Source organism: Tropicimonas sp. S265A (assembly GCF_049800835.1).
GTDB lineage: Bacteria > Pseudomonadota > Alphaproteobacteria > Rhodobacterales > Rhodobacteraceae > Dinoroseobacter.
The window spans coordinates 106,316-163,782 of sequence record NZ_JBNAFU010000002.1; the positions used below are offsets into that span (position 1 = coordinate 106,316).

The following is a 57,467-nucleotide window of genomic DNA, read 5'->3' on the forward strand; positions in this document are numbered from 1 at the left end:
CGGCGCAGGCCCTTGCGGCATGGGACGCCTTGGCCGAGGCTGCTTAGCCCGGATCAGTGCAGGGCAGCGGGGCGGTCTTCGTCGAGTTCCGGAAAGAGGCGGCGCAAGGCAGACTGCGTGTCGATATCGAGCGCGGTCAGGCTGGATTCGTCAGGTGCATAGCTTTCGACCAGAACACCGTTGACGGAAAACACCTGGGGCGTGTCGAAGACGAGGCTGTGATAGGTCACCCCGTCAGAGATGGTATCTCCGCCGAGGTCCACGAACGCATGTTCGAACGTGTCAAGCAGGTCAGATGCAGCCAGCTTCAGGGTCGGATCGCGGGCTTCCTGCGCCAGCAGGTAGGCGGGGACACGGACGCTGTGGTTCGGGGCAAGGGCCAATGTGCGCCCGGGCATCATGGGGCCGAGCGCGCGCGGCATCAGGCGAATGGGGGCGAGGCCCGGATTCTTGCGCAGGTCTTCGTGGCTGAGGGTGACACGGACGACGTGGCGCAAGACTTGCAACCCGTCTGAGCGTGTGACGATCAGATCGCCGGGGCGCAGGTTTTCCACCCGCCGTTCACCGCAGGGCGTTCGGACATTGGCGCCGCTGACCAGACCTGTCAGATGTGTGGCGCAATCCGGCACCAGCGCGGGTTCGACCCGTGTCATCACAGTCATGCGATTATCCTCTGTCCTATCTCCCCAGGCAGGTACCATCCTATTGGTAAATGTGACGGAAAAGCGCCGGTGTAGGGGCGAAGACAGGGATTGTTCGCCAACTGCGATCAGCGATTTGGGCGGGACTCTGCTGAAAATGCCTGCGAATTGGGCATTTGTGTTGGATTTGATGGAGAAATCGGTTGAGCGATGCGCCCGTGCGACTCAGCCATCCACTCGTATTGTTTCGTTTTTGGAATCGAAGGGGCAGTCCTCGGCGACCGTGGCGGACCAGAGGCGATTCTGCATTTTCACCATCAGTTTTGTTCCGGGCGCGGCGTGCTTCGGTGTCACGTAGCCCATTCCGATGGATTGCCCGAAGGCGACCGAGTAGCCGCCGGAGGTGAGGCGCCCCACCTTGGTGTCCCCGGCATAGAGCGCCTCGCGCCCCCAGGGGTCCGCATCGTCCGGCCCGTCAATCAGCAGGGTCACGCAGGTTGAGCGGATGCCGGTTTCGACGCACGGTCGCTTGCCGCGAAACGCCTTTCCCAGATCGACGAAGCGGTCGAGCCCGGCCTCAAGCGGGGTGGCGTCACGCCCAAGTTCGGTCCCGAACGCGCGATAGGATTTCTCCTGCCGGAGCCAGTTCTGGGCGCGTGCGCCAACGAGTTTCAGGCCGTGAGGTTCGCCTGCTGCGAGCAGTTCATCCAACAGGTAGTTCTGCATCTCCATCGGGTGGTGCAACTCCCACCCCAGCGCGCCGGTGTAGGACACGCGCAGCGCCAGCGTCGGGCACATCTTCAGCTCGATGTCGCGGGCCGAGAGCCACGGGAAGCGTTTGTTCGACAGCGCCGTGGCCGGGTCCGCGTCGCGGATAAGCTCGGACAGGATATGCCGGGCATTGGGACCGGCCAGCGCAAAGACCCCGTATTGCGAGGTCACGTCCTGCAGGACCATCGGGCCGAACTCCGCCATCTTGTCGGCCATGGCCTTGCGCAGGTAGTCGGCGTCGTAGTCCTGCCACGCGCCTGCGGAGACCAGATAGAACTGATCCTCGGCTTGCCGCAGGATGGTATATTCGGACCGTACCGTGCCGGCGTCGGTCAGCGCGTAGGTCAGGTTGATCCGCCCCACCTTGGGCAGCTTGTTGGTCGTAAACCAATCCAGGAACGCTGCCGCCCCCGGGCCCGACAAGATATGCTTGGCAAAGGGTGTCACCTCGATCAGCCCGGCGGTTTCGCGAATGGCTTTGGCCTCGGATACGGCATGGTCCCACCAGCCGCCGCGCCGGAAGGAGCGCGCGTCATGGTCGAAACTGTCGGGCGCATCCAGCGGGCCATAGTAATTGGGCCGTTCCCATCCGTTGACTTGCCCGAACTGCGCGCCGCGCGCCTTCAGCCGGTCATAGGAGGGGGCGGTTTTCAGCGGGCGGCAGGCTTCGCGTTCCTCATCGGGGTGATGCAGGATGAAGACGTGGGAATAACATTCCTCGTTCTTGCGCGTCGCGTATTCAGTGGTCATCCAGCTGCCGTAACGCTTGGGATCGAGGCTCGCCATGTCGATCTCGGCCTCGCCTTGCGTCATCATCTGGGCAAGGTAGTGGCCGGTCCCGCCCGCGGCGGTGATGCCGAAGCTGAAGCCCTCGGCCAGCCACATGTTGCGCAGGCCCGGTGCGGGTCCGACCAGCGGATTGCCGTCGGGCGTGTAGCAGATCGGGCCGTTGTAATCGTCCTTCAGGCCTGCGGTTTCCGAGCTGGGGATGCGGTGGAGCATGGAGAGGTATTCCGCCTCGATCCGTTCGAGATCGAGCGGGAAGAGATCCGCACGGAAGCTGTCGGGCACGGCGTATTCGAACCGTGCGGGCGCACCCTGTTCGTAAGGCCCGAGGATCCAGCCGCCGCGTTCCTCGCGCACGTACCATTTGGCGTCCGCGTCGCGCAGAACCGGGTGTTCGGGGTTGTTCGCGCGCCATTCGACGAGGGCCGGGTCCGGCTCGGTCACGATATACTGGTGTTCGACGGGGATGGCGGGAATCTTGAGGCCCAGAAGCTGTGCCGTGCGCTGGGCATGGTTGCCGGTGGCGGTGACGACATGTTCGGCGTGGATCACCATCTGTTCGTCCGAGGGGACAAGGTTGCCGCCCTTTTCCACCATCCTGGTGACGGTGACGTTCCAGTGATCGCCGGTCCAGCGGTAGGCATCGACCTGCCATTTCCGCTCGATCGTCACGCCGTGCTGGCGCGCGCCCTTGGCCATGGCTTGCGTGACATCCGCCGGGTTGATGTAGCCATCGGTCGGATGCAGGATCGCGCCTTTCAGATCGTCGGTGCGCACCAGCGGGTAGCGGTCCTTGATGTCCGAAGGGCTGAGCCATTCATACGGGATGCCCACGGTTTCGGCGGTGGAGGCATAGAGCATGTATTCGTCCATGCGGTCCTGCGTTTGTGCCATGCGCAGGTTGCCGACAACGGCAAAGCCGGGGTTGAGGCCCGTCTCGGCCTCCAGCGCCTTGTAGAACTTCACCGAGTAGTCGTGGATGTGGGAGGTCGCGTAGCCCATGTTGAAAAGCGGCAGGAGGCCTGCGGCGTGCCATGTGGAGCCGGAGGTCAGCTCGTCCCGTTCCAGCAAAAGTACATCCCACCCGGCCTTGCCGAGGTGATAGGCGATGCCTGCGCCAACCGCGCCGCCGCCGACGACCAGAGCTTGAACATGGGTTTTCATCGGCGAGTCCTCCGCGTTCTGCACTTGTATTCTAGCCGAACCGCGCAAGCGCGGCGGGGGGTTCCGACCGCTCAGGCGCAAAAAACGACCTGCGCCCTTTGGACCGGTTGCAGGGATCGTGGGGCTTGGGGAAGCTGGCGGAACCTGGAAGAAGGATCAGTCCCATGTCCGCACAAGCGCCTCTCCGCCGGATCAACGTGCCCCAGATCGCCGCCCGCAAGGGGGCCGAGCCGATCGTGGCGCTGACCGCCAGCCATGTGCAGTTCGCGCAGATTCTGGACGCGCATTGTGACGTTTTGCTGGTGGGGGACAGTCTGGGGATGGTCACGCATGGGTTTGACAACACGCTTCCGGTGAGCGTGGAGTTGATGATCGCGCACGGTGCGGCGGTGGTCCGGGGGACCCAGCGTGCGCTGGTCGTGGTGGACATGCCGTTCGGGTCCTACGAGGAAAGCCCGCAGGTGGCGTTCCGCAATGCCGCCCGGATCATGGCCGAGACGGGCGCGAGTGCGGTGAAGCTCGAAGGCGGGGCGCGGATGGCCGAGACCATCGGGTTTCTGACCGCGCGCGGTATACCGGTGATGGCGCATATCGGCCTTACGCCGCAAAGCTCCAACACGATGGGCGGGTTCAAGACGCAAGGACGCAACGCGGACAGCTGGCCGCTGCACCACGCCGATGCGGCGGCGGTGGCCGAGGCCGGGGCGTTTTCGGTCGTGCTGGAGGGGATGGTGGAGCCGCTGGCGGCTGAGGTGACGGCGGCCTGCCCGATCCCGACCATCGGCATCGGCGCATCAAGGACCTGCGACGGGCAGATCCTCGTGATGGAGGATATGCTGGGTCTGGGCGACTGGGCCCCGAAATTTGTGCGTAAGTTCGCTGATCTGCGCACAGAGGTGGACCGCGCCGTGGGGGCCTATGCCGAGGCCGTGCGCGACCGCAGTTTCCCCGGCGAGGACGAGATCTACACCTAGCCGGTTCGTGGACTTGTGGGCGCTGCCCCCGGCGCCTGCGGCGCCTCCCCCGAGGTATTTCGACACAAAAGAAAAGGGGCGCCGGTTCGGAGCGCCCCCTGGTCATGGAGTCTGGAGTACGTCCCGCCGGAGGCACGCGCCCGTGGGCGCGTGTCCGGCCCGTGCGGATCAGTTCGGGATATCGCCGGTGATACCCTGGATGTAGAAATCCATCGACAGAAGCTGCCCGTCCTCGGCGACCTCACCATCGGCGAGGAAGACGCTGCCGTCCTGCTTCATGATCGGTCCGGTGAACGGGTGATACTCCCCCGCAGTGATCGCGGCGATCATCGCTTCGGCCTCGGCCTTCACATCGGCGGGCACCTCGTCGGTGATCTCGCCGATCACGACCTCGCCCTCGGGCATGCCGCCCCAGCTTGACTTGCTTTCCCATGTGCCGTCGATGACGGCGCCGACCCGCTCGATGTAGTAGGGGTTCCAGTTGTCGATGATCGAGGCGATGCGCGGCTTGGGCGCATAGGGCAGCATGTCGGAGGCCTGACCGAAGGTGAAGACGCGCTTGCCTTCGTTGTTGGCCTCTTCCGCGGCGGCCTGGGGGGCTGTGGAGTCGGTGTGCTGGGTGATCACGTCCACGCCCTGTTCGATCATGGCGCGGGCGGCGTCGGCTTCCTTGGCCGGGTCAAACCACGAATAGACCCAGATCACCGTCAGTTCGACATCCGGGTTCACCTTCTGCGCGTGCAGGAAGAAGGAGTTGATGCCCATGATCACTTCGGGGATCGGGTAGGAGGCGATGTAGCCGATCTTGTTGGTCTCGGTCATCTTGCCGGCGATGTGGCCCACCACGGCGCGGCCTTCATAGAAGCGCGAGTTGTAGGTGGTGACATTCGGATGCTCGCGCTTGTAGCCGGTCGCGTGCTCGAACTTCACGTCCGGGAAGCGGGCTGCGACGTTGTTGGTGGCATCCATGAAGCCGAAGGAGGTGGCGAAGATGATGTCCGCGCCCGAGAGCGCCATCTGGGTCATCACGCGTTCCGCGTCCGCGCCTTCGGCGACGCTTTCCTGAAAGATGGTTTCGACCTTGTCGCCATATTCCTCTTCGATGGCGAGGCGGCCCACGTCGTGCTGGTAGCTCCAGCCGAGGTCGCCGATTGGGCAGCAATAGACGAAACCGACCTTGACGGGTTCGTCCTGTGCCGCCGCCATGCCAGCGAGGCCGCTGGCCGCGGCAAAGACGAGGCCCTTGAGTGCTGTCGTGAGATTCATACGCGTGTTCCCTGTAATCCGGTTATGGTCTTGCGCCCCCGGGCGAGCGCGGTGGATGCCCGCATCCTACAGCGCGCCCGGGTGGCGGCAAGGGGGGCACCGCGTTGCGACGCCCCGGAACTGTGCGGGTGCCCAAGGATTAGGCGGTTGCGTGAAAGCTCCGGCCCAGATCGGCGGGGGCGTTCAGGGCGGCGCGCGACTTCGATTGCGACATCAGCACCAGCACGAGGATGGTCATGAGGTACGGAGAGGCCGCCAGCAGGTCGACCGGCACCTTGACCCCGGCGGCTTGCAGGTTCAGCTCCAGCACGGCGACCCCGCCAAAGAGATACGCCCCGAGCAATACGTACCACGGTCGCCAGCTGGCAAAGACCACGATGGCAAGCGCGATCCAGCCTGCACCTGCGGTCATGCCTTCGGTCCATTGCGGCACGCGGATCAGGCTCAGATACGCCCCGCCCAGCCCCGCACAGGCTCCGCCAAACGCAATCGCCATCAGACGCACGCGGATCACCTTGTAGCCAAGCGCGTGGGCGGCATCGTGGCTTTCGCCCACCGCGCGCAGCACGAGCCCGCCGCGCGTGCGGGTCAGGAACAGCCATACGCAGGCGACAAGCGCGATCGACAGATAAAGCATGGCGTCATGGGAGAACAGGATCGGGCCCAGAACCGGCAGGTCAGAGAGGACCGGCAGGTCGAGCTTTGGCGTGTCCGGGGCCTTGAGCCCGACATAGCCCTGACCAATCAGGGCCGAAAGGCCCAGTCCGAACAGGGTCAGTGCAAGTCCGGTGGCGACCTGATTGGACAGGAAGAACTGCGTCAGCACGCCGAAAATCAGCGAGAAGGCCGCGCCGCCAAGCGCGCCTGCGGCAAACCCTAGCATCGGGCTGCCGGTTTCCACCGCAACGGCAAAGCCGCAGATCGCGCCGAGGATCATCATGCCTTCGACCCCGAGGTTCAGGACGCCCGCCTTTTCCACCACAAGCTCGCCAATGGCGGCCAGCAGGATCGGGGTGGAGGCGACCATGAGGGACGCAACGAGGACGACCGGATCAATTCCACCCATCAGGAAGCTCCTTTTGCCGCCGCACCAGCTAACCGGATGCGGTAGTTGGACAGCACGTCGAGGCCCAGAAGGAAGAACAGCAGCATCCCTTGAAACGCCTGAATGGCCGAGGCGGGGATGCCGAGCATGAATTGCGCAAGCTCCCCGCCGATATAGGTGAGCGCCATCAGCAGACCCGCCAGCAGAATACCGATCGGGTGCAGCCGCCCGAGGAAGGCCACGATGATCGCGGTGAAGCCGTAGCCCGAGTTGAAATCGATGGAGATCTGCCCGGCGGGTCCCGACACCTCGAACAGGCCCGCAAGCCCTGCGAGCACGCCCGAGAGACCAAGGCAGACCACCACCAGCAGGTTCGGGTTCACGCCGGCAAAGCGCGCGGCGCGCGGGGCTTGCCCGGTCAGTTTGATCTGGTAGCCCAGCATGTGCCGGTTGAGCAGGACATAGGCGAGGATCACGGCGATGAAGGCCGCCGCCACACCCCAGTGCATCCCGGTGCCCGCGATCAGTTCGGGATTGTCGGTCCCGGGGTGTTGCGAGAGGTTGCGCGAGCCGGGAAAGCCGCCGCCCTCGGGATTGCGCAGCGCGCCGAGCGCCATGGAGGCGAGCAGTTTTTCGGCCACATAGACCAGCATGAGTGAGACGAGGATCTCATTGGTGCCGAACTTGATCTTCAGGAGCGCCGGGATCATCGCCCAGGCCCAGCCGCCAAGCGCCCCGGCGAGCACCATGAGCGGGAAGATCAGCGGGCTTTCAGACGGGTAGAACGCGAGCCCGACGGCTGCGCCACAGATCGCGCCGAGGATATACTGCCCCTCGGCCCCGATGTTCCAGATGCCCGCGCGGAACCCGAGGCTGAGCCCGATGGCGATCAGGATCAGCGGCCCGGCCTTGACCAGAAGCTGCGGGCGCGAAAAGGCCGCGAATTGCTCATTGAAGAGCGGATCCCAGAAGATCGTGCGGATCGCCTCGAACGGGTCCTTGCCGAGAATGGCAAACAACATGCCGCCCGCGACCATTGTCATGAGCACCGCGACGATCGGGGTCAGGGCGGTCCAGAGGCGGGACGGGTTGGGGCGGCGTTCGAGGCGGATCATCGCGCCGCCCCTCGCGGTTTCGGGCCTCCGGCCGGGATATTCGCGGACGTGGATGAGCGGGCAGGTCTAGGCATGCAGTGCGGCCTCCGGTGGTGTTTCAGCGGGGGCTTCCATGTCGTGGGCGCCGCCCAGCATCAGGCCGATCTGGTCCACCGTGAGGCCGGCAGCGGGGACCTTGGCGCTGAGCTTGCCGCCGTTGAGGGCGGCAAACGTGTCTGAGATTTCCATCAATTCGTCGAGGTCCTGACTGATCACCACCACGGCGGTGCCTTGCGCGGCCAGATCCAGCAGCGCCTGCCGGATCGCGGCGGCAGCGGAGGCATCGACACCCCAGGTGGGCTGGTTCACCACGAGCACTTCGGGGCGTTGCAGAACCTCGCGCCCGATGACGAACTTTTGCAGGTTGCCGCCGGAGAGCGCGCGCGCGGCGGCCTGGGCGTTCGGGGTGCGCACGTCAAAGGTCTCGATGATCTTTTCGGCAAAGGCGCGGGTCCGGGGCCAGTCGAGAAACCCGTTTCTGGCCAGTCCTTCACGGATCGACCCGGTCAGCAGGGCGTTTTCGATCAGGCTCATATCCGGGGCGGCGGCATGGCCGAGCCGTTCTTCGGGACCCGACAGGATGCCCATGCGGCGGCGTTGGCTTGGTCCAAGGCGGCTGATCGGGGTGCCGTTCAGGAACACGTGATCGCCCGAGCGCCGTTCGCCGGAGAGCGCGCCGAGCAATTCGTCCTGCCCGTTGCCGGCCACCCCGCCAATCCCCAGCACCTCGCCCGCGCGGACCTCGAACGAGATGTCGGTCAGCGGCGTGCCGAAGGCAGACGCAGGCGGCAGCGACAGGCCCGAGACGGTCAGGACCGGCGCTCCCATCTCGTTTCCGGCGGATTTGGTTTGCTGGAGGGTCTTGCCCACCATCATCTCTGCCAACTCGCGCGCGGATTTCTCGCGCGGGTTGCAGGTGGCGACCACCTTGCCAAGCCGCAGGATCGTGGCCGCATCGCAGAGCGCGCGGATTTCTTCGAGCTTGTGCGAGATATACAGGATTGCCGTGCCCTCATCGCGCAGCTTGCGCAGGGTGGCGAACAGGATGTCGACCTCCTGCGGGGTAAGGACCGAGGTGGGTTCATCCATGATCAGGAGCTTGGGGTCCTGCAAAAGGCAACGGATGATTTCGACCCGCTGGCGTTCGCCCGCGCTGAGCGTACCGACGAGGCGCGCAGGGTCCAAAGGCAGGCCATAGGCGTTGGACACCTCGGTGATGCGCGCGGCCAGATCACCCATCCTGGGCGGGTCTTCCATCCCCAGCGCGATGTTTTCGGCGACACTCAGCGCCTCGAACAGGGAAAAGTGCTGGAACACCATCGCCACGCCGCTGGCGCGCGCGGCCCGGGGTTCAGCCGGAGCGAAGGGGGCACCCGACAGGGTCATGCCGCCTGCGTCGGGACGCACGAGCCCGTAGATCATCTTGACCAGTGTCGACTTGCCCGCACCGTTTTCGCCCAGCAGCGCGTGTACCTCGCCGGGGTCGATGGAGAACGACACATCGTCATTGGCCACCACGCCGGGATAGGCCTTGGTCAGCCCTGCGACCGTCAGCAGCGTTGTCATCCGCGTGTCCCCTTTTGCGCGGGCGCGTGGCTTTGCGCGCCGGTCTTTTGCCCAGATAGTAGGCGGGATGCCACGGAGATCGCAATGGCCTGGGGGTGTTTGCCAAGGCGCGGATCACCGATGGGGCAGGTGATGCGCGCGATTTGGGCGGGGGCGTGGCCCAGCTGCGCAAGGCGCTTGCGGAAACGGGCCCATTTCGTCGCCGACCCGATCAGACCGATGGCGGCGGCAGGCTGCCCAAGCAGCCGGTGGCACAAGTCGAGATCCAGCGCGTGGGAATAGGTGAGGATCAGATGGTGCGCATCGGGCGGCGCGGTTGTGGCGGCCGCAGCCGGATCGGGGGCGGGCAGGGCCGTGACCTGTGGCGGCACGATGGGCGGAAACCTCTCCAGCCCGGTATCGACCCATGTGAGCGCGAGATCGGGCAATGGCGAGAGTGTATGCACCAGGGCGCGCCCGACATGGCCAGCGCCGTAAATCCAGACCGGCGTGCTGGGATGCAGTGTTGGCTCGATGAACCAGCCGTCCCGCAGGGTGGGCGTGATCGGAACGCCGCGGTCCCGGGCCTGCGACAGCAGCCGGTGCATGCTGAGTGGCATCGTCCCGTCAGCGCCGGGCGTGGCGCGGGCCACGGGGCCGTCGGGCAACCGGTCAAGACGGGCAGTATCCCAAACCTCTGTCAACACGGCGACCGCGCCACCGCAGCACTGGGCAAGCGCAGGGCCAAGCGGGGTCTGGTCGAACCGGTCACTGCCGGTACTGAGGGCCGCGCGCGCCCTTCTGGCGGCCTCGAACTCCAGCGCCCCGCCGCCGATGGTGCCGGCTTGGCCGTCCGGCCAGACGAGCATGGCGGCCCCCACCTCGCGCGGGACGGAGCCTTTGATGTCCGCCACGACGACCCGCGCCACGGGGCCATGTTCGGCGATGGCCTCAGCCAGAGCGGCGCGGTCAAAACTCATGCGCGCACCCGGTCAATGGCCCAGAGCAGACGCTCGGGCGTGGCCGGCGCGTCAAGTGCGGGGTAGACCGTGCCATCGCCGCAGGCCGCGACCGCATCGCTGAGCGCCATCAGGGCCGAGATGCCCAGCATCAGGGGCGGCTCGCCCACGGCCTTGGAGCGATAGATCGTATCTTCGCGGTTGACCCCGTCCCACAGGGCCACGTTGAACACGGACGGCGTGTCGCCCGCAGCGGGGATTTTGTAGGTGGAGGGGGCATGGGTGCGCAGCGCGCCGCGCGCGTCCCAGACCAACTCCTCCATCGTCAGCCAGCCTGCCCCCTGAACATAGCCGCCCTCGATCTGTCCGATATCGAGCGCGGGGTTCAGCGAGGCGCCGCAATCATGCAGGATGTCGGTGCGCACGATGCGGTTTTCGCCGGTCAGCGTGTCCAGGATCACTTCCGTCACCGACACGCCGTAGGCGAAGTAGAAAAACGGGCGACCCGTACCCCGGATTCGGTCCCACACGATCTTGGGCGTCTTGTAGAACCCCGTGGCCGACAGGCTGACGCGCGCCATGTAGGCCTTGTGCACGGCCTCCTCGAACGCATAGTCCGCACCGCCCACATGCACGCGCCCGCCTTCGAAGCGGACGGAGGCCGGATCGGCCTGATGCTCCTCGGCCAGAAACTCGGCGATGCGGTCACGGATGGTGTCGCACGCAGCTTTCACCGCCATGCCGTTCAGGTCCGATCCGCTGGAGGCCGCGGTGGCAGACGTGTTGGGCACCTTTGCCGTGTCGGTTGCGGTGATCTTCACCCGGTCCAGCCCGACGCCGAAGCGGCTGGCGGCCACTTGCGCCACCTTCTGGAACAGACCCTGCCCCATCTCGGTGCCGCCATGGTTCATGTGGATGGAGCCGTCCTGGTAGACATGCACGAGCGCGCCGGCCTGATTGAGGTGGGTCAGCGTGAACGAGATGCCGAACTTCACCGGTGTCAGCGCGATCCCGCGTTTCAGGATCGGGTTCTCGGCGTTCCAGCGGGCGATTTCCGCGCGGCGCGCGGTGTAGTCGGACGAGGCGAGCAACGCGTTCGTCATCTCGTGCAGCACGAAGTCCTCGACCTCCATATGATAGGGTGTGGTCTGTTTCTTTTGTGCTGAAATACCTCCGCCGGAGGCTCCCGCAGGTGCGGCCGACGCGGCATAGTAGTTGAGGCGCCGCACCTCCAGCGGGTCGCGGCCGACCGCATGGGCGACATGATCCAGCACCCGTTCGATGCCGACCATGCCCTGCGGGCCGCCAAAGCCCCGGAACGCGGTGTTGGACTGGGTGTTGGTCCGCAGCCGGTGCGAGCGGATCGAGACATGCTCAAGATGGTAGGCATTGTCGGCATGCAGCATCGCGCGGTCGGCCACCGGCAGGCTGAGGTCCAGCGACCAGCCGCAGCGGCAGTATTGTTCGAAGATCAGGCCCAGAATACGCCCTTCGGGTGTGATCCCGACCTTGTAGTCGATGCGGAACTCGTGGCGCTTGCCGGTGATCGTCATGTCGTCATCGCGGTCATAGCGCATCTTGGCCGGGCGGCCGGTCATCTGCGCGGCAATCGCACAGGAACAGGCCAGCGCGTTGCCCTGGCTTTCCTTGCCCCCGAACCCGCCGCCCATGCGCCGGACCTCGACCCGCACGGCGTTCATGGGAAGCCCCAGCGCTTCGGCCACCTTGTGTTGGATCTCTGTCGGATGCTGGGAGGAGGAATGGACGATCATGTCGCCGCCTTCCTGCGGCAATGCGAGGGCGGCCTGCCCTTCGAGGTAGAAATGCTCCTGCCCGCCAATCTCCATTCGGCCATCGATTACCTGCGGCGCGCTGGCGAGCGCCGCGGCGGCGTCCCCCTTGGTATAGTGGCGCGGGGCGTCTTCGAAAATCTCGCCTGCGGCCAGGGCGTCGTCGATGGTCAGGAGCGCGGGTTTCTCCGCATAGCTGATTTCGGCCAGCCGCGCGGCCCTGCGCGCGGCCAGATGGGTTTCCGCGATGACAAGGAAGATGGGTTGGCCGAGATATTTAACCTCCCCTTCTGCGAGCATCGGTTCTGCTTCCAGCGGGGTTGGGGAGACGTCGTTGTGATGGGGCAGATCCTCGGCGGTCAGGACCGCGAGCACCCCCGGGGCCGCGCGCACGGGCGCAAGGTCCATCGCAGTGATCGTGCCATGCGCGATCTCGCTCAGCCCGAAGGCCAGGTGCACCGCGTTTGCGGGTGTTGGAATATCGTCGACGTAACGGGCCTGGCCCGTGACATGCAGCGGCGCCGCGTCATGGGCGAGGGGTTTGTGCACGCTCACGGGGTCACCTCCAGCACCGAAACCGGCATCCCGGACAGGTCATGCACGTACCGGAGTGTCATGTTCTGCGCCGTGCGCAGCCGGTAGGCCGCCGAGGCGCGCATGTCCGACAGGGGCGAGAAATCCTCGGCCAGATGGGTGAGTTTGGGCTGGACATCCGCAACCGTGAACGCAGAGCCCTGCAGGGCGGTTTCTGTTGCTTTTGCGCGTTTCGGTGTGCCAGCCATGCCGCCAAAGGCGATGCGGGCGTCTGTGATCACACCGTCTGCGACCGTAAGGTTGAACGCGCCGCAGACGGCGGAGATGTCCTGGTCGAACCGTTTGGAGAGTTTATAGACCCGGAGAGCAGTCTGGCCGCGCGGAATCGTCACCGCCTCCACGAACTCGCCGGGCGCGCGGTCTTGCTTGCCGTAGTCGAGAAAGAAGTCCTCCAGTGGCAGGTCGCGGCGCGTATCTCCGTGGCGCAGGTGCAGGGTCGCGCCAAGGGCGATGAGCGGCGGCGGGCTGTCCCCGATGGGCGAGCCATTGGCGATGTTGCCGCCGAGCGTGGCGGCATTGCGCACCTGCACGGAGCCGTAACGGCGGAGCATCTCGGCAAGGCTTGGGTAGTCGTCGCGCACGAGATCCAGAAGGTCGGTGATGGAGGTCATCGCGCCGACGCGCCAGTGCGTGTCGGTGGTCTCGATCGATGTGAGATCTTCGCAACCGTTGAGAAAGGCGACGGGCGCGAGGTCCCGCAGGGATTTCGTGACCCAGAGCCCGACATCGGTCGCGCCCGCGATCAGGGTCGCGTCGGGGTTGGCGGCATACCATGTGGCAAGCGCGTCGGAGGAGCGTGGCCGGGCCACGCCCGCCTCCTCACTTGCTGTCGTGTCCTCCCCCGCATCCGGCAAGACTGGCTCTGCCATCCAGTCGGGGACCGGCTGGCTGGCGGCGGCTTCGGCGGCGCGCAGAATGGGCGCGTAGCCGGTGCAGCGGCAGAGATTGCCAGCGACCTGATCGGCGTGATCCGTGGCCCCGTTAAGATGGGCGCAGGCCATGGTGGTGATAAAGCCCGGCGTGCAGAACCCGCATTGGGAGCCGTGATGGTCCACCATCGCAGCTTGCACCGGGTGAAGTGTGCCATCGGGGCCGGACACACCTTCGACGGTGCGCACGGCCTTGCCCGCCAGTTGCGGCAGAAACAGAATGCAGGCGTTGTAGCTACGCGCGCCCTCGGCATCGGTGACAATGACCGTGCACGCCCCGCAATCGCCTTCGTTGCAGCCTTCTTTTGTGCCGGTGAGGCCGCGTGTCTCGCGCAACCAGTCAAGCAGGGTTCGTGTGGGCGGCGCGTCTGTCACGCGCACGGTCTCTCCGTTCAGAAGAAACGTTACATCCATCTAAAATGCCTGCCGCGTTACCAGTGTCCGGTTTTGAGCCGGTGGCGCAGTCGATGCGGCGTAGACTGCGCGGCTCCTGTCGCAACGCTCAGGAAAGCGGCTCTTTTTCGCTTTGGCAAGGCACTTGTCGCCGATTTCTGCCCGGCTTGGGGCAGGTGCTTGGTTTTTGGGCGTTGGGGCTGCGCGCCGAAGGGCCGCGTCAGAGGTCTTCGACGAAGCTCACGCCTTGCAGGCTTTTGATCGCGCCTTTGATTTGGGGGCTGACCGGAAGGCGGTCTCCAAGGGCAATGTCGACCTCTCCCGGCAAGTCCGGCGCGCGCAGGGAGACAAGGATCGGCCCGCGCGCCTTCTGGCTCGGATCATTGGCTAACTGGTCGAGCAAGCCTTTGAGGGACGGCACTGCGCCGGGTTCTTCGAGGAAAATTCGCAGCCCGCCCCCTCCGCCATTCGGATCGGCCACCGCTGTGTCCACCGGCGCTGCCCCACGGCAGAGCAATTTGAGCTGATCGGACTCGAGCGTCGCCTCTACGGTCAGGACCACATTCGTGCCGGGTTCGAGATGGGCGCGCGCGGCCTCCAGCGTGTCGGAGAAAACCGTGACCTCGTAAAGCCCTGTCGGGTCGGAGGCCTGCACGAACGCAAAACGGTTGCCGCGGGCAGATTTACGCTCCTGCCGTCCGGCGACCGCCCCGGCGAGCTTTGCGACGACCGGGCCGTCTTCGACGCGTTTGCGCAAATCTTCCAGCGTGGTAACCCCGCGCCGTTTCAGCGCCACCATGTAGTCGTCCAGCGGATGGCCCGACAGGTAAAAGCCGATGGCCTTATGTTCTTCGCCGAGCCGTTCGGCGGGCAACCAATCCTCTGCCTTCGAGAGGCGCGGCTCGGGCAAATCCTCCCCGGCTTCCCCAAAGAGAGACACCTGCGCCGAAGCGCGCTGGTCGTGGATGGCGGCGGAGTAGGCCACAAGCGCATCGAGGCTGTCGAAAACACGGCGGCGGTTCGGATCGAGCTGATCAAAGGCGCCCGCGCGGGCCAGCATTTCCAACGGGCGCTTGCCCACGCGTTTCAGGTCCACCCGGCGGGCCACATCGAAGAGGGTCGCGAAGGGCTTGTCGCCGCGCCCGTCGACCACGAGCCGCATCGCCTCCACCCCGACATTCTTGAGGGCCCCGAGCGCGTAGACGACCTTGCCCTTGTCGACGCTGAAGGTCGCCTGCGAGCGGTTCACGCAAGGGGGCACAATCTCGATCCCAAGGCCGCGGCGAACCTCCTCAGCGTAGACAGCGAGCTTGTCGGTGAGGTGCAGGTCGCAGTTCATGACACCCGCCATGAATTCCACCGGGTGATTTGCCTTCAGCCAGGCCGTCTGGTAGCTGACCACGGCGTAGGCCGCTGCGTGAGATTTGTTGAAGCCGTAGTTTGCAAATTTCTCAAGAAGGTCAAAGACTTCCTTTGCCTTGGCGTCATCGACGCCATTTTTCTTGGCGCCCTCGGTAAATTTTGGACGCTCTGCGTCCATCGCTTCCTTGATTTTTTTGCCCATCGCGCGGCGCAGAAGGTCGGCGCCTCCAAGGCTGTACCCCGCCATGACCTGCGCGATCTGCATCACCTGCTCCTGATAGACGATGATGCCTTGGGTTTCCTCGAGGATGTCGTCGATCAGCGGGTGGATCGAAGCGCGCTCCTTGAGCCCGTTTTTCACCTCGCAATAGGTCGGAATGTTCTCCATCGGGCCGGGACGGTAAAGCGCGACGAGGGCCACGATATCTTCGATGCAGGTGGGTTTCATGCGCCGCAGCGCGTCCATCATGCCCGTGGATTCCACCTGAAACACCGCAACGGTCTGGGCCGAGGCGTAAAGTTTGTAGGTGCCTTCATCATCGAGCGGGATGGCGTTGATATCGTTTTCCGTGCCCGTTGCGGGCACATAAAGCTCGGTCCCGTCAGGCCCGGTGTGCAGGTCGCGCCCGCCTGCCCGGATCAGATCAACGGCGTTCTGGATCACGGTCAGGGTCTTCAGACCCAGAAAGTCGAATTTCACCAGCCCCGCCTGTTCGACCCATTTCATATTGAACTGGGTGGCGGGCATGTCGGACCGCGGGTCCTGATACAGCGGGACGAGCGCGTCGAGCGGGCGATCTCCGATCACCACACCGGCGGCGTGGGTGGAGGCGTTGCGCAGGAGCCCTTCGACCTGCATGCCGTATTTGAGAAGGCGGTCGACGACTTCCTCGGACTTTGCCTCCTCCCGCAGGCGCGGTTCGTCTGCCAGCGCCTTTTCGATGGAGACCGGTTTGACGCCTTCGACCGGGATCATCTTGCTGAGCCGGTCGACCTGCCCATAGGGCATCTGCAGGACGCGGCCCACGTCGCGCACGGCGGCCTTGGACAGAAGTGCGCCGAAGGTGATGATCTGACCGACCTTGTCGCGCCCGTATTTTTCCTGAACGTAGCGGATCACCTCTTCGCGGCGGTCCATGCAGAAGTCGATGTCGAAGTCGGGCATGGAGACCCGTTCCGGGTTCAGGAAGCGTTCGAACAGAAGCTGGTAGCGCAGCGGGTCCAGATCGGTGATCGTCAGCGCGTAGGCGACAAGGCTGCCCGCCCCGGAACCGCGCCCGGGGCCCACGGGGATGTCATGGTCCTTGGCCCATTTGATGAAGTCGGCCACGATCAGGAAGTAGCCGGGAAAGCCCATGCCCTCGATTATGTCGAGTTCGAAATCGAGGCGCTTCTGGTATTCTTCGACACTGGCGGCGTGCGGGATGACCTTGAGCCGCGCCTGCAGGCCTTCATTGGCCTGACGGCGCAATTCCTGCACCTCGTCATCCGCGAATTTCGGCAGGATCGGGTCGCGCTTGTAGGCTTTGAAGGCGCAGCGACGGGCGACCTCGACTGTGTTTTCGACCGCTTCGGGCAAGTCGGCAAAGAGCGTGACCATCTCGGATTGCGACTTGAAACAGTGCTGGGCGGTCAGGCGGCGGCGGGGTTGTGACTGGTCTACATAGGCGCCATCGGCGATGCAGATCAGCGCATCATGCGCCTCGTACATGTCCGATTTCGGGAAATAGACGTCATTGGTGGCCACGAGCGGGAGGTCCATCTCGTAGGCGAGGTCGAGGAACGCAGGTTCTGTGATCGCTTCGGCCTCGGGCAGGCCGGCATCGCCGTGGTGGCGCTGCAATTCCACGTAGAGCCGATCGGCAAAGGCTTGCGACAGCGTTTGCAGCAAGTCGCGCGCCTTGGGCATTTGCCCTGCCCGGATCAGGCGCCCCAGCGGGCCGTCAGGGCCTCCGGTCAGGCAGATCAGATCGCCACTATGGGCGACCAGTTCGTCCATCGTGACCTGTGGAAGCTGCCCGCCCTTGTCGACATAAAGGCAGGTGTTGAGCTTCATCAGGTTTTCGTACCCGGCCTCGGTCTGGGCCAGCAGAACCAGCGGGGCAGGGTCGCGCGGTTTTTCCCCCGGTGCAGGCGGGTCATAGGCGATATCCACCTGACATCCGAGGATGGGCTGGATACCGGCCTTGGACAGTCCTTCGGAAAATTCCAGCGCGGCGTACATGTTGTTGGTGTCGGTCAGGGCCACAGCGGGCATGTCGGCCTTGGCCACGAGGTCCGGCATTTTCTTCAGCCGAACCGCCCCTTCGAGAAGCGAGTATTCCGAGTGGACGCGCAGGTGAACGAATTTTGGTGAGCTGCTCATGACCCGAACGATAGGATGGTCGGTGGCGACGGAAAACCGGCCATCCGATTTATCCACAGAAATCTGGCGTGATCAGTAATGGGGCGGGCGTTCATCGCCGAGGATGACGCCGCCTGTGCCCTCGGCATCGCGTTCGGCCTCACGCGCCATCAGGCGAGTGACGCGGGCTTGAAGCTGGTCGATCTCAACCCCGCGGGCCGCCAGCATCGCCGACAGCTCATCCACGGTTTTTTCCAGATGCGCGATGCGTTCTTCGAGCGCCTGATCTGCCATCGTCTCTTTCCTCCGATCCGGAACACCGGCTGCACCTTGCCCCCTTTGGCCCGGCGCGGTAAAGGCTGCGCCAACTGACCCGAGAGGCCCGCAAGATGGCAAAACCCAAGAAAACGCCGCGTCCCAAGGCGGTCACGCCCAAGGGGTTTCGCGACTATTTCGGCGCAGATGTGACCGAACGCAAGATCATGCTGGATGGGATTGCCGAGGTGTATCATCGCTACGGGTTTGATCCGCTGGAAACCTCTGCCGTAGAGACGGTCGAGGCGCTGGGCAAGTTCCTGCCGGATGTCGACCGCCCGAACGAAGGGGTCTTTGCCTGGCAGGAAGAAGACGCCGATTGGCTGGCGCTACGCTATGACCTGACCGCGCCGCTGGCGCGGGTGGCAGCCCAGTTTCGCAATGATCTGCCGAGCCCTTACCGGCGCTATGCGATGGGGCCTGTCTGGCGCAACGAGAAACCGGGACCGGGGCGGTTTCGGCAGTTTTATCAGTGCGATGCGGACACGGTGGGCGCGCCTTCAGTGGCAGCGGATGCCGAGGTGTGCGCGATGCTGTCGGACGCTTTGGAGGCCGTTGGGATCGAGCGTGGCGACTACATCGTGCGGATCAACAACCGCAAGGTTCTGAATGGCGTGATGGAGGTTGCGGGCGTGCTCGACCCCGCTGACCCGTCGAAGTTCGAAGCGGAACGCGGGATCGTCCTGCGCGCCATCGACAAGCTGGACCGGCTGGGAGAGGGCGGCGTGCGTGCGCTGCTTGGCGGCGGGCGCGAGGATGAAAGCGGCGATTTCACCAAAGGCGCGGGCCTGTCCGATGATCAGGCCGGCCGCGTGATGGCGTTCATGGCAGCCCGGCGGGACACCGGGGCGCAGACCTGCGCCGTTCTGAGTGATCTGGTGCGCGGGTCGGAGACGGGCGAAGCGGGCGTGTCCGAGTTGGAGACCATCGCGGACCTGATGGACGCGCAAGGCTATGGGGCGGACCGCGCAGTGATCGACCCATCCGTCGTGCGCGGGCTGGGATATTACACTGGCCCCGTCTTCGAGGCCGAGCTGACCTTCGAGATCCTTGACGAAAAGGGGCGTCCGCGCCAGTTCGGCTCGGTCGCGGGGGGCGGGCGCTATGACGGTCTGGTCAGGCGTTTTACCGGGCAGGCGGTGCCCGCGACGGGTATCTCCATCGGGGTGGACCGCTTGCTCGCGGCACTGCGGATGAAGGGGCGCTTGGGGGGCGCTGAGGCGGGGCCAGTGATCGTCACCGTGATGGATCGCGACCGGCTCCCGGCCTATCAATCCATGGTGTCGGAGTTGCGCAATGCAGGCATCCGGGCCGAGATGTATCTGGGCAACCCCAAGAACTTCGGCAACCAGTTGAAATACGCCGACAAGCGCAACGCGCCGGTGGCCATCATTCAGGGCTCGGACGAGGCGGAGAGCGGCGTTGTTCAGATCAAGGACCTGATCCTGGGCGCCAAGATTGCCGAAAGCGCCAGTCTGGATGAATGGAAAGCGCAGCCTGCGCAGCGCGAGATCGCGCGGAACGATCTGGTGGCGGAAGTGCGCAAGATCCTGAACGGGGACGCCTGAGCCATGACCGTGACTCTGGCCCATCGCAAAGTCGCGGCGCGGCTGCTGGAGGCGCTTGTCGCTGGCGGCGCGCAGCCGGTGGAGGCGGACGTGCTGCAACCGGCGGAAACGTTGCTGGACCTTTATGGCGAGAATATCCGCCACCGGGCCTACGTGACCAATGATCCGATCAAGGGCGAACAGATGCTGCGCCCAGATTTCACGGTGCCGGTCGTTCAGATGCACATGACCGGCGGTGCGGAGCCTGCGCGCTATGCCTATGCGGGCGAGGTGTTTCGCAAGCAGTTGGCGGGGACGGACCGGCCCAACGAGTTCCTGCAGGTGGGCTACGAGGTGTTTGATGGCACCGACCCGGCGGCCGCGGATGCCGAGGTCTTCACGACCATCCGGGGGCTGCTGGGCACGCTCGACCTGCGCGCGACGATCGGGGATATCGGGATCTTGCAGGCGGCGGTCGCAGGGTTGGAGACGACGGAGCGCCGCAAGGTGGCGCTGGCCCGGCACATCTGGCGGCCCCGGCGGTTCCGGGCCTTGCTGGACCGGTTTGGCGGGCGCGCGCCTCAGCCTTCGGGACGGGCAGAGCTGGTCGCCGCAGTCGAGACGGAGGGCGCGGATGCCATGATTGCCGCCGCGGGCCCCGTGCAGGGCGTGCGCGCAGCAACCGAGATTGCCGCACGGCTTGAAGCACTGCGAGAGGATGTGCACGCTGCTCCGATCCCGCCCGCACAGGTGCAGGTGGTCGAGGATATCACCCGCCTGCGCGAAACCGCACCGAATGCGCTGGAGCATCTGCGGGACCTGGCGGTGGACCTGCCGGCCGTGGGACCGGCGCTGGACCGGATGGAGGCGCGGCTGGAGGCGTTGAGGGCGCAGGGCGTGGATGTGTCCACGCTGGAGTTCGATGGCACCTATGGGCGTGCCTCGCTGGAGTATTACGACGGGTTCGTTTTCGGCCTGTACGCGCCACGGCGGCCGCACATGCCGCCACTGGCCTCTGGAGGGCGCTACGACGCGCTGACGGCTGTGCTGGGGCAGGGGCGGGCCATTCCGGCGGTGGGCGGGATCATCCGTGCCGGGCTGGTCGCCGATCTGGAGGGCGCCTCATGAGCCTGAAGCTTGGTGTGCCGTCCAAGGGGCGGCTGATGGACAAGACTTTCGACTGGTTCGGCAAACGTGGCCTGCACCTGAGCCGGGCCGGGTCCGACCGGGAATATGCCGGCGCTGTGGAAGGGGTCGACGGTATCTCGCTCGTGCTGCTGTCAGCCGGGGAGATCCCGCGCGAGCTGGCGGCGGGTCGGATTCACATGGGCGTGACCGGCACCGACCTGGTGCAGGAGAAGATCGCCGACTGGCGGATGCGGATCACCCGGATCGACGAGATGGGGTTTGGCCATGCCGACCTGGTGCTTGCCGTGCCGAAATCCTGGGTCGACGTCGAAACACTGGATGATCTGGACGCGGTGGCAGCGCAGTTTCGGCGCACCCATGGGCACCGGCTGCGGATCGCAACGAAATACCATGCGCTCGTGCACGCCCACCTGCGCGGCTACGGCGTGGCCGATTACCAACTGGTTGACAGTCAGGGGGCGACCGAAGGTACCGTGGCCAACCTTACGGCCGAGGCAATCGCAGACATTACCTCGACGGGCGAGACATTGCGCGCCAACCATCTTAAGGTCCTCAAGGGCGCGCCGGTCCTGCGTTCGCAGGCAACGCTGTTTGCCTCGCGCACAGCGGAGTGGGGCGCTGCGGAGCAGGCCGCGCTGCGAGCGCTTGGCACGCTCCTGGAACGGGACTTGACGGAAGGGGTCATCCATGAGGGCGACCGATGACTGAAGTGATCCGCGATGTGGCGACACTGCGCATGTTGCAGGGCACGTGGCGGCGGGCGGGCGAAAGCATCGGGTTGGTCCCGACCATGGGCGCGCTGCATGCCGGGCACATGGCGCTGGTTCAGGCCGCGCGCGAGGAATGTGCCCACGTCATTGCAACGGTGTTCGTGAATCCAACGCAGTTTTCGCCATCCGAAGACCTGGATGCGTATCCGGACGTGTTCGATGCGGACCTGCAATTGCTGCGCGACAATCGGGTGGATGTCTGCTTCGCGCCAACGCGCGACATCATGTATCCGGACGGGTTTGCGACCACTGTCCGGGTGTCGGGGCTGACCGACCATTTGTGCGGGGCCACCCGTCCGGGGCATTTCGACGGGGTGACGCAGGTTGTGGCGAAGTTGCTGAATCTCGGGGCGGCGGACCGCGCGTATTTCGGCCAGAAAGACTGGCAGCAACTGGCTGTCGTGCGCCAGATGGCGCGCGATCTGAACTTCCCGACAGAGATCGTGGGCGTGCCGACCGTGCGGGCTGCCGACGGGCTGGCCCTGAGTTCGCGCAATGTCTACCTGACCGAGGCTGAGCGCGAGATCGCGCCTGTTCTGAACCGGACGCTGCGCAATGCGGCCGCCCAGATCGCGCGCGGGCACGGGGCTGCAGGCGTGTGCGAGGCATCCGCGCGCGCGCTGATCGAGGCGGGGTTTTCATCCGTCGATTATCTGGAATGTCGGGACGCGCAAACCCTTGCTGCGCAGGAACGCCCGAACCCGGGAACCGCTCGCGTTTTCGCAGCGGCCAAGCTGGGCAAGGCGCGGCTGATCGACAACGTTGCGGTGGGCTAGCAGAAGACCGCAACCACCGGCGTCAACTGCCGTGTCGCGGCAGGCGCCGCGTCCTTGCGAAGAAACGCGTTGAGACCGCTTGACCTGCGGTACGCGGCGTTAGCTGCCGCAGGTGATTGGCTCGGGCGTCATCAGAAACCCGGCGCTCGTGTATTCGGCATACTGGCGCTGGAATTCGAGGCTGACGAGCGCCAGTCCGTCCGGCGACCATTCGTACCGAAGGCGACCGCCTGCGACCTCCCCTTCGGTGAGCCGCAGAATGACGAGATGCTCTTCGAGGTCGTTGCCGAGGGCAGCGATGCGCCATGCGCTCCCGCCATTGAAAATGGGGGAGGATACAAGCGCTTCGAGGCTTTGGGACGCCGACGAGCGCCGTTCTGCCGAGAAGTTCGGCGCGATGTCATCCAGCATGGCAGACACGCTTGCGCCATCGTTCGATCCGATCACTTCGAGAAACCGGCAGGTCTTGTCCGTGGTGTCCGCAACTGCGGGCAGGGCGAAACAGGAACTCGCAAGGACAACGGACAGGAGGGCTGGCAGGCGCATGGTGTGGTCTTCTTCTTGTCGCTTCGTGTTGAAAAAAAGGGCGCTCTGACGAACGCCCCCTTCGTGTATCAGATGTCGATATGTCTTACGACTTCTTGCGGCGGCGCATAAGGCCCAGTGCCCCAAGACCCGCAAGGATCAGCGGCGCAGAGGCCGGCAGTGGAACGACGCCCGGGTTCGGAGTGGGCGGCTGACCACCGAAGGTACCGCCTTGAATGAATACGGCCGAATCGAACGCAGAGTCGCCAGTGTCGGAGACGATCATTTCAAGCGTGTAAGTTTCGCCGATGGTCAGGCCGGTTGCCGAGGCCAGCAGCACATCGGTGAACCCGTCATATTCGATGTCGAACGGCGGGTTGCCGCCGAAATCGCCGAAATCGTTGTCGTTGTAGAACTGCGAGTTCACGTTGTTGTTCACAGTGTCGATCTCAACCGGCTGGTTGGTGCCGGGGATTAGCGCGATGTTCTCTGTCCCGGTGATGCCCGGACCGCTGAGCAGGAAGTCGAACGTGTCGTTGAACGAGGAGTTCACGAACTCGTTGTACTCTTCCGACGCCCACACGTAGTTGAAGAACAGGTCCCCTGTCTGAGTTTCAAACTCGATCTTGAGCGATGACTGGCTGCCCGGGCCAGAGGTGTTGTCCGCCGAGTTCGGTCCGACAGCAGATGCCGCCGTGCCAGAGGTGATGATGATCCCGTCGCTGATGCCGATCACGCCGCCATCCGAGAACCCACCAGCGGAGAGGTTGTTCACCCCGTCGTTGCTGGTGTAGGTCGCGCTCGAGATTGTTACACCTGTTCCGAGGATAGAGTTCGCGAGTGTCGTCGCGTCTTCGGTTGGGGTCACAGTCAGCGCGTTTGCGCCTGTTGCGACCATGACCGCCAAGGCGGAGGTCGCAAGTGTTCTATAGAGCATGTTGAATGCCTCCAGAAAAAAAGCCCGACTGAGTGGGCAACTTGAAAAAGGGCACCGACAAAAAGGCACCACTGCTAACGTTAATAAGATATCAACTTTTGTTGAATCGAGTCAACGAAAACGACCCTTGTCATCTGATTTTCATACTCGGTTTCTGCAGCCGGACGCGCGGGAAAAACCCCAAAGAAAGGGGGTTTTTGGTCAGCGCACGCCAATCTCGGCCAGGGCCATCTCCAGTTTTGCGGGCAGTGCCTCTTCACGGCGGGATTGGCTGCGCAAATCGGCGGGGGCGTCCGAGACAGGCAAATAGCGCCAGCCTTGGAAGGGGCGTTTCGGGGCGGCCTCGGTCCGGGTGACGCTCGGGTCCAGCACAATCGCGCAGCGGCGGATGCCATCGGCGCCCGTCACCTCATCCAGGCGCAGGATCGGCTGGCGCGCCAGGACCACGCCCTTGAACACCCAGTAGAGCGAGCCGCCGTTGAGGATCTCGGCCTCGCGTTTTGGCCACATGCGGGTGACGTGGACGGGCAACCCTTCGGCGTTCTTGGCGCGGTTTTGCTGTTGCCAGTGCAGCAGGTCTTCGACCTTTTCGGCGCCGACGCAAAGCTTGATCAGATGTACCGTCTTGTCCACCGCGCTTCCCCGCACTTATCCACAGATTCGCCCACAGCGGGCATGTCGACTACACCGTATATCGTAGTTTTCTGAGCTTGCGCTGCAACCTGTTGTGGAAAACCGGTGTTTCGAACTAGACTATAGACCGGTCGACTCGCTTGAAATTTGTCGACCGGTCTTATGCGAGCTAGCTCAGTAGGATAGAGCACTCCGCTTCCTAGTACGGTACCTCTGTGGACGCAGGGACAGCGTACGGCGGAGAGGACGCAGGTTCAAGTCCTGCTCTCGCACCAAATTCCTCAAAGGACCTGCTGCCATGACACGCTTTGCCGCGCCCATCTCCGAGGCCATCTGGGACATGAAATACCGTCTGAAAGAGGCGGATGGGACGCCGGTGGATACCTCGGTCGAGGATACGTGGCGGCGGATCGCCCGCGCGCTGGCGTCGGTGGAGAAAGACCCAGCCGCGTGGGAAGGTGAGTTCTACAACGCGTTGGCGGATTTCAAATACCTGCCTGCCGGGCGGATTACCGCAGGCGCGGGTACGGACCGCAGCGTGACGCTGTTCAACTGCTTTGTCATGGGAACGGTGCCGGATGACATGGGCGGCATTTTCGAGATGCTGAAAGAGGCCGCGTTGACCATGCAACAGGGCGGCGGGATCGGGTATGATTTCTCGACCATCCGGCCAAAGGGCGCGGAGGTGCGCGGGGTGGCGGCCGATGCGTCGGGCCCGCTGAGCTTCATGGATGTATGGGACGCGATGTGCCGCACGATCATGTCCGCAGGCTCGCGGCGCGGGGCCATGATGGCCACGATGCGTTGTGATCACCCGGACATCGAAGATTTCATCGACGCGAAGTCCGACGCCGCGCGGCTGCGGATGTTCAATGTCAGCGTGCTGGTCACGGACGCGTTCATGGAGGCGGTGAAGGCGGATGGGTCGTGGGACCTGGTCTTTGGTGACAAGGTCTACAAGACCGTGCAGGCACGGGACTTGTGGAACCGGATCATGCGCGCGACCTTCGAGTACGCCGAACCGGGCGTCATTTTCATCGATCGGATCAATGCTGCAAACAACCTGAATTACTGCGAGACGATCGCCGCGACCAACCCTTGCGGGGAGCAGCCGCTGCCGCCTTACGGTGCGTGTTTGCTGGGGTCGGTGAACCTCGCGCGCTTGGTCAGCGCCCCGTTTGAGGAGAGCGCCGCACTCGATGAGGCGGCACTGGATGATCTGGTGCGCACGGCGGTCCGGATGATGGACAACGTTGTCGATGCGTCGCGCTTCCCGCTGGAGACGCAGGCGGCCGAGGCGCAGGCCAAGCGGCGGATCGGGCTTGGCGTGACGGGGCTGGCCGATGCACTGCTGATGCTCGGGTTGCGCTATGGGTCTGAGGAGGCGGCGCGTCAGACCGAGCGCTGGTTGCACGCGATCGCCCGCGCCGCGTATCTGGCGTCGGTCGATCTGGCACGCGAGAAAGGTGCCTTCCCGCTCTTTGACGCGGATGCGTATCTGGCCAGTGGGACGATGCGGGGCATGGATGACGATGTGCGGGAGGCCATTCGCGAACATGGCATCCGCAATGCGCTGCTGACATCCATCGCGCCGACGGGGACGATCAGCCTTTATGCTGGCAACGTTTCCTCAGGCATCGAGCCGGTCTTTGCCTATGCCTACACCCGCAAGGTCCTGCAGAAGGATGGCTCGCGCACCGAGGAAGAGGTGGTCGATTATGCCGTGAACCTGTGGCGGGAGAAGTTCGGCGATGCGGAGTTGCCGGAGTATTTCGTCAACGCCCAGACGCTTGCGCCGCTTGACCATGTGCGCATGCAGGCGGCGGCGCAGAAATGGGTCGACTCTAGTATTTCCAAAACCATCAACTGCCCCGAAGACATCAGCTTCGAGGACTTCAAGACCGTCTATATGGAGGCGTGGGACACCGGGTGCAAAGGCTGCACCACCTACCGCCCAAATGCGGTGACCGGATCGGTATTGAGTATTTCGAGCAAAGAAGAAGACAAATCTGCGCAGGCGGGGGAAGTCAAAGCCGTTTCCGACGCGGATCTGGACGGAGACGTGGTCTATATCTCGGAGCCTTTGAACCGTCCGCAAGCTCTCGAAGGTCAGACCTACAAGGTGAAGTGGCCGCTGACCGATCATGCGATCTACATCACGATCAACGATGTGGTGATGAATGGCCACCGGCGGCCGTTCGAGGTGTTCATCAACTCCAAGAACATGGAGCATTTCGCCTGGACCGTGGCGCTGACACGGATGATCTCGGCAGTGTTTCGGCGCGGGGGCGATGTGTCCTTCGTGGTTGAAGAACTCAAGGCCGTGTTCGATCCGCGCGGTGGGGCGTGGATGGAGGGCAAGTATGTGCCGTCCATTCTGGCGGCCATTGGCGGCGTGATAGAGCGGCACATGATTGATATCGGCTTTATCGAAGGCGAGGGGATGGGGCTGAAAACCGATCCGCAAGCCGAGGTGATGGCCGTGGGCGAGGCTCCGCGCGGTGCGGCCTGCCCTAGCTGCGGGAGCTATGCCCTGCAGATGGTCGAAGGCTGCAAGACCTGCATGGACTGCGGGCATTCCAAATGCGGGTGAGTCGCAGCTTCGGCCTGCGATAACCCGAATGCCTCCAACAATTTGACGCGTGGCTGACGGCGGTTTTGCGAAACTGCCGTCACGTATTTCAAGCACGTGTCTTATTTGAGGAGGTACAAACAATGCCGACAGGACGTTTTTCGTTCGACCTGGTTCGCGACATGCTGAAACCAGCGCGCCGGATTGATCTGGCCCGCCCCGAGATTGCCGAGGCCCTGCGCCCCGAAATCGGCGGGCTTGCAATTCCGGAGGACAACCCCGAGCCGACCCCGGACCGCCGCAGCGGATTTGTCGTGGTTTACGTGGAAACCGATGTGTCCACCGAAGAGGCGCTGAAGGCGCAAACGCTGGTCGATCTGGCGCGGATCACCGGGATGGACCAGCTTCTGACCGCGATTGACGCGCTGGACCTCGATGAGGGGCGTCGGATGATCACCTCTGTCTCGCCGGCGCAGTTGCTGGAGATGGAGGCCAAGGCCGCGCAGAGCCCGTTTCCGCCACTGCGCAGTCTGACCGGATACTGGTTGCTGGACGCGCGCAAGGGTGACCGCGGTCTGGACGAAGTCGTCAAGACGCTGAGCGTGGTCCCGGGGGTGCGTCGGGCCTATCCGCACATTCGCCCGGACGATCCGGCTGCAAATCCCAACAACGATCCCTATGCCGTCCAGCAGGGCTACCTGGATGCCGCGCCCGAGGGGTTGGATGCCCGCTGGGCCTGGACCCAGCCGGACAGTTGCGGTGCCGGAGTGGCAGTGACCGATCTGGAACAGGGGTGGCTGCTGACCCATGAGGATCTGCAGAACGCGGCCCCCACTTTGATCTTCAACGACAACCTTGCATCAAGCTTTGACCACGGCTGTGCGGTTTTGGGTGTCATGGTGGCCACGGACAATACGGTTGGCGTGATCGGCATGGCACCGGATGCCGGTCCGGTCCGTTGCACCAGCCATTGGGATTCGGCACTGGGTAGCGGGTTTATCGCGGACGCGGCACTGGCAGCCGTTGCGGTGATGAACCCCGGCGACGTGATGCTGCTGGAGGTGCAGACAAATTTCCGCCCTTCCGAACTGGTTGATGATGTGTTCGACGCTGTGCGTCTTGCCTCTGCACTGGGGATTATCGTGTGTTCGGCGGCGGGCAATGGCAATGCCAACCTCGATACGGCAACCTCCGGCGGGCAGACGGTGTTGAACCCGACCTCGCCTGCGTTCCGAGACAGCGGGGCGATCATGGTGGGCGCAGCCGAGAGCGCGCTGCCCCACGACCGTGACCCCAATTCGTGCTTTGGCGCGCGGGTGGATTGCTATGCCTGGGGCGACGGGGTCGTGACGACCGGGTATGGCACGCTGGATCCGGGTACGGGTGTGGACTCGGAGTATGCCAATGACTTCCAGAACACCTCCGCTGCGACACCGCAGGTTGCGGGGGCGGCGCTGATCCTTCAGGGGATGCACGAGGCCACGACAGGCGGGCGGCTGAGCCCCAGCCAGATGCGCGCGATCCTGTCCAACCCGGCGACCGGCACGCCGCAGGGGCCGGGGCTGGCTGGCAATATCGGGGTGATGCCCGATTTGCGCGCGATCATCGAGGATACCATGGGCATGAGCCCGGATGTCTATCTGCGTGACAATGTCGGCGATGACGGCACCGTCCCGACAAGCGGCGGCATCAGCGCCAGCCCAGACATCATCACCCGGCCCTTTGAGCTTGCCGATGGGGATGCCGCCTTTGGCGAAGGCTCTGGGACCGAAAACTCCAGCAGCCTTGGTTACGCCGTTGAGGCCGGGCAGGACAACTTCATCTATGTCCGGATGAAGAACCGCGGACTGTCCAACGCGAACGCCGTCACGGCGGATGTCTACTGGTCGGAGGTCTCGACCCTCGTGACGCCGGACATGTGGACGCTGATCGGCACGACCGATCCGGTGGATGTGCCGATGGGCGACACGCTGGTGGTGGCCGACCCGCTGACCTGGGCGGAGGCGGATATCCCCGGTGAGGGGCATTATTGCTACGTGGGCGTGCTGAACCATGCCGCCGATCCCGCGCCGGTTCTGCCCTCGCCCACCGACTGGGACGGGTTCCGCAGCTTCATCCGCAATCAGAACAACGTCACGTGGCGGAATTTCAACGTGGTCGATGACATCGAAGATCCGTCTGCGGACCCTGCGGCCTTGCCGTTCCTTATCGCGAACTTCCCCGACCGGCGCCGGGCTTTCGACTTCGTGATCGATCGTCGGCTCCCCCGCGAGGTGGAGGTCACGCTGGAGCTGCCACGCGCGGTTGCGAAGTTCTTTGCCGATGCGCTGAATGTCGATCCGATCCAGATCGACGATGATGCGCTGATGCATCTGCCACTGCCCACCGGGGGGCGGATGGTCATTCCGGATGTGCTGATGCCCGCCAAGGCGCGAATGCAGTGCCGGTTCATCGTCAAGAACCTGGGCAAGGCGCGACCGGGCAACATGATCTCCATCGGTCAGTTCTTTGCCGAACAGGAGATGGGGCGCGTCACGTGGCGTTTTGACCGCAAGCGCGACCCGAAACAGGTCTGCCGGATCCTCTGACACCGAAGGCCTGACAGAGACGCCCCGCGATCCTTCCTGCGCGGGGCGTTTTTCTTGGTCGGCGTCACGCAGCGAGGTCGCGCATCACCGCGATCAGGTCCGATTTGCCCTCGAACCCGATGCCGGGCAGGTCGGGCATGGTGATATGGCCGTCCTCGACCGCCACGCCATCCGGGAAGCCGCCGTAGGGCTGGAAGAGGTCGGGATAGCTTTCGTTACCGCCCAAGCCCAACCCGGCGGCGATGTTCAGCGACATCTGGTGCCCGCCATGGGGAATGCAGCGGGACTGGGACCACCCCATCTCCGCCAGAACATCCAGCGTGCGCATGTACTCCACAAGCCCGTAGGACAGCGCGCAGTCGAATTGCAGCCAGTCGCGGTCCGGGCGCATGCCGCCATAGCGCAGCAGGTTGCGGGCGTCCTGATGCGAGAACAGGTTCTCGCCCGTCGCCATCGGGGCCGGGTAGAACTCCGCCAGTGCCGCCTGAAGCTGGAAATCGAGCGGATCGCCGGCCTCCTCGTACCAGAAGAGCGGATACTCCCGCAGCATCTTGGCGTAGGCGATCGCGGTTTCCAGATCGAACCGTCCGTTGGCATCGACGGCCAGTTGCGCCTCGCTGCCGATCTCGGACAGAACGGCCTCGATCCTGCGCTGATCGTCGGCCAGCGATGCTCCGCCGATCTTCATCTTCACCACCGTGTAGCCGCGGTCGAGATAGCTGCGCATCTCCTGCCGGAGCGCGCTGTCATCCTTGCCGGGGTAGTAGTAGCCACCCGCCGCGTAAACGAAGACGCGCGGATTTGCGGTGACGCCCTTGCGCTCGGCCAGCAGCCGGAACAGCGGCTGGCCCGCAATCTTGGCCACCGCATCCCAGACGGCCATGTCGATGGTGCCAACGGCGACGGAGCGTTCGCCATGCCCGCCTGGTTTCTCGTTCAGCATCATCGCGGCCCAGACCCTGTGCGGGTCGAGGTTTGTCCCCGCGTCATCGATCAGCGATGCCGGGTCCGCGCTCAGAACCCGGTTGCGGAACCGTTCCCGGATCAGCCCACCCTGACCATAGCGGCCATTGGAATTGAAACCGTAGCCCACCACCCGGCGTCCGTCCCGTTCCACGTCCGTGACCACGGCGACAAGGCTCGCAGTCATCCCGGAGAAATCGATGTAGGCGTTGCGAATGGGCGACGAGATCGGCTTGGTAACTTCGCAAATATCAACGATGCGCATCAGGGGACGTCCTCGGGTTGGGTCGCGGTTCAGGCATCTGACCATGCTCGCGAAGCAGGTGCAAAAGGCAAACCCGCGAAAGCCTATCGTCCATCCGGTCCCGGGTGCCGACGAGGCCGTGCGCGGGACAGCGCCCGGGCAGCGTTTCCGCAGTATCGGGCGCTGGGGCGTTGACACTGTTCGGCGCATGCGTATAAGCGCGCCATTCATTGGTGTTGGTGGCCCCCGCGAGGGGATGCCTGTCGGGGTGGAAACACCCAAAGGACAACGCCCTTCATCGCGTGCCTGTGGCGCGCCACTCAGAAGGAGAACAGCCGTGACCAAACGCACGTCTGCCAAGTACAAAATCGACCGCCGGATGGGCGAGAACATCTGGGGCCGTCCGAAATCGCCCCTCAACCGCCGCGAATACGGGCCCGGCCAGCATGGCCAGCGCCGCAAGCAGAAGATGTCCGACTTCGGCCTTCAGTTGCGCGCCAAGCAGAAGCTCAAGGGCTACTATGGCGACCTGACCGAAAAGCAGTTCCGCCGCATCTTTGCCGAAGCAGAGCGGATCAAGGGCGACACGGGCGAGAACTTGGTGGGCCTGCTGGAGCGCCGTCTGGACGCCGTGGTCTACCGCGCCAAGTTCGTCGCGACGATCTTTGCCGCACGTCAGTTCGTGAACCACGGCCACGTCACCGTGAACGGCGAGCGGGTCAACATCCCGTCCTACCGCGTCAAGGAAGGCGACGTTGTTGAGGTTCGTGACAGCTCCAAGCAGTTGGCCGTGTTGCTCGAAGCGACACAGCTGCCCGAGCGTGACGTGCCGGAATACATCGAAGCGGACCATTCGAAGATGAAAGCCACCTTCGTGCGTACGCCCGGGTTCTCGGATGTTCCGTACCCTGTGATGATGGAACCGAACCTCGTCATCGAATATTACGCGCAGAACTAACCGGTTTCGCGCAATCGCTGATATTTGGGCCGCGCGAGGAATTGCGCGGCCTTTTTTGTGCCCTTACAACAGCCTGAAATATGGCAGGACCAGACATGACCCGCATCAAGCCACAACCCGGCATCATGAACATCGCGCTCTATCAGGGCGGGGCGAGCCATGTGGACGGGGTGGAGAAGGTTCTGAAACTCAGCTCGAACGAGAACCCGTTGGGGCCAAGCCCGGCTGCGGTCGCGGCCTATCGCGATGCGGCGGGCGCACTGCACCGGTATCCGTCGTCCGACCATGCAAGGCTGCGCGGCGCGATTGCCGAGGTCTACGGGCTGGACGCCGATCGGGTGATCTGTGGGGCAGGATCGGACGAGATCATCGCGTTTCTGTGTCAGGCCTATGCGGGCCCGGGCGATGAGGTGATCCACACCGAACACGGGTTCGCGATGTATCGGATCAGCACGCTGGCCGCCGGGGCGACCCCGGTGGAGGTGCCCGAGCGTGACCGCGCAACGGATGTGGATGCGATCCTTGCGGGCTGCACCGACCGCACCAAGCTGGTGTTCGTCGCCAATCCGAACAACCCCACCGGCACAATGATCGGCGGGAACGAACTCGCACGGCTCGCCGACGGGTTGCCCGAGGGCGCGATCCTTGTCCTGGATGGCGCCTATGCGGAATACGTGCCGGGCTACGATGCTGGCCATGCCCTGATCGAGGCGCGCGAGAACGTGGTGATGACGCGGACCTTTTCCAAGATCTACGGGCTTGGCGCGCTGCGCGTGGGCTGGGGCTACGGCCCGCGCGAGATCATCGATGTATTGAACCGGGTGCGCGGGCCATTCAACCTGTCCACAGGTGCGCTGGCAGCGGCGGAGGCCGCGGTGCGCGACACCGGCTACACTGCCAAATGCGGGGCCGAGAATGCCAAATGGCGCGCGTGGCTTGCGAGCGAGCTGGCGCAGCTTGGCGTGCCATCGGACACCTCATCGGCGAACTTCGTGTTGGCCCGGTTCGGGTCCCAAGCCGAAGCCGAGGCGTGTGACGAGTTCCTGAAGGCGCGCGGGATCATCGTGCGCCGCGTGGCGGGTTACAAGCTGCCGACGGCGCTGCGCATGACGGTCGGAGATCCCGACGGCTGCCGCGCGTTGGTTTCTGGCGTGGCGGCGTTCAAGGCGCAGGCGGCATGAGCGGCGTGATTTATTCCAAGGTGGCGTTGATCGGGCTGGGGCTGATCGCAGGCTCGATGGCCCACGCGATGCGCCGCGCCGGGCTGGCAGAGACGATCAGCGGATACGCGCGCTCCGCCGAGACGCGGGCCGTCGCCGAAGAGATCGGCTTGGTCGACCAGGTGTGCGACAGCGCCGCTGTGGCTTGCGCCGATGCCGATCTGGTGGTGCTGGCCGTGCCCGTTGGGGCCATGGCGGCCGTGGCTGCCGAGATTGCGCCGGCATTGAAGCCGGGTGCAGTGGTCACCGACGTCGGGTCGGTCAAGCAGGCGGTGATCGCCGATGTCGCGCCGCACCTGCCGGACAACGTGCATTTCATTCCGGGTCATCCGCTGGCCGGGACCGAGCATTCGGGACCTAGGTCGGGTTTCGCGGAGCTGTTCGACAACAAGTGGTGCATCCTTGTGCCTGTGGACGGCAGCGCCCCGGAGGAGGTTGAAAAGCTGACCCGGTTCTGGCGCGGCCTTGGGTCAAACGTCGATGTCATGGACCCTGCACATCACGACCTCGTGCTGGCGGTGACCAGTCATGCCCCGCACCTGATCGCCTATACAATGGTTGGCGTGGCCGATGACCTGCGCCGGGTGACCGATAGCGAGGTCATCAAGTATTCGGCCGCAGGTTTCCGTGATTTCACGCGGATCGCGGCCTCGGATCCGACGATGTGGCGCGATGTGTTCCTGAGCAACAAGGCGGCAACGTTGGAAATCCTGGGGCGCTTTACCGAGGAACTGTTCGCCCTGCAGCGGGCGATCCGGACCGAGGATGGCGATCATCTGCATGATTACTTCACCCGCACGCGCGGCATCCGGCGCGGCATCATCGATGCGGGGCAGGATACGGATGCCCCGGATTTCGGGCGGGTCAAGGCGAAGGCCGGGTCGTGATCCGGGCCGGTGTCGCACTGGTTCTGGCGACACTTCTGGCCGCGCCGCTGAACGCGGCGCCTGACCGCTCCCCGCGACCGGAGCCGCGTCCAACGCCCACCGCCATCGTCAAGACACCGGAAGGGTTCGTGCAGTTTGTACCTTCGGCGCGCACACCGTCGGGGCGCATCGCGGTGTTTTTTGGCGGGGGCACCCGACCCGAGCCGCGTCCCGCCAGACGTGTGCCGCGCGACACGGCGGCCACGCAGATCACCCGCCCCCCTGCGACGCCAGCACAGATGGGTGCAGTCTGTGGGCGCCGCGACATTCGTGGACGCGCCATAGCGCGCATCCCAGGGCGTCTGCCGGGGTGCGGCGTGCGTAACCCGGTCCAGATCACAGAAGTGGCCGGTGTGCGCCTGAGCCAGGGCGCCTCGATCACCTGCGAAACCGCGCAAGCCCTGTCCACATGGGTGGAACGCGGGCTCAAACCCGCGGTCGGCCATATGGGCGGCGGGGTGGAAAGCCTGCGGGTTGTCGCTCATTACAGTTGCCGGACGCGGAACAACAAGACCGGCGCGCGCATCTCTGAGCATGGCAAGGGCAAGGCGATTGATATCGCCGCGATCCGGCTCAAGAACGGCGACAGCCTGAGCGTGCTCGATGACTGGAACACGCGCCGCAAGGGTCGTGTTCTGAAACAGGCGCACAAGGCTGCGTGCGGACCTTTCGGCACGGTGCTTGGCCCGAACGCCGACCGGTATCACCGCGACCATTTCCATTTTGACACGGCAAGCTATCGGTCCGGGCCCTATTGCCGCTAGCGCAGGCGGATCGGTCCTGTCTGGCCAAGGGGGATGAAGCCGATCCGCACCGACCCCCGGTCGAAGGTCAACGGCACGTCCAGAGTGTCGGACCGGCCCGAGAGGCGCGACAAGCCCTCCAGCCCGCGCTCCATCAGGTCGGCGACGCTTTCGGGCAGTGCACCGCTGCGTCTGGCGACGGCCAGCATGGTGCGCCAGTTGGCAGCTTTCACATCGATCTTGCCGGTGGGCATGCCGCGCGCGTCCATCTCAAGCGTTCCGGTAGCGCGCAGCATCACGTCGCCCCATTGCCCACGGGCCTCGCGCAGGGCGATCCGGGTGGGCTGGGGGCGCGCTGTTTCCAACGCGCCGATATCCCATTGCGCGTCGAACGCCACCTGCGCGTCGAGACGCAGGACATCGAGCGCGGCGGGCAGCAGGTCGGCAGGATCCACCCGTGCCTGGAGGGCTTCGGGCAGAACAAGGGCGGTCATTTCAAGCCCCAGATCGTAGGTGTTCACACCCCCTTCGGTTTCGTACATGGCCATGCGGTAGGTATCTGCCTGGGCCTGCCAGTCATCGGCCCGCAGAACCGGGGCCTGCGCAACAAGGGTCGTGCGGTGCAGCGGCAGGCGCGTGCTTGCCCCCAGAAACAGTGACGCCTGCATCTCGGTCGTCTCCAGCGTGTAGTCGCCCACCGGCGTCAGGACGGTCTGGGTTTGCGGGAATGCGGCAATGACCTGTGTGGGGCGATAGCTGAGGGATAGAAACTGAAGGAACGGCGCCTGCCATCCGAGCCCTGTTCCCGGGTCCGCCAGGCGCGGTTCGGTCAGCACCGTGTCGAACCGGTTCGGAAACCCGTTGACCTCCAGGGCGCTGACCTCGGCCTGCCAGCCCTCGGCCTCGCGCGCGTCGAACCAGCCTGTAAACGCGGCCTCCATCCCACGCGCGCCGATCCACCAGTACCCGGCCCATGCCAGCGCCGCCACCAGCGCAAACCCTATGATAAACCGCATCGGTTTTCCCTTTCCCCCGCGTGTCGGGTCGTGTTTAACCCCGCCGATGATTGAGAACCAGCACTTGCCAGACCCCCTTTGGGTTTTCGGATACGGATCGCTGATCTGGAACCCGGAGTTTCCGGTCGCCGAGCGGGCAGTCGCCCGCCTGCTGGGGTTTCACCGGTCGTTCTGCATGCGATCGATCCACCATCGGGGCACCGAGACGGACCCGGGGCTGGTCTTGGCGCTGGATGCGGCCGAGACGCTGCATTGCGATGGCGTGGCCTTTCGTGTGGAACCGGGGCAGGAAGCTGCGACCATCGCCGCCCTGCGGGAGCGGGAGCTTGTCTCCTCCGCCTATCTGGAGGCCGCGCACGAGGTGGACCTGCGGGATGGGCGGCGGGTTGCGGCGGTAACCTACGTGGTGGACCGCGCCCATGTGCAATATTGCGGGAACCTGCCGCTGGAAGAACAGGCACAGATCATCGCCCGGGCGATTGGCGGGCGTGGCCCGAACACCGAGTACCTGTGGAACACCGAAAGCCATCTGCGCGAGATCGGACTTGAGGATGCCGATCTGGCATGGCTTGCGGCGCGCGTGCGAGCGCTGACGACCTGACACCGCGCACACGATGCTTTGCAAGGTCCTCATAAGCCCCTATCGTGACCACGAAAACGCGACAAGAGGCGCACAGGCATGAGCAGAACCGCCCAACATATCAGGCCGTCTTTCGCGCGGCCCGTCCAGCAGGTGATCATGATGATCGTTGTGCTGGCGCTGGTCGGTGTCGGTGCCTGGCTTGCCTATCCGCGTGTCGCGCCGATCTTTGCGGCGAACCCCTATCTGAACGGCGTGATCGGCGCGGTTTTCGTCGCGGGCGTGCTGGCCTGCGTCTGGCAGATCGTGTCGCTGATCGCCGCCGTGCGCTGGATCGAGGGCTTTGCCAATGGCGACCCGGCGCGCACGCGGGAAACGGCCCCGCGACTGGTTGCCTCTCTCGCCGGTTTGCTCGGGTCCCGCAAGGCGCGGATGCAGCTGAGCGCCAATTCGTCCCGCTCCATCCTCGACTCGGTCGCGGCGAGACTGGACGAGGCGCGCGATATCACCCGCTACATCGTCAACCTGCTGATCTTTCTGGGCCTGCTGGGCACGTTCTACGGTCTGGCCACGACGGTTCCCGCGGTGGTGGAAACCATTCGCTCGCTCGATCCGGCCGAAGGCGAGGCGGGCGTGGATGTGTTCAGCCGCCTGATGGGTGGGCTAGAGACGCAGCTCGGCGGCATGGGCACGGCGTTCGCTTCCTCTCTTCTCGGTCTTGCGGGGTCGCTTGTCGTCGGACTGCTGGAGCTCTTTGTGGGCCACGGTCAGAACCGGTTCTACCGCGAGTTGGAGGAATGGCTTTCGACCATCACAAAGGTCGGGTTCGCCAGTTCCGAGGTCGAAGGTGGCGGCTTTGACATGGATGTGGTTGCGCAGGTGCTGGATCACATGGTGGCCCAGATCGAGTCCTTGCAGGACCTGTTCGTACAGGCTGACGAGCGGGCCGAGCGATTGGATGTCCGATTGACCGGTGTGGCCCAGTCGGTGACCGCGCTGACCGGGCAACTGCAACGCAACGATGCGGCGGTGGAGGCTTTGGGGCAGGTCGCCGCCGGCCAAACGCGGATCATCGAAGGGCAGGCGCGCAGTGCCGAGGTGCAGGAGCGTGTGGCCGCCCTGCTGGAACGGCAGATCACGGCTGGCGCAACGGCCGATCACGGGATCGATGCCGAAAGCAAGATGCGCCTGCGGTCCATCGATGTGCAACTGCTCCGCATTCTTGAGGATATGGCCGCCGGGCGGCAGGAGGCTATTTCGGAGCTCCGCGGCGATCTGGCTGCCTTGAACATGACAATCAAGCAGGCTGCGCGCGCCGGGGCGACGGACCCCGCGGCCATCGCCGCCGAAGCGCTGCGCACGGTCATGCATGACGATTTCGATCCCGCCACGGGCAGCATGCAAAGCCAGCGCCGCGAGCCGGAGTAAACCATGGCCTTGTCGCGCAGGTTCACCCAACGGGCGACGGGCAATATCTGGCCCGGCTTCGTCGATGCCATGACCGCGCTGTTGCTGGTGCTGATGTTCGTGCTGACGATCTTCATGGTGGTGCAGTCCGTTCTGGCTGAACGCATCCTCGATCAGGACACGGAACTGGACAGTCTGACCGGGCAGTTGTCGGATCTGGCCAATGCGCTGGGACTGGAGCGCGTGCGGTCCGCAGAGTTGGCCGAGAATCTGGGCCAGGTCACCGCGACGCTGGAGGATGCCGAAGCGCAGGCTCTGGCGCAGTCCGCGTTGATTGCAACGCTGACCCAGCGCATCGATACCGCGGAGGCGACGCTTGCCGCGCGGGACGCGGAGATCACCGCTTTCGAGGACCGGGTGGCGGCTTTGCTGTCACAGAACGCCGATCTGAGCGCCGGCTTGTCCAGCGCAGAGGGCGAAGCTGCCGGCCTGCGCGCCACACTGGCCGAGGTGGAGGCGGCGCGTGACCAAGCGCTGAGTGAGGCAGAGGCACTGAACCTGACCCTTGCCACGCTGCGTGAAGAGATTGATGTCCAGACCGAAACGGCCCGGCTGGCGGCGGCCCGCGCCGATGCGCTGGACGCGCTGGTGGCGGATTTGCGCACCGAAGGGGCGGCACAGGAGACCCGGCTTGCCGATCTGCTCGCGTCGCTGGAGCGCGCGCAGGTGGCGGAAACCGAATTGTCGGAGACGCTTGCGGAGCGCGAGGCTGCGCTTGAGGATCTGGAGGCCACACGCTTGGCCGAGCTGGCCGCTGCCGAAGCACTGCGCGCGCGTCTGGCTGACACGGAAGGCGCGTTGAGCGAGGCGGAGGTGGCGCGCCTTGCCGAACTGGCGGCAGCCGAGGCCTTGCGAACCCGGCTCGAGAACGCCGATGCGGAACTCACGGCCATGACGCTGGCACTGGAGGAGCGCCGCCGCGAGGCCGAAGAAACCCTGACGCTCTTGGCGGCGGCAGAGGCTGCCGTGGCGGAGCGCGATGCCGAGCTTGAAACCCTGTCCGCCGAGTTGACCGAAGCGGAGCGCGATCGCGCGTTGTTGGCCGTCGCGGAAACCGAACTCAGCGCGGCGCAAGCGCAGACCGCAGCGGAGGCCCGGCGCGTTGCACTGCTGAATGAACAGGTGGCGGCGTTGCGCCAGCAACTCGGATCGCTCGAAGGATTGCTGGCCGCTGCTGAGGCGCGCGACGAGGAAGCCCAGATCCAGTTGCAGTCGCTTGGCAACAGGCTCAACACCGCGCTGGCGCAGGTGGCGTCCGAACAGCGCCGCCGGGCCGACCTCGAAGAAGCCGAGCGCCTGCGCCTTGAGGAAGAAGCCCGGCGTCTTGAGGCGGAGGCGCAGGACCTTGCGCAGTACCAGTCTGAGTTCTTCCGCCAGTTGCGCGACTTGTTGGGAGACCAGGAAGGCGTTCGGATCGAGGGGGACAGGTTTGTCTTTGCCTCCTCCGTGCTGTTCGAAACGGGAGCGGTCGCGCTGAGCCCGCAGGGGCAGGAGGAGGTCGCGAAAGTGGCCGAGATCCTGATCTCCGTCGCGGATCAGATCCCGGATGGTATTGACTGGGTGTTGCGCGTGGACGGGCACACGGACAACGTACCTGTCACGGCGGGGGGCAAGTATTCCAACAACTGGGAACTGAGCCAGGGCCGGGCGCTGTCTGTGGTGGAGTTCATGATCGACGATCTTGGCCTGCCACCGGATCGGTTGGCCCCCACGGGCTTTGGGGAATTCCAGCCTGTCAATACCGCCGACACACCCGAAGCCCGCGCGCAGAATCGACGGATCGAATTGAAGTTCACCGAGAAGTAGCGCGCAAAAGAAAACGCCCGCCGGTGGGGCGGGCGTCTGATACTCGTTTTTGGGGCCGATCAGTCGGCTGTCAGAAGCGGTGGCTTCTTGGTACTGATGCGCGGCGCGCCCATGCTTTCGATCTGCAGGTCGATGTCGCCGTCCTTGACCGCTACCCGGACCACGCCGCCCTTTGCGAGCTTGCCGAACAGCAGTTCCTCGGCCAGTGGCTTCTTGATCCGCTCCTGAATGACGCGCCCAAGTGGGCGGGCGCCCATCTTGTCGTCGTACCCCAGATCGCCCAGCAATTCGGCCGCTTCGGGGGTCAGTTCGATGGTCACGTTGCGATCCAGAAGCTGAGCTTCGAGTTGCAGTACGAACTTCTCGACCACCTGGTTGATGACCTCTTTGGGCAGCGGCGCGAAACTGATCACCGCGTCCAGACGGTTGCGGAACTCCGGCGTGAACGTCCGCTCGATCGCGGCGGTGTCCTCGCCTTCGCGGCGGTCGCGCCCGAAGCCGATTGCGGCTTTGGCCTGTTCGGCAGCCCCGGCGTTGGATGTCATGATCAGGATCACGTTGCGGAAATCCACCGTACGCCCGTTGTGGTCGGTCAGCGTGCCGTGGTCCATCACCTGCAGCAGGATGTTGTAGACATCCGGGTGCGCTTTTTCCATCTCGTCGAGAAGCAACACGCAATGCGGGTGCTGGTCCACGCCATCGGTCAGAAGACCGCCCTGGTCAAAGCCGACATAGCCCGGAGGTGCGCCAATCAGACGGCTTACTGCGTGCTTTTCCATGTACTCGGACATGTCGAAGCGCAGCAGCTCCACACCCAGTGTGCTGGCAAGCTGCTTGGCCACTTCGGTTTTACCGACACCGGTCGGGCCCGCGAACAGGTAGTTGCCGATGGGTTTCTCGGGCTCCCGCAGGCCAGCACGTGCCAGCTTGATCGCAGACGACAAGGCGTCGATGGCCGGGTCCTGGCCGAAGACGACGCGTTTGAGCGACTTCTCCAGATCCTTGAGCACCTCTGCATCGTCCTTGGAGACGTTCTTGGGCGGGATGCGGGCGATCTTGGCAACCACGGCCTCGATCTCCTTTGCGCCGATGGTTTTGCGGCGCTTGGATTCCGCAACCAGATGCTGGGCGGCGCCGGCCTCGTCGATCACGTCGATGGCCTTGTCCGGCAGTTTTCGGTCGTTGATGTAGCGCGCCGACAATTCCACCGCAGTCTTGATCGCGTCGGAGGTGTACTTGATGGCATGGTGATCCTCGAAATACGGCTTGAGCCCTTTGAGGATCTTGACGGCGTCTTCGACGGTCGGTTCGCTCACGTCTATTTTCTGGAACCGGCGGCTCAGCGCGCGGTCCTTCTCGAAGTGCTGGCGGAACTCCTTGTAGGTCGTGGAGCCCATGCAGCGCAGCTTACCGCCCTGAAGCGCGGGCTTCAGAAGGTTGGACGCATCCATCGCGCCGCCCGAAGTCGCACCGGCACCGATGACCGTGTGAATCTCGTCGATAAACAGAACCGCATCCGGGTGATCTTCGAGTTCGGTCACGACGGCCTTGAGGCGTTCCTCAAAATCACCGCGATACCGCGTGCCTGCCAGAAGTGCGCCCATGTCCAGGCTGTAGATCGTGGCACCGGACAGAACCTCGGGCGTCTCACCATCGACAATCTTGCGCGCAAGACCCTCGGCAATTGCCGTTTTGCCCACGCCCGGATCACCCACCAGAAGCGGGTTGTTCTTGCGACGGCGGCAGAGCACTTGGATACAGCGTTCCACCTCGCCGTCGCGCCCGATCAGCGGGTCGACGTCGCCCTTGCGCGACTTCGCGTTCAGATCGACGCAGTATTTTGCCAGTGCGGACTCTTTCTCGTCGCCGCCCGCGTCCGTCCCAGCGCTCTGCTCTTCTTCCGCGTCGCTTGCGCCGGTGACGGGCCGCGTTTCGCCAAACGATGGGTTCTTTGCGACGCCGTGCGCGATGAAGTTCACGGCGTCATACCGGGTCATGTCCTGTTCCTGCAGGAAGTAGGCTGCGTTGGACTCGCGCTCGGCGAAAATCGCGACAAGCACATTTGCCCCGGTCACTTCCTGCCGTCCAGAAGACTGCACATGGATCGCAGCGCGCTGGATCACGCGCTGGAAGGCCGCTGTGGGCACGGCTTCGGAGCCTTCGACATCGGTGACGAGGGTCGACAGGTCATCCTCGATAAAGGCCTCAAGTGTCTGGCGCAGGGCGTCCAGATCGACATTGCAGGCTTTCATCACCTTCGCGGCATCCGGCTCGTCGAGAAGAGCCAGCAGCAGATGCTCAAGAGTTGCAAGCTCATGCCGACGGGCATTTGCCTGGGCGAGCGCGGTGTGAATTGCCTGTTCCAGAGTGTTTGAAAACGAAGGCACCCGGGAGCTCCTTATTTTTGGGGTCGGCGAGGGCGGGGCGCCCACAACAACCATTTCCCTTGTTCAATAGAGTTCGGTGTTATTTGCGTCGCTTCAAGAGTTTTTTGGTTAAATCCGACGAAGATCGCCCTGCGACCTGTGCCTGCCTAGCCGTGCAGCATGGTGCAATTTCCCGGCATTTGACGCAAAGCGCGGCAGCGTTCCATCAAGGTGTCGATACGCGGCTCCCGGGTTTTCGTGAGTGTTTACAGGTGCCTGGCGCAGGCATTGCTTAAATCTCATGGCCGCTATGCTACGTGTTGCCGTTTAGTCTTAGTGCTTAAAAAATGTGCACAAAAGGTCTGATCACCGCCGCGTGTTGAAAGTTCGCACCCGTTGCACAATGTGTCATGGGGCGGACGGCGAAACGCTCCGACCGGCAACAAAAATGCGCCATCGGGGCGGGTTGGTTTCACGTCGGGCCTCCGCTAGGACTATCGTAGCCGCGTCATGGGAGGCCCACGGATGCACCTCGATGTGCTGGATCTGAGGCAATTCTACTACCGAACGCGCCTGGGGCGCGCTGCGCAGGATGCTGTCCGGCAGGCGCTGTTGCAGTTATGGCCGGACGCTGCCTCCGAAACGGTTCTCGGTTTTGGCTTCGCTGTGCCACTGATGCGGCCTTACCTGGCCGAGGCACGCCGCGTTGTCAGTCTTATGCCCGGGCCGCAGGGGGTGATGCACTGGCCTGCGGGCATGCCTAATGTGTCCGTCTTGTGCAGTGAGATGGATTGGCCGGTGGAAACCGGATCGGTCGACAAACTGGTTGTCCTGCACGGGCTGGAAACCTCGGAAAACCCCACGGCCGTTCTGGAGGAAGCGCACCGGGTGTTGCGTCCGGGCGGGCGAGGGGTGTTCATCGTTCCTAATCGTGCGGGTCTGTGGGCCCGGCGGGACGGTACACCGTTTGGCTATGGCAGGCCCTATTCGCTCAGCCAACTGGAGGCGCAGGTCAAGCGGCAGGGCTTCGTGCCCGAACGTCATGCTTCGGCGCTTTATGCGCCGCCTTCCGAGAAAAGGTTCTGGTTGCGATCGCACGGGATGTGGGAACGATCGGGACAAAAGATGTCTGCCGTCATGTCCGGCGGCGTGTTTCTGTTGGAGGTTTCGAAGCAGGTCTACAAACCGACGCGCGCCGGGACCCCGGAAGTCGTGCGCAGACCGCTGCGTGTCTTGGAAGGTATACAGACGCCAGGCGCCAAGCCCGTCACCGGACGCACTGTGCGTCGCTCCGATTCACCGCTCTAGCGCTAACGGGGCGTAAATAATCGCTCAACACCAAGCTTCAAAGTGTCGCGCTCAGACGGCGTTCCGGACAAGCACCTGTAATCGCGGTATTTTTCTTAGTGATCACAGACTTTAAGGTTGTTGCGGCGGTGGGGGCTGTCTGCTAAATCCGCCGAGAATTTTGGGAATTTGCGAAAGCAGGCTCCTGTGGGTGCCGAAGCCAAAGACCTCCTTTGGCTCGGCTAAACTGCGGAAGGGTGGACGTGTCAGACTCAGTTTCGATCTCCTCCGGTATCGCTGATCGTTATGCTACAGCGATTTTTGAACTGGCCAACGAAGACAAAAAGCTAGCCGAGCTTGAAACCGGCACCGACCTGCTGGAGGCCGCGCTGGCCGACAGTGCCGACTTCCGGGACCTGATCTCGTCCCCTGTCTATTCCCGCGAAGAGCAAGCCGGCGCGATCAAGGCCGTGGCTGCGAAGCTGGGCCTGATGCCAGCGTTCGCAAACGCGCTGGAACTGATGGCGCAAAAACGTCGCCTGTTCGTACTGCCGCAACTGGTGTCGAGCCTGCGCGCCCGCATCGCGGACGCCAAGGGCGAAGTGACAGCGGACGTCGTCTCCGCCAAGCCGCTCAGCGATGCGCAGCTCAAAGAGTTGACCACAGTGCTGGGCGAGAGCGCCAAGAAAACCGTGAAAGTCAAAGCGACCGTCGATGAAAGCCTCATTGGCGGTCTTGTCGTTAAAATGGGCTCGAAAATGATCGACACGTCGATCCGTTCGAAGCTCGATGCACTCCAGAACACTATGAAAGAGGTCGGGTAATGGGTATCCAAGCAGCCGAAATCTCTGCGATCCTCAAGGAGCAGATCAAGAACTTTGGCCAGGAGGCTGAAGTTGCCGAGGTGGGCCGTGTGCTCAGCGTCGGGGACGGCATTGCCCGTGTGCATGGCCTGGACAATGTGCAGGCTGGCGAGATGGTTGAATTCCCCGGTGGCGTCCGGGGCATGGCGCTGAACCTCGAAGTCGACAACGTCGGTGTCGTGATCTTCGGCTCCGACCGCGACATCAAGGAAGGCGACACGGTCAAGCGCACCAACGCGATCGTGGACGTGCCGGTTGGCAACGGTCTGCTGGGCCGCGTTGTCGATGGTCTGGGCAACCCGCTCGACGGCAAGGGCCCGATCGAGGCGACCGAGCGCAGTGTTGCGGACGTGAAGGCGCCGGGCATCATCCCGCGTAAATCCGTTCACGAGCCGATGGCCACAGGCCTGAAATCAGTGGACGCGATGATCCCGATCGGCCGTGGCCAGCGGGAACTGATCATCGGTGACCGTCAGACCGGCAAGACCGCCGTGGCGCTGGACGCGATCCTGAACCAGAAGGCCTACAACGACGCGGCGGGCGACGATGAGAGCAAGAAGCTCTACTGCGTGTACGTGGCTGTTGGTCAGAAGCGCTCCACCGTGGCGCAGCTGGTCAAGAAGCTCGAAGAAACCGGCGCGATCGAATACTCGATCGTCGTGGCCGCAACCGCGTCCGACCCCGCACCGATGCAGTTCCTGGCACCTTATGCCGCGACCTCCATGGCGGAGTTCTTCCGCGACAACGGCCGCCATGCGCTGATCATTTACGATGACCTGTCCAAGCAGGCCGTGTCCTATCGCCAGATGTCGCTGCTGCTGCGCCGTCCGCCCGGCCGCGAAGCGTACCCGGGTGACGTTTTCTACCTGCACTCGCGTCTGCTGGAGCGGTCCGCGAAGCTGGGCGACGATGCCGGCAACGGCTCGCTGACAGCACTCCCGATCATCGAAACGCAAGGCGGCGACGTGTCTGCGTTTATTCCGACCAACGTGATCTCGATCACCGACGGCCAGATCTTCCTTGAAACCGAACTGTTCTACCAGGGCATCCGCCCGGCCGTGAACACCGGTCTGTCCGTGTCGCGCGTGGGCTCTTCTGCCCAGACCAACGCGATGAAGTCTGTCGCCGGCCCGGTGAAGCTGGAACTGGCCCAGTACCGCGAGATGGCTGCATTCGCGCAGTTCGGATCCGACCTTGACGCCGCGACCCAGCAGTTGCTGAACCGTGGTGCCCGTCTGACCGAACTGATGAAACAGCCGCAATACGCGCCACTGACCAACGCCGAGATTGTCTGTGTCATCTTCGCAGGCACCAAGGGCTACCTCGACAAGATCGACGTCAAGGACGTGGGACGCTACGAACAAGGCCTGCTGGCGCATCTGCGCGGCAAGCACAAGGACGTGCTGGACTACATCACCAAGGAAGATCCCAAGATCAAGGGTGAGGCCGAAGACAAGATCCGCGCAGCGCTCGACGAATTCGCCGCGACCTTCGCGTAAGGGGCCCTGAGCATGCCAAATCTCAAGGACCTCAAGAATCGGATCGAGAGTGTCAAAAGCACACGCAAGATCACGAAGGCCATGCAGATGGTGGCCGCCGCGAAATTGCGGCGGGCCCAGGATGCGGCCGAGGCCTCGCGCCCCTATACCGAGCGGTTCAACGCCGTGATGGCGGGGCTTGCGGCGTCGGTAGGCGACAGTGACAGCGGACCGAAACTGCTGGTTGGTACCGGCAGCGACCAAGTTCAGCTGTTAGTGGTGATGACTGCCGAGCGGGGCCTGTGCGGCGGGTTCAACTCGTCGATTGCCAAGCTCGCCCGCGCCCATGCCGAGAAGCTTCTCGCCGAGGGCAAGACGGTCAAGATCCTGACTGTCGGCAAGAAGGGGCGCGAACAGCTCAAGCGCGATCTGAGCGAACACTTCATCGGCCACGTAGACCTCTCGGAGGTCAAGCGCGTGGGCTATGATAACGCCGCAGACATCGCGACGGACGTTCTGAGCCGCTTTGACGCGGAAGAGTTCGACGTGGCGACGATCTTCTTCAACCGCTTCCAGTCGGTGATCAGCCAGATTCCGACGGCACAGCAGATCATCCCGGCCTCTTTCGAAGCGAGTGAGGATGCGGATGCGACGCTGTACGACTACGAGCCGTCCGAAGAGGCCATTCTGGCCGACCTGCTGCCGCGCGGAGTAGCCACGCAAATCTTTGCAGCTCTGTTGGAAAACGGTGCCTCCGAGCAAGGGGCACGGATGTCCGCGATGGACAACGCAACGCGGAACGCGGGCGACATGATCGACAGGCTGACGATCGAGTTCAACCGCTCACGTCAGGCCGTCATCACCAACGAGCTTATCGAAATCATTTCGGGCGCTGAAGCGCTCTAGGGAACCGGAGAAACAACATGGCAAATGCAAAGGGCAAAGTGACCCAGGTCATCGGCGCCGTTGTGGACGTGCAGTTCGAAGATCACCTGCCGGAGATCTTGAATGCGCTGGACACATCGAACAATGGAAAGAAACTGGTTCTCGAAGTGGCCCAGCACCTCGGTGAGAACACGGTGCGCTGCATCGCGATGGACGCCACCGAAGGTTTGGTGCGTGGCGAAGTCGTGACCGACACTGGCGGCCCGATCACCATCCCGGTGGGCAACGCAACGCTTGGCCGGATCCTGAACGTCATCGGAGAGCCGGTGGACGAAAAGGGACCTGTCACCGCGACGGACAGCCGCGCGATCCACCAGGACGCACCGGAATTCAATGAACAGGCCACCGAGTCCGAGATCCTCGTGACCGGGATCAAGGTGATCGACCTGCTCGCGCCGTATTCGAAGGGTGGTAAAATTGGCCTCTTCGGCGGTGCCGGTGTGGGCAAGACGGTTCTTATCATGGAACTGATCAACAACATCGCAAAGGTGCACTCCGGGTACTCGGTCTTCGCCGGTGTTGGCGAGCGGACGCGTGAAGGCAACGACCTCTATCACGAGATGATCGAATCCAACGTGATCAAGCCCGACAATCTCGAGGAATCTCAGGTGGCGCTGGTCTATGGCCAGATGAACGAGCCTCCCGGGGCGCGTGCCCGTGTGGCGCTGACCGGTCTGACACTGGCCGAGCAGTTCCGCGACCAGTCCGGGACCGATGTTCTGTTCTTTGTCGACAACATCTTCCGCTTCACGCAAGCGGGCTCCGAGGTCTCGGCGCTTCTGGGTCGTATCCCCTCCGCTGTGGGCTACCAGCCGACGCTGGCCACCGACATGGGTGCGATGCAGGAACGGATCACCTCGACCAAGTCCGGCTCGATCACATCGATCCAGGCCGTGTACGTGCCTGCGGACGACTTGACCGACCCTGCACCGGCCACGACTTTTGCGCACCTCGACGCCACGACCGTTCTGTCGCGTGCGATCTCCGAGCTGGGCATCTATCCGGCCGTGGACCCGCTCGACAGCTCCAGCCGTATCCTTGATCCGGGCATCGTGGGCGAAGAACACTACCAGGTGGCCCGCGATGTGCAGGGGATCCTGCAGCGCTACAAGTCGCTTCAGGACATCATCGCGATCCTCGGGATGGACGAACTGAGCGAAGAGGACAAGTTGACCGTGGCCCGCGCCCGGAAAATCCAGCGTTTCCTCAGCCAGCCGTTCGACGTGGCGAAGGTCTTCACCGGTTCTGACGGTGTTCAGGTGCCGATCGAAGACACGATCTCGTCCTTCAAGGCGGTTGTTGCGGGTGAATACGATCACCTGCCGGAAGGTGCCTTCTACATGGTTGGTGGCATCGACGAAGTGCTTGCCAAGGCCGAGCGCATGGCCGCAGACGCGGCCTAAGGGGGCATCATGGCAAACACCCTGCAATTCGATCTGGTCAGCCCCGAGCGGAGCCTTGCTTCGCTTGAGGTGACGGAGGTGCAGATCCCCGGCGCGGACGGGGACATGACGGCGATGGCCGATCATGCACCAACGATCACCACGCTGCGCCCGGGTATCCTGCGGGTGAACGGCCCGAGCGGGTCGGAGGCCTACGCGGTGACCGGTGGGTTTGCCGAGATCGGTCCGAAAGGCACCACCGTGCTGGCAGAGCGCGCCTATCCGGCGGCCGCCGAGTCGCGCGAAGCGCTTGAGGCGCACCTCGAAGAGGCGCGCGCGAAGGCGACAGGTGTCGAGGGCGAGCACAAGGACGTCGCCGAGAAACTGGTCGCAGACATCGTCAAGCTGCTGGAAGACATGGTCTGAGGCACTTAGCCTCCGAGATAAAGCAAAGCCCCGGGTTCGCGTCCGGGGCTTTTTCTTTGGTCACCGATCACTGGCAGATCTTGCGATTGCCCAAAACACCAGAGCGCGGCAAAAGGTGCACAATCACACATTCCGCTGCCGCGACCGGTGTGGTGTCGCGCCACCGCTCGCCCAATAGGAACTTCAGCAATTGATGGATTGGACCAAACTCGTTGTGGTTCGCACGGCCCGATCGAATGTCATTTCTGGAAGCGAGATGGCCTTGCCGTTCGCCAGAATTGCCCCCGATCCGGTTACGAGCGTAACCCGGCCCGGTAACTTTGGGCCGGTGCCGAATTCCAGAGACAGGGACGACCCCGACAGCAAGTCCGTATATCGACTGACAGATGTGTTGGCTGGTTTGCGGGCGACGCCGTCCAGCATGACCTTAATTTTCGCAGAGTCGAACGCGACAGACTTCCGGTCACGGATCGACTAGGCTGAGAAAATGACTTTCAGGGTGCCATCTTCGGGCAGCACGCGCACCTCGATCCGTTCCTTCTCTGCGCGCCATCTGGAATACGGGGCCCGAGGGTTATCGAGGCGGTAGGCATAATACGAGTAGGCCACATTCCCGCAGCTTGCGCCCGATCCAGAGAACGCGTTTTCGCCGTGTGCTTCGAAAACGAGTGTAGTGGTTCGCGCCGGCACCGGGACACAGCCACTCGCCACAAGCGCAGCCATCAATGCCATGGCGATCGTCTTTTTCATCCCAAGCCGACCTGAAAGTTAAGGTGCCCGTAGTTTCGGATGTGGATCGAGTCTATCTGCGGCTTTTCGGACCGTTGATGATCTGCATCAAGGGGGTCCGATCGCCAACCCACGCGCTGTAACCCTCCCAACTTGGATAGGGTCAGGTCTGTCCCATGGCTGTGAGAGGCCGCCCGGCGAACTCCTAGCTCGCGTTGGTGTACATGCCCACTTAGATCGAGGTCAGCGTATCTTTGTCTAACAGCGATGGGACGCTGGTACCTTTCCAGACGTTCAGAGTCGCTTGTGCAACGACCGGCGCGGTACAGAGGTTGTCGACGGGGATGTCGAAGCCCCTCCGGATCTGAGCAGCGCACGGATTGGCGACGGATCAGGCGGGTGCATCGATCGCGCGGGTTCAGGCGTTCGCGATCAGGCCGTACAGCCTAACGAAGAACATGAACGGCACACTTTGCGTACCGGACCACCCGGCTTGCCGTCGAGCCTATGAAGAAATCCTGAAGCCCCGGGCGGTGAGAGGCGATCACGATGCAGTCGGCCCCCTGCTGCGTTGCGTATTCGATAATCGCCCGTCCCGCATGGCCGCTGACAACCACAGGCGTGACGCCCTTGACCCCGCCAAGTTCGGCTTTCAGTTCGGCTTTAGCCTCGGGAAGACGGCTGGCGAGGTGCGTTTGCGGTATATGGTTCGCGGCGTATGTGGGTATGTCCTCAATGACGTTGAGGGCCGTGATGCTTGCACCGTCCGCCGCCAGCAGCTTGGCTACATTCAGCGCTTTCCCCGTGTCCGGTGAATGATCAAGCGCGATCGCCACAATTATGTTTTTATACATCTGAAATCCCCTCCCGCGTGGGAGTATTCCAGAGACCGGGGCAGAATTTATTGATGCATCTCAAAAAGCATCACTGACCTTTTGCTGCAACCAAATGCGCAGGGCGAAAAGCAGACCAAAACACCGTCGCGTTTCCGGGAAACTGGCCTTGGTACCTCTGAAAACGTCCATCCCGGCGCTTTGACCGAGGAGTTCGTCACTCCAGCAGGAAAGCGCGAAGTCTTTCGAGATCTGCAGGAGACTGGTTCAGACCTTCTGAAATGTACGCATCAAGACTTCCGAACCTTTGCGCGGCTTTCGTGCGCGACGCATCGATGTATTCAGGCTCAAGAACGTAAAACGCCTCTATTGAGGCGGAATTCCTTGCGCGCTCTTCTGGCGACATCTCGAACGCGGTCGCCAGCGTCTTGAGGTCTTCGATGCGCGGGGCGACTTCGTCGGCGCGGGTCACGTTCGACCGCAAGTAGTCCTCGCGGACAACGTCCCAAGACACACCAAGAGCCGTGAGAACCAGCGCAGCCGCGGTACCCGTTCTGTGAATCCCGTGGGAGCAGTGAAAGACGATCGGGTAATTCGCTTCGTCGGCAAGAACCTCGAACAGGGCTGTGTATTGGTCATCGGCCAGCCCGCTCACCAGCTCTTCGTGAACGAGCGGATTGAATTCCGGGGGGAAGTTGCGAAAGTCTCCGGTCTTCCGGGCCTCGACAAGCATGTTCGCGGCGTCGGGAATACCACCGACATCGCCTGTGATCGGCAGGCTGATTTCGCGCACCCCCTCGGGCAAGCGATCGGGGCCGCGAAACTCGGTTTCGCCATCCGTGAGGAAATTGACGACTGTGCGCACACCAAGTCTTTTGAGGGTTTCAAGGTCGGCGTCCGTTGTCCGGGGCAGTTCGCCAGAGCGATAGACAAGTCCGGTTCTAATAGTGCGCCCGTCCGTCGTCTGATAACCGCCGAGGTCCCTGAAATTGGGTTGGCCTTCCAAGCCCTCAAATCGCTCGGTTTCTGCAACTGTGGCCAATGCGGCGACAGATGCGATGAATAGGGTACCAAGCATAAGTCGTAGGTGCTGCATTCATAACTCCCGGCTCAGGGTTGATCTTGAACGGGCTCATGCGCAGGGGCGCAGTCTTCGGTTAGCTCGCGTTCGCGTACATGCCTTCGTAAATCGGGGTCAGCGTGTCCTTGTCGAACAGGGACGACACACTGGTTCCGTTCCAGATGTTCAGGATGGCTTGAGCAAACACAGGTGCGGTGGGCACGATCCGAATGTTCGGCGCAGCCTTGACGGCGTCCGTGGCGGCGATCGAGTCGGTGATCACCAGGCTCTTCATCTTGGACTTGGTGATCCGCTCCACGGCGGGGCCGGACAGCACACCGTGGGTGATATAGGAATGCACTTCCGTCGCGCCTTGTTCGATCAACAGGTCGGCGGCTTTGCAAAGCGTTCCGGCCGTATCGCAGATGTCGTCCACGATGATACAGGTTTGCCCTTCGACCTCGCCGATGACGGTCATTTCCTCGATCACACCGGGTTTGGACCGACGCTTGTCGACGATCGCCAACCCGCAGCCGATCCGCTGCGCCAGTTCCCGTGCGCGGGCCACCCCGCCGACATCCGGGCTGACCACGGTGACATTGTCGAGCCGGCCGGTGAAATGGTGCAGCACGTCCAGCGCAAAGATTGGCGCGGCATAGAGGTTGTCCACCGGAATATCGAAGAAGCCCTGAATCTGCGCGGCGTGCAGGTCCATCGTCAGAATCCGTTCCACTCCGGCCTCGACCATCATGTTGGCGACCAGCTTGGCGGTGATCGGGGTGCGCGCCTTGGTCCTGCGGTCCTGCCGGGCATAGCCGAAATACGGGATGATTGCCGTGATGCGGCTGGCCGAGGATCTGCGCAGAGCGTCGGAAATGATCAGCAATTCCATCAGATTGTCATTGGCCGGGTTCGATGTCGACTGGATCACGAACATGTCTTCGCCCCGGACATTCTCGAACACTTCGACGAAAATCTCACCGTCATTGAACCGCTCGACCCGCGCATCGACCAGCCCCACCTGCATGCCACGATGCATCGACATCCGACGGGAAATGGAGTTTGCGAGCGGCAGGTTTGCCGTGCCGGAAATCAACTTGGGTTCTTGCTGAAGAGGCATAACGGGGGGTCCTGTTCGAGTTGAGTGTGCCGCGGGACTCGGCCCATGGGGCGCGGTTGACACCGCTTACCAACTCCATACGGTCTTGCCTAGGAAAAGGCGCATCTCGGGTCGCCTGTTCAAAGACGCTCTGGGAGGGGCGCGACACTCATGGCCAAAATCGATTACTATTTCGCGACCTTGTCGCCGTTCACCTATCTGGCGGGCACCCGGCTGGAGGAGATTGCCGCGAAACACGGGGCAGAGATTTCCTACAAACCGCTCGACATCATGACGCTGTTCTCTCGCACCGGGGGAACCCCGCCCAAAGACCGGCATCCGAACCGGCAGGCGTACCGCGCCCAGGATCTGGTCCGGCAGGCCAAGCGCGCAGGCCTGCCCTTCAACATCAAACCTGCCTTCTGGCCAACCAACCCCGCGCCCAGTTCCTATGCGGTGATCAACGCCGCGCAGGCAGATGGCGGCGATATGGGAAACCTCGTGCATGCCATCACCGGGGCATGCTGGGCTGGCGAGCGGAACATCGCCGAGGACGACGTGATACGCGACTGTCTGTCAAAAGCGGGCTTTGATCCTGACCTCGCAGAGGCCAATATGTTGGGGGCGGCAGAGACCTATGCCCGGAATTTGGAAGAAGCGATTGAAAAAGGTGCCTTCGGTGCGCCGTTCTACATCACCGACACGGATCAAAGGTTCTGGGGACAGGACCGTCTTGGGGACCTCGATGCGTATCTGAGCGGAGATTTGTAATGCCACAGACCGCGCTGGCGGACACGCCAACGCATTGGACCGAAATCGGAGAGGGGCCTTGTGCCGTGCTGGTGCATGCTGCCCTTGGCTCTGCGGGCACGTGGCTACCGCTGATGCGCACGATTACCGGGCACAGGCTTGTGGCCTTTGATCTGCCAGGACACGGTCAATCTGGTCCGTTGGACCCTGCACGCGGTACGCACACCCAGGCCACGGAGGCCTTGGCCGAATTGTGCAAACGTCAGGACAGTGGCCCGGTTGACGTGATCGGGCATGGCTTTGGCGCAACCGTCGCGCTGCGTCTGGCGATCGAGGCGCCCACGCTCGTGCGCAGCCTCGTGCTGATCGAACCGGTCCTGTTTGCAGTGGCACGCCGAACAGCTCCGGACGTCTTCTCGGCCTTTGAACTCGACAGCGCGTCTGAGGTTGCTGCCTTTGCCGCAAAGGATGCGCAGGGCGCTGCCCGGGCATTCTATGCGATTTGGGGGGGCGAAACCTCGTGGGAGGATCTTACGGCGGACGCCCGGCGGTACTTTACCGCGCGCATCCACCTGATCGAGGAAAGCGAGCCTGCGCTCTATGATGATGCGCATGGTTTGCTGGCGGAAACAGACATGGGCGTCGGGGTGGCTCGTGTGCTCTGTCCGGTCTTGCTGGTGTCAGGGACCGAGAGTCCCCCTGTGATCGAAGCCATCATGGAGGGATTGGCGCAAGACCTGCCTGTGGCAGAGCGCATGGTGCTTGCCGGGGCTGGTCACATGGCCCCTCTGTCCCACGCGGAAACACTCGGCCCTGCGATCAGCCGGTTCCTTGCAAGCGTCGGCACATTTGCCCGGCTTCAACCGCCTTCCGGCTCGATGAGATAGTCTTCAAGCTCGTCTTCATCGACCTCGAACTCGGGAACCACCCAGCCTGCGACAGAGACGCCAGCCTCCTGAACAGACGCAGCGCGCCCTGAAATCAAGGGATGCCAGTCATACAGCCGATCGCCTTGGTGGAGCAGCCTGTAGGCACAGGTTTCGGGCATCCAGTACCCGATCTCATCCAGGTTCTTCGGTGTCAGTACCACGCAGTCGGGCACCAGTTGTTTGCGGATCTCGTAGTTCCCGCAACGACAGGACTCGGTGTCCAGCAGGCGGCATGACACGCGTGTGAAGGCGACCTCGGCGGTGTCGGCATCCTCAAGCTTGAGCAGGCAGCAGCGTCCGCAGCCATCGCACAGCGCCTCCCACTCGGCCTGCGTCATTTCGGTCAGTGGGACGGTTTCCCAGAATTTCGGGCGCAGCTTGGTTGGCACCGGTCCGGTGCGTTTTCGCTTGCGGCTCACGATGTCGCGTCCGCCAGGCGGTGTCTGGCCTCTTCACTGTCCTTGTCCATCTGGGCGATCAGCGCTTGCAGACCTTCGAATTTCACTTCCGGACGGATATAGGACACCAGAGCGACCGATATCTGCGTCCCGTACAAATCGCCCGAGAAGTCGAAGAGAAAGGTTTCAAGGTTTGGGCGGTTCTCTCCGAACATCGGGCGGACGCCCATCGAGGCCACACCGCGATAGCGCCCCTGAAACCGGCCTTCGAGCACATCGACCAGAACGGCGTATACGCCAAATCGTGGAGGGTGCAGCCCGTCAATGGACATGTTCGCGGTGGGGTAGCCCAATTCGCGACCGCGCTTTTCACCATGCACCACGGGGCCTTCGATCCGGTGCCAGTGTCCCAGCATCCGTGCGGCGTCTTCCGGGCGTCCTTCGGTCAGAGCGGTACGGATGGAAGTCGACGATACGGTCTGGTCGGTGTCGCGCAGAAGTTCCGCCACCGTGACGCCAAAGCCCATGGCCTGACCGAATTCCTGCAACATCCGTGCAGTGCCGGTACGGCCCTTGCCAAAGCAGAAGTCGCTGCCGACGATCACATGGCGCAACCCGAGTTTGTCGGCGAGGATGGCTTGCGCGAATTCCTCCGCGCTGAGGCTGGCCAAGGCTTGATTGAAACTGAGTTGGTACAGGATATCGACGCCCAGCTTTTCAAGGCGATGCGCTTTCGCCTCCGCAGACATCAGTCGAAACGGTGGTGCATCCGGGGCAAAGAACTCTCTCGGATGGGGCTCGAACGTCAGCACGCCGAGCGGCGCATGCAGACGGCGCGCTGCGGCGCCTGTCTGGTCGATGACGCTGCGATGGCCCAGATGGACCCCATCGAAATTGCCTATCGCGGCGGCAGCCCCCCGGTCGGAAGAGCGCACGAAATCCGCATCCCGGACGATCGTAATCATGGCGCTGAGGTAACGCCCCGTGCGGGGCGTGGCAAGCGGTGGCGGTGCCTAGTCGAACTTGCGGCTCGGGGCCAGCACCATCGCATCCCCCTTCAGAACGATCTGGTCATCCACATAGCACTTGGTTTCAAGCGAGACCCGGCGACGGGAATGGTCGATGTCGGCCACTGTAACCTCGGCCAAAACCATGTCGCCCGGGCGCACGGGGGCCATGAACTTGAGGTTCTGCCCCAGATATACGGTGCCATGGCCCGGCAGTTGTTCTCCGATCACGGCAGAGATCAGACCTGCGGTCAGCATCCCGTGGGCGATACGCCCGTGAAACATCGTCTCCTTGGCGTAGTCGTCATCCAGATGGACCGGATTCCGGTCGGTCGACACTTCGGCAAACAATTCGATGTCACGGTCCGTGACAACCTTGCGCAGGGATCGCGACATCCCGACCTCAAGGTCTTCGATACAGATTGTTCCGCGTGGTGCGTTGTCCAACATGATGTCCTCCGGGGGCAGGTGAGCTTTCCATACGGGAAAAACACCTATGCTGCAACTGCGAAGGTAAGATTGCGACAAAAGTAGGCATGGATTTTGAAACAATGTTACGCAGCGGGTGGTGCTAACGCAGCTACCGCAGCTTTCCGATGGCGTATGTGGGTGTCACCATCTTGTCGCTCAGGAAGCTGTCCAGCTTGGCCGGATCGGGCTGCCGGTCGGTTCCGGTTTCCGCAGCAGCAAGGCCGCCGGTAATGAAGAGCGAGTCGATATCCTCGCCCTGCGCGCCCTGGATATCGGTTGCGATCCCGTCGCCGATGGCCAACAGGCGGTCGGTCGCGGGCACCTTGCCCAGTTCCGCCAGACGCGCCCGCGCCAGGTCGTAAATTGGCGGGTGAGGTTTGCCGAAATAGAGGCTTTCACCGCCCATCTCGGTATAGAGCTGCGCAAGCGCGCCTGCGCACCACTCGCGGCGTTCGCCCCGGTCCACGACGATATCCGGGTTCGCGCACAGGAGTTTCATGCCCTTCTGCTTGGCGTAGAGAAAAGTCGCGCGGTTCTCGGATGGATCCGCCATCGGATCGAAAGGGCCGGTGCAGACGATCCCGTCGGCTTGATCCAGTGGTACTCGGGTAATCTCCACCGGATCGCCCATCAGTTTCAGGGGCTCGAAGAACCGTTCATCATGGTCCTCGCCGATGAAATAAACCTTCTGTCCGACAACGCCGCGAAACATCGCCATGCGCGCACTGTCTCCGGATGTGGCAATCGTGTGCCATGCGTTTTCGGGCACCCCCATCTCGATCAGTTGCTTGGTCACGCCGGCGCGCGGGCGCGGCGAGTTGGTCAGGAGCAGGATCGTCCCCCCGGACGCGCGATACCGTTCCAATGCGGCAACGGCCTCGGGATAGGGTTCCAGCCCGTTGTGCACGCAACCCCACAGATCGACGAGCAACGCGTCATACTGATGCGAAATCTCGTCGAGGCGTTCAATGATGCGGGTCATGTGGGGCTCCTCAAACAGGCGCTGAGTTTTGCAAAGCAGTGCGGTTCTGGTGACCTTGTGGAATGCGTAAGTTTGCAACACAAGAGCAGAGTTTGCCTGCGATCCTGCTCAGGCGAGGCCGAGTTTCCGCGCCACGCCAGCCCGATATGCAGCCAGCAGCAAAACGATGGGGCCTGCGATTCCGATACCGAGACCCAAAATCATGTGGAGCGCGGCCGACTCTATTCCAAAACCCATCAAGACGATGCGCATGGCTGCGGAAAACACGGTGTGGGCGACAAAGATCGCAAGACTGGCTTTGCCAAACGTCAGAAGCGCCTGGCCAAGAAACAGCGGCGCGAGGTACGGCGCCACCGTCTTCGCGCTGATGCAAAGCGACCAGAGGAGAATGATGAGGATGATGGAGGACAGAAACGAAAGATCGGACCAGACCTGCCAACACAACGGGATGGACAGCGACAATGCCAACGCCACACCCGGTATGCCCATGGGGACGCGCAGCATGTTGGATTGGGCGAGCGCGATACCCAGAAAGAAAAACGCAGCGTTCTGAAGCGTGCCGGAGCAATAGGGCGCCCAGCCCGGTGGCAAAGGTACGCCACCGTGGCGCAAAAACACCCCGATTGCGATCAAAACGAGGGCAAGCTTCAAATCTGAAACAGCAAACCGGTTTGCGCAGGCTTTCAGAAGGATCCAGACCACGGACAGGACAATCAATGCCCATAGGAACCACATGTGGAGGACCGGGGGCAGGGGCAGTCGCGCCACTTCCTCCCATGCAACTGGTGTATTTGTCGCCTGGCCTGCGGATGCCTTGAGGATCAGGAACATGTAAGTCCAGATCACCATCGGCACCGCAAGCCGCCATACCCGAGTGGCAATCTGCTGGCCTATTGAACCCGATCCCGGCGCGTAGCCGACGACATATCCCGACAACGCAAAGAAAAACGGCATGTGAAAGCTGTAGATCGCGCTGTCGATCCACGCCCATGGTCCGTCCGACCCCAATA

50 protein-coding genes and 1 tRNA gene (2 of these 51 running past the window's edge) are annotated in these 57,467 nt (G+C 63.4%); 24 read left to right on the top strand and 27 right to left on the bottom strand.

Annotation, left to right across the window (positions count from 1 at the left end; genetic code table 11):
• A protein-coding gene (locus ACP15N_RS08135) for a carboxymuconolactone decarboxylase family protein (protein ID WP_425091739.1) crosses the window boundary here: on the top strand, positions 1 to 47 show its end. 295 nt of this gene lie to the left of the window's left edge; the window shows 47 of its 342 coding nt (coding positions 296-342); its start codon lies off the left edge, out of view; the stop codon is at positions 45 to 47.
• A gap of 6 nt (positions 48 to 53) precedes the next feature.
• On the opposite strand, the gene ACP15N_RS08140 is transcribed toward ACP15N_RS08135, so the two are convergent.
• The gene (locus ACP15N_RS08140; RefSeq protein WP_425091740.1) at positions 54 to 662 is read right to left on the bottom strand and encodes a Hint domain-containing protein; all 609 of its coding nucleotides are present in this window, start codon (positions 660 to 662) and stop codon (positions 54 to 56) included.
• 204 nt (positions 663 to 866) lie between these two features.
• Entirely contained in the window at positions 867 to 3,362 is a 2,496-nt protein-coding gene (locus ACP15N_RS08145) for a GcvT family protein (protein WP_425091741.1), read from the bottom strand.
• A gap of 164 nt (positions 3,363 to 3,526) precedes the next feature.
• Here ACP15N_RS08145 and panB point away from each other — a divergent pair, with 164 nt between their 5' ends.
• Complete coding sequence (gene panB / locus ACP15N_RS08150) at positions 3,527 to 4,336, top strand: 3-methyl-2-oxobutanoate hydroxymethyltransferase (RefSeq protein WP_425091742.1); 810 nt, start codon at positions 3,527 to 3,529, stop codon at positions 4,334 to 4,336.
• Between the two features lie 168 nt (positions 4,337 to 4,504).
• Here panB and ACP15N_RS08155 read toward each other — a convergent pair whose 3' ends face one another.
• The 9 genes from ACP15N_RS08155 to ACP15N_RS08195 form a co-directional block, all read right to left on the bottom strand.
• Positions 4,505 to 5,602 carry a BMP family ABC transporter substrate-binding protein gene (locus ACP15N_RS08155; RefSeq protein ID WP_425091743.1) on the bottom strand — a complete coding sequence of 366 codons (1,098 nt, stop codon included), beginning with the start codon at positions 5,600 to 5,602 and terminating at the stop codon, positions 4,505 to 4,507.
• A gap of 139 nt (positions 5,603 to 5,741) precedes the next feature.
• Positions 5,742 to 6,668, bottom strand: a complete 927-nt coding sequence (locus tag ACP15N_RS08160) for an ABC transporter permease (protein WP_425091744.1) — start codon at positions 6,666 to 6,668, stop codon at positions 5,742 to 5,744.
• Complete coding sequence (locus ACP15N_RS08165; RefSeq protein WP_425091745.1) at positions 6,668 to 7,762, bottom strand: ABC transporter permease; 1,095 nt, start codon at positions 7,760 to 7,762, stop codon at positions 6,668 to 6,670. Before ACP15N_RS08165 ends, ACP15N_RS08160 begins: the two co-directional genes overlap by 1 nt.
• A 66-nt stretch (positions 7,763 to 7,828) precedes the next feature.
• A complete protein-coding gene (locus ACP15N_RS08170) occupies positions 7,829 to 9,367 on the bottom strand; it encodes an ABC transporter ATP-binding protein (RefSeq protein WP_425091746.1) in 1,539 nt (512 codons plus the stop codon).
• Entirely contained in the window at positions 9,364 to 10,326 is a 963-nt protein-coding gene (gene xdhC / locus ACP15N_RS08175; RefSeq protein ID WP_425091747.1) for a xanthine dehydrogenase accessory protein XdhC, read from the bottom strand. The genes ACP15N_RS08170 and xdhC overlap by 4 nt, the downstream gene beginning before the upstream one ends.
• On the bottom strand, positions 10,323 to 12,650 hold the full coding sequence (gene xdhB, locus ACP15N_RS08180; protein ID WP_425091748.1) for a xanthine dehydrogenase molybdopterin binding subunit: 2,328 nt from the start codon (positions 12,648 to 12,650) through the stop codon (positions 10,323 to 10,325). The genes xdhC and xdhB overlap by 4 nt, the downstream gene beginning before the upstream one ends.
• Positions 12,647 to 14,032: a xanthine dehydrogenase small subunit gene (gene xdhA / locus ACP15N_RS08185; protein WP_425091749.1), complete on the bottom strand. Its 1,386-nt coding sequence runs from the start codon at positions 14,030 to 14,032 to the stop codon at positions 12,647 to 12,649. Before xdhA ends, xdhB begins: the two co-directional genes overlap by 4 nt.
• Before the next feature lie 199 nt (positions 14,033 to 14,231).
• Positions 14,232 to 17,738: a DNA polymerase III subunit alpha gene (gene dnaE / locus ACP15N_RS08190; protein WP_425091750.1), complete on the bottom strand. Its 3,507-nt coding sequence runs from the start codon at positions 17,736 to 17,738 to the stop codon at positions 14,232 to 14,234.
• Between the two features lie 72 nt (positions 17,739 to 17,810).
• Entirely contained in the window at positions 17,811 to 18,011 is a 201-nt protein-coding gene (locus ACP15N_RS08195; protein WP_425091751.1) for a SlyX family protein, read from the bottom strand.
• Positions 18,012 to 18,106: 95 nt separating this feature from the next.
• Between ACP15N_RS08195 and hisS the strand changes: the two genes are divergently transcribed.
• The 4 genes from hisS to panC are packed head-to-tail and all read left to right on the top strand — an operon-like array spanning position 18,107 to position 22,274.
• Positions 18,107 to 19,600, top strand: a complete 1,494-nt coding sequence (gene hisS, locus ACP15N_RS08200) for a histidine--tRNA ligase (RefSeq protein ID WP_425091752.1) — start codon at positions 18,107 to 18,109, stop codon at positions 19,598 to 19,600.
• Positions 19,601 to 19,603: 3 nt separating this feature from the next.
• Entirely contained in the window at positions 19,604 to 20,707 is a 1,104-nt protein-coding gene (locus ACP15N_RS08205) for an ATP phosphoribosyltransferase regulatory subunit (protein ID WP_425091753.1), read from the top strand.
• Complete coding sequence (hisG, locus tag ACP15N_RS08210) at positions 20,704 to 21,432, top strand: ATP phosphoribosyltransferase (RefSeq protein ID WP_425091754.1); 729 nt, start codon at positions 20,704 to 20,706, stop codon at positions 21,430 to 21,432. The genes ACP15N_RS08205 and hisG overlap by 4 nt, the downstream gene beginning before the upstream one ends.
• Positions 21,429 to 22,274: a pantoate--beta-alanine ligase gene (gene panC, locus ACP15N_RS08215; protein ID WP_425091755.1), complete on the top strand. Its 846-nt coding sequence runs from the start codon at positions 21,429 to 21,431 to the stop codon at positions 22,272 to 22,274. The genes hisG and panC overlap by 4 nt, the downstream gene beginning before the upstream one ends.
• A 99-nt stretch (positions 22,275 to 22,373) precedes the next feature.
• Here panC and ACP15N_RS08220 read toward each other — a convergent pair whose 3' ends face one another.
• The 3 genes from ACP15N_RS08220 to ACP15N_RS08230 all read right to left on the bottom strand — a co-directional run bounded on the left by ACP15N_RS08220 (position 22,374) and on the right by ACP15N_RS08230 (position 24,369).
• A complete protein-coding gene (locus ACP15N_RS08220; protein ID WP_425091756.1) occupies positions 22,374 to 22,820 on the bottom strand; it encodes a hypothetical protein in 447 nt (148 codons plus the stop codon).
• Between the two features lie 85 nt (positions 22,821 to 22,905).
• Entirely contained in the window at positions 22,906 to 23,736 is an 831-nt protein-coding gene (locus ACP15N_RS08225; RefSeq protein ID WP_425091757.1) for a choice-of-anchor L domain-containing protein, read from the bottom strand.
• Between the two features lie 201 nt (positions 23,737 to 23,937).
• Positions 23,938 to 24,369, bottom strand: a complete 432-nt coding sequence (locus ACP15N_RS08230; protein ID WP_425091758.1) for a DUF1489 family protein — start codon at positions 24,367 to 24,369, stop codon at positions 23,938 to 23,940.
• A gap of 163 nt (positions 24,370 to 24,532) precedes the next feature.
• Between ACP15N_RS08230 and ACP15N_RS08235 the strand changes: the two genes are divergently transcribed.
• From ACP15N_RS08235 to ACP15N_RS08245, 3 genes are all read left to right on the top strand, one after another.
• A tRNA-OTHER gene (locus ACP15N_RS08235) sits at positions 24,533 to 24,642 on the top strand.
• A gap of 25 nt (positions 24,643 to 24,667) precedes the next feature.
• Positions 24,668 to 26,962, top strand: coding sequence for an adenosylcobalamin-dependent ribonucleoside-diphosphate reductase (locus tag ACP15N_RS08240; protein WP_425091759.1), 2,295 nt, complete (start codon positions 24,668 to 24,670; stop codon positions 26,960 to 26,962).
• Between the two features lie 122 nt (positions 26,963 to 27,084).
• Entirely contained in the window at positions 27,085 to 29,529 is a 2,445-nt protein-coding gene (locus ACP15N_RS08245) for a S8 family serine peptidase (protein ID WP_425091760.1), read from the top strand.
• A gap of 64 nt (positions 29,530 to 29,593) precedes the next feature.
• Here ACP15N_RS08245 and ACP15N_RS08250 read toward each other — a convergent pair whose 3' ends face one another.
• Positions 29,594 to 30,757 carry a mandelate racemase/muconate lactonizing enzyme family protein gene (locus tag ACP15N_RS08250; RefSeq protein ID WP_425091761.1) on the bottom strand — a complete coding sequence of 388 codons (1,164 nt, stop codon included), beginning with the start codon at positions 30,755 to 30,757 and terminating at the stop codon, positions 29,594 to 29,596.
• 316 nt (positions 30,758 to 31,073) lie between these two features.
• Between ACP15N_RS08250 and rpsD the strand changes: the two genes are divergently transcribed.
• The 4 genes from rpsD (at position 31,074) to ACP15N_RS08270 (ending at position 34,604) form a co-directional block, all read left to right on the top strand.
• Positions 31,074 to 31,694, top strand: a complete 621-nt coding sequence (gene rpsD, locus ACP15N_RS08255; protein ID WP_425091762.1) for a 30S ribosomal protein S4 — start codon at positions 31,074 to 31,076, stop codon at positions 31,692 to 31,694.
• A 95-nt stretch (positions 31,695 to 31,789) separates the two neighbouring features.
• The gene (hisC, locus tag ACP15N_RS08260) at positions 31,790 to 32,875 is read left to right on the top strand and encodes a histidinol-phosphate transaminase (RefSeq protein WP_425091763.1); all 1,086 of its coding nucleotides are present in this window, start codon (positions 31,790 to 31,792) and stop codon (positions 32,873 to 32,875) included.
• Positions 32,872 to 33,801 carry a prephenate/arogenate dehydrogenase family protein gene (locus ACP15N_RS08265; RefSeq protein ID WP_425091764.1) on the top strand — a complete coding sequence of 310 codons (930 nt, stop codon included), beginning with the start codon at positions 32,872 to 32,874 and terminating at the stop codon, positions 33,799 to 33,801. The genes hisC and ACP15N_RS08265 overlap by 4 nt, the downstream gene beginning before the upstream one ends.
• On the top strand, positions 33,798 to 34,604 hold the full coding sequence (locus ACP15N_RS08270; protein ID WP_425091765.1) for an extensin family protein: 807 nt from the start codon (positions 33,798 to 33,800) through the stop codon (positions 34,602 to 34,604). The genes ACP15N_RS08265 and ACP15N_RS08270 overlap by 4 nt, the downstream gene beginning before the upstream one ends.
• Here ACP15N_RS08270 and ACP15N_RS08275 read toward each other — a convergent pair.
• Complete coding sequence (locus tag ACP15N_RS08275) at positions 34,601 to 35,599, bottom strand: DUF2125 domain-containing protein (RefSeq protein ID WP_425091766.1); 999 nt, start codon at positions 35,597 to 35,599, stop codon at positions 34,601 to 34,603. The genes ACP15N_RS08270 and ACP15N_RS08275 overlap by 4 nt on opposite strands.
• 64 nt (positions 35,600 to 35,663) lie before the next feature.
• On the opposite strand from ACP15N_RS08275, the gene ACP15N_RS08280 reads away from it, so the two are divergent.
• The 3 genes from ACP15N_RS08280 (at position 35,664) to ACP15N_RS08290 (ending at position 39,452) form a co-directional block, all read left to right on the top strand.
• A complete protein-coding gene (locus ACP15N_RS08280; protein ID WP_425091767.1) occupies positions 35,664 to 36,200 on the top strand; it encodes a gamma-glutamylcyclotransferase in 537 nt (178 codons plus the stop codon).
• Positions 36,201 to 36,278: 78 nt separating this feature from the next.
• Positions 36,279 to 37,607 (top strand): biopolymer transporter ExbB, encoded by a 1,329-nt coding sequence (locus ACP15N_RS08285; protein ID WP_425091768.1) that lies wholly within the window; start codon positions 36,279 to 36,281, stop codon positions 37,605 to 37,607.
• Positions 37,608 to 37,610: 3 nt separating this feature from the next.
• The gene (locus tag ACP15N_RS08290) at positions 37,611 to 39,452 is read left to right on the top strand and encodes a peptidoglycan -binding protein (protein ID WP_425091769.1); all 1,842 of its coding nucleotides are present in this window, start codon (positions 37,611 to 37,613) and stop codon (positions 39,450 to 39,452) included.
• 59 nt (positions 39,453 to 39,511) lie between these two features.
• Here ACP15N_RS08290 and clpA read toward each other — a convergent pair whose 3' ends face one another.
• A complete protein-coding gene (gene clpA / locus ACP15N_RS08295; RefSeq protein WP_425091770.1) occupies positions 39,512 to 41,839 on the bottom strand; it encodes an ATP-dependent Clp protease ATP-binding subunit ClpA in 2,328 nt (775 codons plus the stop codon).
• A gap of 504 nt (positions 41,840 to 42,343) precedes the next feature.
• Here clpA and ACP15N_RS08300 point away from each other — a divergent pair.
• From ACP15N_RS08300 to ACP15N_RS08325, 6 genes are all read left to right on the top strand, one after another.
• On the top strand, positions 42,344 to 43,126 hold the full coding sequence (locus ACP15N_RS08300) for a class I SAM-dependent methyltransferase (RefSeq protein ID WP_425091771.1): 783 nt from the start codon (positions 42,344 to 42,346) through the stop codon (positions 43,124 to 43,126).
• A gap of 236 nt (positions 43,127 to 43,362) precedes the next feature.
• A complete protein-coding gene (locus ACP15N_RS08305; RefSeq protein WP_425091772.1) occupies positions 43,363 to 43,929 on the top strand; it encodes a F0F1 ATP synthase subunit delta in 567 nt (188 codons plus the stop codon).
• A complete protein-coding gene (atpA, locus tag ACP15N_RS08310) occupies positions 43,929 to 45,467 on the top strand; it encodes a F0F1 ATP synthase subunit alpha (RefSeq protein WP_425091773.1) in 1,539 nt (512 codons plus the stop codon). Before ACP15N_RS08305 ends, atpA begins: the two co-directional genes overlap by 1 nt.
• 12 nt (positions 45,468 to 45,479) lie before the next feature.
• Positions 45,480 to 46,352 (top strand): F0F1 ATP synthase subunit gamma, encoded by an 873-nt coding sequence (locus tag ACP15N_RS08315; RefSeq protein ID WP_425091774.1) that lies wholly within the window; start codon positions 45,480 to 45,482, stop codon positions 46,350 to 46,352.
• A gap of 17 nt (positions 46,353 to 46,369) precedes the next feature.
• Positions 46,370 to 47,794, top strand: coding sequence for a F0F1 ATP synthase subunit beta (atpD, locus tag ACP15N_RS08320; protein WP_425091775.1), 1,425 nt, complete (start codon positions 46,370 to 46,372; stop codon positions 47,792 to 47,794).
• Positions 47,795 to 47,803: 9 nt separating this feature from the next.
• Positions 47,804 to 48,199 carry a F0F1 ATP synthase subunit epsilon gene (locus tag ACP15N_RS08325; RefSeq protein ID WP_425091776.1) on the top strand — a complete coding sequence of 132 codons (396 nt, stop codon included), beginning with the start codon at positions 47,804 to 47,806 and terminating at the stop codon, positions 48,197 to 48,199.
• Between the two features lie 183 nt (positions 48,200 to 48,382).
• Here ACP15N_RS08325 and ACP15N_RS08330 read toward each other — a convergent pair whose 3' ends face one another.
• From ACP15N_RS08330 to ACP15N_RS08350, 5 genes are all read right to left on the bottom strand, one after another.
• A complete protein-coding gene (locus ACP15N_RS08330; RefSeq protein ID WP_425091777.1) occupies positions 48,383 to 48,622 on the bottom strand; it encodes a hypothetical protein in 240 nt (79 codons plus the stop codon).
• 51 nt (positions 48,623 to 48,673) lie between these two features.
• Positions 48,674 to 48,949, bottom strand: a complete 276-nt coding sequence (locus tag ACP15N_RS08335; RefSeq protein WP_425091778.1) for a hypothetical protein — start codon at positions 48,947 to 48,949, stop codon at positions 48,674 to 48,676.
• Positions 48,950 to 49,374: 425 nt separating this feature from the next.
• Complete coding sequence (locus ACP15N_RS08340) at positions 49,375 to 49,782, bottom strand: universal stress protein (RefSeq protein WP_425091779.1); 408 nt, start codon at positions 49,780 to 49,782, stop codon at positions 49,375 to 49,377.
• A gap of 196 nt (positions 49,783 to 49,978) precedes the next feature.
• Positions 49,979 to 50,839: a tyrosine-protein phosphatase gene (locus tag ACP15N_RS08345; protein WP_425091780.1), complete on the bottom strand. Its 861-nt coding sequence runs from the start codon at positions 50,837 to 50,839 to the stop codon at positions 49,979 to 49,981.
• A 79-nt stretch (positions 50,840 to 50,918) separates the two neighbouring features.
• Complete coding sequence (locus tag ACP15N_RS08350; protein WP_425091781.1) at positions 50,919 to 51,941, bottom strand: ribose-phosphate pyrophosphokinase; 1,023 nt, start codon at positions 51,939 to 51,941, stop codon at positions 50,919 to 50,921.
• Positions 51,942 to 52,091: 150 nt separating this feature from the next.
• Between ACP15N_RS08350 and ACP15N_RS08355 the strand changes: the two genes are divergently transcribed.
• Complete coding sequence (locus ACP15N_RS08355; RefSeq protein WP_425091782.1) at positions 52,092 to 52,691, top strand: 2-hydroxychromene-2-carboxylate isomerase; 600 nt, start codon at positions 52,092 to 52,094, stop codon at positions 52,689 to 52,691.
• Positions 52,691 to 53,557, top strand: coding sequence for an alpha/beta fold hydrolase (locus ACP15N_RS08360; protein ID WP_425091783.1), 867 nt, complete (start codon positions 52,691 to 52,693; stop codon positions 53,555 to 53,557). The genes ACP15N_RS08355 and ACP15N_RS08360 overlap by 1 nt, the downstream gene beginning before the upstream one ends.
• Here the strand turns inward: ACP15N_RS08360 and ACP15N_RS08365 are convergent.
• The 5 genes from ACP15N_RS08365 to ACP15N_RS08385 all read right to left on the bottom strand — a co-directional run.
• Complete coding sequence (locus tag ACP15N_RS08365; RefSeq protein WP_425092111.1) at positions 53,530 to 53,937, bottom strand: YcgN family cysteine cluster protein; 408 nt, start codon at positions 53,935 to 53,937, stop codon at positions 53,530 to 53,532. The two genes, ACP15N_RS08360 and ACP15N_RS08365, sit on opposite strands and share 28 nt — an antisense overlap.
• A gap of 77 nt (positions 53,938 to 54,014) precedes the next feature.
• Positions 54,015 to 54,959: a bifunctional riboflavin kinase/FAD synthetase gene (locus tag ACP15N_RS08370; RefSeq protein ID WP_425092112.1), complete on the bottom strand. Its 945-nt coding sequence runs from the start codon at positions 54,957 to 54,959 to the stop codon at positions 54,015 to 54,017.
• 51 nt (positions 54,960 to 55,010) lie between these two features.
• Positions 55,011 to 55,454: a MaoC family dehydratase gene (locus ACP15N_RS08375; RefSeq protein ID WP_425091784.1), complete on the bottom strand. Its 444-nt coding sequence runs from the start codon at positions 55,452 to 55,454 to the stop codon at positions 55,011 to 55,013.
• Between the two features lie 130 nt (positions 55,455 to 55,584).
• On the bottom strand, positions 55,585 to 56,457 hold the full coding sequence (locus ACP15N_RS08380; RefSeq protein WP_425091785.1) for a TIGR01459 family HAD-type hydrolase: 873 nt from the start codon (positions 56,455 to 56,457) through the stop codon (positions 55,585 to 55,587).
• 108 nt (positions 56,458 to 56,565) lie between these two features.
• A protein-coding gene (locus tag ACP15N_RS08385) for an acyltransferase family protein (protein ID WP_425091786.1) crosses the window boundary here: on the bottom strand, positions 56,566 to 57,467 show its 3' portion. The gene runs 166 nt beyond the window's last position; only the last 902 of its 1,068 coding nucleotides appear in the window; its start codon lies off the right edge, out of view; it ends in the stop codon at positions 56,566 to 56,568.

Bases quoted from the DNA above. Each gene is read 5' to 3' on its own strand.
- ACP15N_RS08140 (WP_425091740.1), bottom strand. From the start codon at position 662: ATGACTGTGATGACACGGGTCGAACCCGCGCTGGTGCCGGATTGCGCC.
- ACP15N_RS08145 (WP_425091741.1), bottom strand. From the start codon at position 3,362: ATGAAAACCCATGTTCAAGCTCTGGTCGTCGGCGGCGGCGCGGTTGGC.
- panB (WP_425091742.1), top strand. From the start codon at position 3,527: ATGTCCGCACAAGCGCCTCTCCGCCGGATCAACGTGCCCCAGATCGCC.
- ACP15N_RS08155 (WP_425091743.1), bottom strand. From the start codon at position 5,602: ATGAATCTCACGACAGCACTCAAGGGCCTCGTCTTTGCCGCGGCCAGC.
- ACP15N_RS08160 (WP_425091744.1), bottom strand. From the start codon at position 6,668: ATGGGTGGAATTGATCCGGTCGTCCTCGTTGCGTCCCTCATGGTCGCC.
- ACP15N_RS08165 (WP_425091745.1), bottom strand. From the start codon at position 7,762: ATGATCCGCCTCGAACGCCGCCCCAACCCGTCCCGCCTCTGGACCGCC.
- ACP15N_RS08170 (WP_425091746.1), bottom strand. From the start codon at position 9,367: ATGACAACGCTGCTGACGGTCGCAGGGCTGACCAAGGCCTATCCCGGC.
- xdhC (WP_425091747.1), bottom strand. From the start codon at position 10,326: ATGAGTTTTGACCGCGCCGCTCTGGCTGAGGCCATCGCCGAACATGGC.
- xdhA (WP_425091749.1), bottom strand. From the start codon at position 14,032: ATGGATGTAACGTTTCTTCTGAACGGAGAGACCGTGCGCGTGACAGAC.
- dnaE (WP_425091750.1), bottom strand. From the start codon at position 17,738: ATGAGCAGCTCACCAAAATTCGTTCACCTGCGCGTCCACTCGGAATAC.
- ACP15N_RS08195 (WP_425091751.1), bottom strand. From the start codon at position 18,011: ATGGCAGATCAGGCGCTCGAAGAACGCATCGCGCATCTGGAAAAAACC.
- hisS (WP_425091752.1), top strand. From the start codon at position 18,107: ATGGCAAAACCCAAGAAAACGCCGCGTCCCAAGGCGGTCACGCCCAAG.
- ACP15N_RS08205 (WP_425091753.1), top strand. From the start codon at position 19,604: ATGACCGTGACTCTGGCCCATCGCAAAGTCGCGGCGCGGCTGCTGGAG.
- hisG (WP_425091754.1), top strand. From the start codon at position 20,704: ATGAGCCTGAAGCTTGGTGTGCCGTCCAAGGGGCGGCTGATGGACAAG.
- panC (WP_425091755.1), top strand. From the start codon at position 21,429: ATGACTGAAGTGATCCGCGATGTGGCGACACTGCGCATGTTGCAGGGC.
- ACP15N_RS08220 (WP_425091756.1), bottom strand. From the start codon at position 22,820: ATGCGCCTGCCAGCCCTCCTGTCCGTTGTCCTTGCGAGTTCCTGTTTC.
- ACP15N_RS08225 (WP_425091757.1), bottom strand. From the start codon at position 23,736: ATGCTCTATAGAACACTTGCGACCTCCGCCTTGGCGGTCATGGTCGCA.
- ACP15N_RS08240 (WP_425091759.1), top strand. From the start codon at position 24,668: ATGACACGCTTTGCCGCGCCCATCTCCGAGGCCATCTGGGACATGAAA.
- ACP15N_RS08245 (WP_425091760.1), top strand. From the start codon at position 27,085: ATGCCGACAGGACGTTTTTCGTTCGACCTGGTTCGCGACATGCTGAAA.
- ACP15N_RS08250 (WP_425091761.1), bottom strand. From the start codon at position 30,757: ATGCGCATCGTTGATATTTGCGAAGTTACCAAGCCGATCTCGTCGCCC.
- hisC (WP_425091763.1), top strand. From the start codon at position 31,790: ATGACCCGCATCAAGCCACAACCCGGCATCATGAACATCGCGCTCTAT.
- ACP15N_RS08265 (WP_425091764.1), top strand. From the start codon at position 32,872: ATGAGCGGCGTGATTTATTCCAAGGTGGCGTTGATCGGGCTGGGGCTG.
- ACP15N_RS08275 (WP_425091766.1), bottom strand. From the start codon at position 35,599: ATGCGGTTTATCATAGGGTTTGCGCTGGTGGCGGCGCTGGCATGGGCC.
- ACP15N_RS08285 (WP_425091768.1), top strand. From the start codon at position 36,279: ATGAGCAGAACCGCCCAACATATCAGGCCGTCTTTCGCGCGGCCCGTC.
- ACP15N_RS08290 (WP_425091769.1), top strand. From the start codon at position 37,611: ATGGCCTTGTCGCGCAGGTTCACCCAACGGGCGACGGGCAATATCTGG.
- ACP15N_RS08300 (WP_425091771.1), top strand. From the start codon at position 42,344: ATGCACCTCGATGTGCTGGATCTGAGGCAATTCTACTACCGAACGCGC.
- atpA (WP_425091773.1), top strand. From the start codon at position 43,929: ATGGGTATCCAAGCAGCCGAAATCTCTGCGATCCTCAAGGAGCAGATC.
- ACP15N_RS08315 (WP_425091774.1), top strand. From the start codon at position 45,480: ATGCCAAATCTCAAGGACCTCAAGAATCGGATCGAGAGTGTCAAAAGC.
- atpD (WP_425091775.1), top strand. From the start codon at position 46,370: ATGGCAAATGCAAAGGGCAAAGTGACCCAGGTCATCGGCGCCGTTGTG.
- ACP15N_RS08325 (WP_425091776.1), top strand. From the start codon at position 47,804: ATGGCAAACACCCTGCAATTCGATCTGGTCAGCCCCGAGCGGAGCCTT.
- ACP15N_RS08330 (WP_425091777.1), bottom strand. From the start codon at position 48,622: ATGCTGGACGGCGTCGCCCGCAAACCAGCCAACACATCTGTCAGTCGA.
- ACP15N_RS08335 (WP_425091778.1), bottom strand. From the start codon at position 48,949: ATGAAAAAGACGATCGCCATGGCATTGATGGCTGCGCTTGTGGCGAGT.
- ACP15N_RS08340 (WP_425091779.1), bottom strand. From the start codon at position 49,782: ATGTATAAAAACATAATTGTGGCGATCGCGCTTGATCATTCACCGGAC.
- ACP15N_RS08345 (WP_425091780.1), bottom strand. From the start codon at position 50,839: ATGCTTGGTACCCTATTCATCGCATCTGTCGCCGCATTGGCCACAGTT.
- ACP15N_RS08350 (WP_425091781.1), bottom strand. From the start codon at position 51,941: ATGCCTCTTCAGCAAGAACCCAAGTTGATTTCCGGCACGGCAAACCTG.
- ACP15N_RS08355 (WP_425091782.1), top strand. From the start codon at position 52,092: ATGGCCAAAATCGATTACTATTTCGCGACCTTGTCGCCGTTCACCTAT.
- ACP15N_RS08360 (WP_425091783.1), top strand. From the start codon at position 52,691: ATGCCACAGACCGCGCTGGCGGACACGCCAACGCATTGGACCGAAATC.
- ACP15N_RS08365 (WP_425092111.1), bottom strand. From the start codon at position 53,937: ATGACGCAGGCCGAGTGGGAGGCGCTGTGCGATGGCTGCGGACGCTGC.
- ACP15N_RS08375 (WP_425091784.1), bottom strand. From the start codon at position 55,454: ATGTTGGACAACGCACCACGCGGAACAATCTGTATCGAAGACCTTGAG.
- ACP15N_RS08380 (WP_425091785.1), bottom strand. From the start codon at position 56,457: ATGACCCGCATCATTGAACGCCTCGACGAGATTTCGCATCAGTATGAC.